This is a genomic window from Candidatus Neomarinimicrobiota bacterium (assembly GCA_036476315.1).
In the GTDB taxonomy this organism is placed as follows: domain Bacteria; phylum Fidelibacterota; class Marinisomatia; order Marinisomatales; family S15-B10; genus JAZGBI01.
Map to the genome: position 1 here is coordinate 1 of JAZGBI010000090.1, position 45,478 is coordinate 45,478.

The 45,478-nt window shown below is 50.2% G+C and carries 33 protein-coding genes, 2 pseudogenes and 1 riboswitch; of the genes and pseudogenes, 21 read left to right on the forward strand and 14 right to left on the reverse strand.

The window, feature by feature from the left end; translation table 11 throughout:
• Positions 1-189 precede the first annotated feature (189 nt).
• From V3U24_09025 to V3U24_09040, 4 genes are all read right to left on the reverse strand, one after another.
• Positions 190-3,318: an amidohydrolase family protein gene (locus V3U24_09025; protein ID MEE9167581.1), complete on the reverse strand. Its 3,129-nt coding sequence runs from the start codon at positions 3,316-3,318 to the stop codon at positions 190-192.
• A 195-nt stretch (positions 3,319-3,513) separates the two neighbouring features.
• Positions 3,514-4,359, reverse strand: coding sequence for an LOG family protein (locus V3U24_09030; GenBank protein ID MEE9167582.1), 846 nt, complete (start codon positions 4,357-4,359; stop codon positions 3,514-3,516).
• Positions 4,360-5,182: 823 nt separating this feature from the next.
• Positions 5,183-8,845, reverse strand: coding sequence for a hydantoinase B/oxoprolinase family protein (locus tag V3U24_09035; GenBank protein ID MEE9167583.1), 3,663 nt, complete (start codon positions 8,843-8,845; stop codon positions 5,183-5,185).
• Between the two features lie 290 nt (positions 8,846-9,135).
• Positions 9,136-11,256 carry an AAA family ATPase gene (locus tag V3U24_09040; protein MEE9167584.1) on the reverse strand — a complete coding sequence of 707 codons (2,121 nt, stop codon included), beginning with the start codon at positions 11,254-11,256 and terminating at the stop codon, positions 9,136-9,138.
• Between the two features lie 374 nt (positions 11,257-11,630).
• On the opposite strand from V3U24_09040, the gene V3U24_09045 reads away from it, so the two are divergent.
• The 10 genes from V3U24_09045 (at position 11,631) to merB (ending at position 23,302) form a co-directional block, all read left to right on the forward strand.
• Entirely contained in the window at positions 11,631-13,406 is a 1,776-nt protein-coding gene (locus V3U24_09045) for a Na/Pi cotransporter family protein (GenBank protein MEE9167585.1), read from the forward strand.
• A 72-nt stretch (positions 13,407-13,478) separates the two neighbouring features.
• A complete protein-coding gene (gene galK, locus V3U24_09050; protein ID MEE9167586.1) occupies positions 13,479-14,660 on the forward strand; it encodes a galactokinase in 1,182 nt (393 codons plus the stop codon).
• A 32-nt stretch (positions 14,661-14,692) separates the two neighbouring features.
• Positions 14,693-15,163 (forward strand): HPP family protein, encoded by a 471-nt coding sequence (locus V3U24_09055; GenBank protein MEE9167587.1) that lies wholly within the window; start codon positions 14,693-14,695, stop codon positions 15,161-15,163.
• A 45-nt stretch (positions 15,164-15,208) separates the two neighbouring features.
• A riboswitch (cobalamin riboswitch) is annotated at positions 15,209-15,427 on the forward strand.
• Positions 15,428-15,454: 27 nt separating this feature from the next.
• The gene (locus V3U24_09060; GenBank protein MEE9167588.1) at positions 15,455-17,542 is read left to right on the forward strand and encodes a TonB-dependent receptor; all 2,088 of its coding nucleotides are present in this window, start codon (positions 15,455-15,457) and stop codon (positions 17,540-17,542) included.
• Between the two features lie 118 nt (positions 17,543-17,660).
• Positions 17,661-17,963 (forward strand): GNAT family N-acetyltransferase, encoded by a 303-nt coding sequence (locus tag V3U24_09065; protein ID MEE9167589.1) that lies wholly within the window; start codon positions 17,661-17,663, stop codon positions 17,961-17,963.
• A 66-nt stretch (positions 17,964-18,029) separates the two neighbouring features.
• Positions 18,030-18,695 carry a class I SAM-dependent methyltransferase gene (locus V3U24_09070; protein ID MEE9167590.1) on the forward strand — a complete coding sequence of 222 codons (666 nt, stop codon included), beginning with the start codon at positions 18,030-18,032 and terminating at the stop codon, positions 18,693-18,695.
• Positions 18,696-19,124: 429 nt separating this feature from the next.
• Positions 19,125-19,628 (forward strand): TlpA disulfide reductase family protein, encoded by a 504-nt coding sequence (locus V3U24_09075; GenBank protein ID MEE9167591.1) that lies wholly within the window; start codon positions 19,125-19,127, stop codon positions 19,626-19,628.
• 19 nt (positions 19,629-19,647) lie between these two features.
• Positions 19,648-20,202 (forward strand): hypothetical protein, encoded by a 555-nt coding sequence (locus V3U24_09080; protein MEE9167592.1) that lies wholly within the window; start codon positions 19,648-19,650, stop codon positions 20,200-20,202.
• Positions 20,203-21,166: 964 nt separating this feature from the next.
• Positions 21,167-22,189 carry a metallophosphoesterase gene (locus V3U24_09085; GenBank protein MEE9167593.1) on the forward strand — a complete coding sequence of 341 codons (1,023 nt, stop codon included), beginning with the start codon at positions 21,167-21,169 and terminating at the stop codon, positions 22,187-22,189.
• Between the two features lie 417 nt (positions 22,190-22,606).
• Positions 22,607-23,302 (forward strand): organomercurial lyase, encoded by a 696-nt coding sequence (gene merB, locus V3U24_09090; protein ID MEE9167594.1) that lies wholly within the window; start codon positions 22,607-22,609, stop codon positions 23,300-23,302.
• Between the two features lie 284 nt (positions 23,303-23,586).
• Here merB and folE read toward each other — a convergent pair whose 3' ends face one another.
• The 4 genes from folE to V3U24_09110 all read right to left on the reverse strand — a co-directional run bounded on the left by folE (position 23,587) and on the right by V3U24_09110 (position 27,597).
• A complete protein-coding gene (gene folE, locus V3U24_09095; GenBank protein ID MEE9167595.1) occupies positions 23,587-24,174 on the reverse strand; it encodes a GTP cyclohydrolase I FolE in 588 nt (195 codons plus the stop codon).
• Positions 24,175-24,627: 453 nt separating this feature from the next.
• On the reverse strand, positions 24,628-25,545 hold the full coding sequence (locus V3U24_09100) for a hypothetical protein (protein MEE9167596.1): 918 nt from the start codon (positions 25,543-25,545) through the stop codon (positions 24,628-24,630).
• Between the two features lie 137 nt (positions 25,546-25,682).
• Positions 25,683-26,357: a YceI family protein gene (locus V3U24_09105; protein ID MEE9167597.1), complete on the reverse strand. Its 675-nt coding sequence runs from the start codon at positions 26,355-26,357 to the stop codon at positions 25,683-25,685.
• A 415-nt stretch (positions 26,358-26,772) separates the two neighbouring features.
• Positions 26,773-27,597: a UbiA family prenyltransferase gene (locus V3U24_09110; GenBank protein ID MEE9167598.1), complete on the reverse strand. Its 825-nt coding sequence runs from the start codon at positions 27,595-27,597 to the stop codon at positions 26,773-26,775.
• A 638-nt stretch (positions 27,598-28,235) separates the two neighbouring features.
• On the opposite strand from V3U24_09110, the gene V3U24_09115 reads away from it, so the two are divergent.
• The 9 genes and pseudogenes from V3U24_09115 (at position 28,236) to V3U24_09155 (ending at position 39,456) form a co-directional block, all read left to right on the forward strand.
• Positions 28,236-28,622 (forward strand): FixH family protein, encoded by a 387-nt coding sequence (locus tag V3U24_09115; protein MEE9167599.1) that lies wholly within the window; start codon positions 28,236-28,238, stop codon positions 28,620-28,622.
• Between the two features lie 21 nt (positions 28,623-28,643).
• Entirely contained in the window at positions 28,644-30,146 is a 1,503-nt protein-coding gene (locus V3U24_09120) for a hypothetical protein (protein ID MEE9167600.1), read from the forward strand.
• Between the two features lie 26 nt (positions 30,147-30,172).
• On the forward strand, positions 30,173-30,976 hold the full coding sequence (locus tag V3U24_09125; GenBank protein ID MEE9167601.1) for a c-type cytochrome: 804 nt from the start codon (positions 30,173-30,175) through the stop codon (positions 30,974-30,976).
• 359 nt (positions 30,977-31,335) lie between these two features.
• Positions 31,336-31,866: a hypothetical protein gene (locus V3U24_09130; protein ID MEE9167602.1), complete on the forward strand. Its 531-nt coding sequence runs from the start codon at positions 31,336-31,338 to the stop codon at positions 31,864-31,866.
• Positions 31,867-32,096: 230 nt separating this feature from the next.
• Positions 32,097-33,599 carry an FGGY family carbohydrate kinase gene (locus V3U24_09135; protein ID MEE9167603.1) on the forward strand — a complete coding sequence of 501 codons (1,503 nt, stop codon included), beginning with the start codon at positions 32,097-32,099 and terminating at the stop codon, positions 33,597-33,599.
• A gap of 137 nt (positions 33,600-33,736) precedes the next feature.
• On the forward strand, positions 33,737-35,491 hold the full coding sequence (locus V3U24_09140) for a sodium:solute symporter (protein MEE9167604.1): 1,755 nt from the start codon (positions 33,737-33,739) through the stop codon (positions 35,489-35,491).
• A 123-nt stretch (positions 35,492-35,614) separates the two neighbouring features.
• Positions 35,615-37,297 carry a ribulokinase gene (locus tag V3U24_09145; protein MEE9167605.1) on the forward strand — a complete coding sequence of 561 codons (1,683 nt, stop codon included), beginning with the start codon at positions 35,615-35,617 and terminating at the stop codon, positions 37,295-37,297.
• 15 nt (positions 37,298-37,312) lie between these two features.
• Positions 37,313-37,996, forward strand: a pseudogene (araD, locus tag V3U24_09150) (L-ribulose-5-phosphate 4-epimerase AraD).
• A complete protein-coding gene (locus V3U24_09155; protein MEE9167606.1) occupies positions 37,993-39,456 on the forward strand; it encodes an L-fucose/L-arabinose isomerase family protein in 1,464 nt (487 codons plus the stop codon). Before araD ends, V3U24_09155 begins: the two are co-directional and overlap by 4 nt.
• A 36-nt stretch (positions 39,457-39,492) precedes the next feature.
• On the opposite strand, the gene V3U24_09160 is transcribed toward V3U24_09155, so the two are convergent.
• The 5 genes and pseudogenes from V3U24_09160 to V3U24_09180 all read right to left on the reverse strand — a co-directional run bounded on the left by V3U24_09160 (position 39,493) and on the right by V3U24_09180 (position 43,714).
• Positions 39,493-40,362 (reverse strand): ARMT1-like domain-containing protein, encoded by an 870-nt coding sequence (locus V3U24_09160; GenBank protein MEE9167607.1) that lies wholly within the window; start codon positions 40,360-40,362, stop codon positions 39,493-39,495.
• Between the two features lie 747 nt (positions 40,363-41,109).
• A pseudogene (locus tag V3U24_09165) lies at positions 41,110-41,238 on the reverse strand (GTPase).
• Positions 41,239-41,341: 103 nt separating this feature from the next.
• Positions 41,342-42,580 (reverse strand): beta-ketoacyl-ACP synthase I, encoded by a 1,239-nt coding sequence (gene fabB, locus V3U24_09170; protein ID MEE9167608.1) that lies wholly within the window; start codon positions 42,578-42,580, stop codon positions 41,342-41,344.
• A gap of 4 nt (positions 42,581-42,584) precedes the next feature.
• On the reverse strand, positions 42,585-43,127 hold the full coding sequence (fabA, locus tag V3U24_09175) for a bifunctional 3-hydroxydecanoyl-ACP dehydratase/trans-2-decenoyl-ACP isomerase (protein ID MEE9167609.1): 543 nt from the start codon (positions 43,125-43,127) through the stop codon (positions 42,585-42,587).
• Positions 43,128-43,546: 419 nt separating this feature from the next.
• Positions 43,547-43,714 carry a hypothetical protein gene (locus tag V3U24_09180; GenBank protein MEE9167610.1) on the reverse strand — a complete coding sequence of 56 codons (168 nt, stop codon included), beginning with the start codon at positions 43,712-43,714 and terminating at the stop codon, positions 43,547-43,549.
• Between the two features lie 54 nt (positions 43,715-43,768).
• On the opposite strand from V3U24_09180, the gene V3U24_09185 reads away from it, so the two are divergent.
• Complete coding sequence (locus V3U24_09185) at positions 43,769-44,434, forward strand: phosphatidylserine decarboxylase family protein (protein MEE9167611.1); 666 nt, start codon at positions 43,769-43,771, stop codon at positions 44,432-44,434.
• Positions 44,434-45,141: a CDP-alcohol phosphatidyltransferase family protein gene (locus V3U24_09190; protein MEE9167612.1), complete on the forward strand. Its 708-nt coding sequence runs from the start codon at positions 44,434-44,436 to the stop codon at positions 45,139-45,141. The genes V3U24_09185 and V3U24_09190 overlap by 1 nt, the downstream gene beginning before the upstream one ends.
• Before the next feature lie 138 nt (positions 45,142-45,279).
• Here V3U24_09190 and V3U24_09195 read toward each other — a convergent pair.
• A partial coding sequence (locus V3U24_09195; GenBank protein ID MEE9167613.1) for a GIY-YIG nuclease family protein occupies positions 45,280-45,478 on the reverse strand: 199 nt, incomplete at its 5' end.

The following is a 45,478-nucleotide window of genomic DNA, read 5'->3' on the forward strand; positions in this document are numbered from 1 at the left end:
ATGACGCCTTCGTCAAAAAGAATCTCACCGTGGGGAATGGCCTTTGAGGAGACGGGATAGATGGCGACGTTCGTTAACAGAACGGGATGTTTTTGAGCTGGAGCAGGAATTTGATCCGATGCAAAAAGGGAGGAGAAAACATACAGGAAACTTGTGCAGAGCCACTTTTTCATTTGATAATCCTTGATCTCATTCTTGTGGGTATGCCACAACACCTTCCAGACAGCCGAAGGGGTGGATGGGAGGACTGTGCGATGATTCGGTGTTCATCTCTTCTCCCCCAGATTCCTCTTCATAGGAGAGGATTTTCTGAATCAGCCGGCTCCGTTCGGCGTTCACCTCCCTGCGTTCCTGCTGATCGCGTACCAGGTCGAAGTACTTCATTCCGTCAATCCACGTCTGTTCGCAGACAGTGTAAGTGGACAAGGGGTTGCCGCTCCAGACCACAAAATCGCCGTCCTTTCCCTCCTCGAGGGAACCAACCCGCTCATCAATTCCGAGTTGAATCGCGGGATTGAGGGTGACAAACTTCAGAGCCTCTTCTTCGGATAGTCCCCCGTATTTGACGGCCTTTGCCGCTTCCGTGTTCAGCCGGCGTGCAAGTTCACTGCTGTCGGAATTATAAGACGTTACCACTCCAACATCATGCATAAGGGAACCGTTGTATGGTATGGCATCAACAACTTCGTATTTGTACGCCCACCAGTCGGTGAACGTGGATGCGCCGGCTCCCATCTTTGAAATTGCCTCCGCAATTTTGTACCCCTCCAGAACATGCTGGAACGTGGCGATCCGAAAACCGAAATCTTCTGCAACCCTGATAAGCATCAGGATTTCGTCCTGGCGGTAAGAGTGGCAATGGATCAGTCGGTTGCCTTCCAGTATTTCCACGAGAGCTTCAAGTTCCAGGTCCCGCCTCGGAGGGATTTTCTTAAGAGCCTGGGCTTTTCTTCCTCCGTGTTCTTCCCATCTTCGCTGATAATCACGGGTGGCGGTGAACGCATCCCGTATGATCTGCTCCACGCCCATCCGTGTCTGGGGGTAGCGAGTTGTGAATTTATCTCCCCAATTGCTCTGTTTTACGTTTTCACCCAGAGCAAACTTGATCCCTCCAGGTGCCTCTTTGAACAGGAGGTCTTCCGGAGGCGAACCCCATCGCAGCTTTATTACGCCATTCTGTCCTCCGATGGGGTTGGCCGAGCCGTGCAGAATGTTCGCCACGGTGAGGCCGCCCGCCAGTTCGCGATAAATATTGATGTCATCGCTGTCAATAACGTCCTCAATCCGGACTTCAGCGGTTACCGCCTGGGTGCCTTCGTTTATGGAAGATGCCGCACTGTGACTGTGAGCATCGATGAGTCCGGGGGTGAGGTGCTTTCCCCTGGCATTAATGATGACTGCTGCAGGGATGGTCTCGGATATCTTCAGGTTTTTCCCGATTTTCCAAATCTTGCCCTTCTTCAGCAGAAGATCACTTTCCGTCATGACGCCTTGAGGGCCACATGTCCAAATGGTGGCGTTCTTTACCAGAACGAGTGGCGGTTGTTCCGGGAGAGCATCGAAGCCAAACGCACCTTCGGGAAATCGGGGACTTAAATCGCTGGGCTGTTCCGGTTCAGGCGGCTTCTTTTCTTCCTCGGATTCTTCGTGAGGAGAAACCCGCTGCGCAAACCACTGGATAACCTTTCCCGCCGGCGTTCGACCTTGCCCTTCTGCATATACTCCTTTCACGTTGCCGGAAAAACGGACAATGCCCGGCAGATGAAAGCTGTCTCCATCGATTTGAAACGACACCGCATTGCCGGTTTCTACGGTCATCAGTTTCAAAGGTATCTCCACTGTATCGGCCAGGAGCTTTCCGGTGGGTTTTAACTTTTTGCCATGAACATCGATGGTGTCTATTCGCACGGTTTTCTCAAACTCCCACCGGAAGATCCATTTTCCCCGGATATCTTCCTCAGGCATCCTGACCAAAGGATATCGTTTCCCCTGAATCCAGACTTCTACCAGATCGGTCGCACCGTCAAAATAGTCACCGTCTGTCACCACAAGATTTGCGATCTTTCCTTTCGCGATGGTTCCAAGAACATCTTCCAGGCCAAGTTGTCTGGCGGGAATTGTAGTGAGGGCCGCGAGTGCATCGTCTTTCGGAAATCCCCTTTCTACCGACCGCAGCACGTTTTTCCTGAATACTGACCGTTTTTCAAGGTCAGACGACGTCAGGGCGAAGCGGATGCCGGCGTCTGTCATCCGCTGTGGGTTGTCCGGTGCCTGATCCCAGTGACGAAGCTGGGCATTTGAGTACTGCAGTGCCGACTCCCATGTTTCCACATTGGGCTTACCGGGAAAGTTGAGGGGAAGAACCACAAACGTTCCAAGATCCGCAATCTCGCCTGGTCGACGGTATTCATAGCCGTTTCCCTTGAGCCAGAGGGAAAGCTGGAATTCTTTGGCAATCTTTCCTGCTCTCAACGCCCCCAGCTCGTCATCCACCTTGAAACAGAATATCCCGTCATTCTCCAGGTGCGATGCGAGCGCATCAAGAGCACGGTCCGTTTCCGGTATTTCATTATCGTTGGGAAATCGATGGTACGTTTTCCATGCATCTGAGTACCAAAGAGCGTCGATGAATGTCTGGCGCATGAGCGCGACGCATCCGAGAAGTGAGTTCGGGTAGTCCCTTTCACCCCATCCTCCAAATTCAAAGCCAAGATTCAGCACAGGTCCCTTTTCATCAATCACGGCTTTGGGTGACCAATCACCCAAGTGGACCACGGCAGATCTTCCCCGGAAAATGCCTGAGCCGGGTACAATTTGAGCTGCGGTAAATCCCAGTTCCCTCAGTTCCTTCAGTTCTTTCTCATCAGGCTCATACCCTTCGAGGACAGAGTATTCCGGTTTCACCTTTGGATTCCACGATTCAGTGACCGTCTCCTCTTCTTTTTCCTTTCTTGGTTTCCCTGCATTCGCCGGGATTTCGCTTCGCTCAACTTCGCTCTTTCTTACCAGGTAGCTTTCGATGAAGCCGGGGTAGACGGTCTTTCCGGTAAGATCAATTTCAAAAGCGTCCTCGGGCACGTTTGCCACGTTTCCCGTGGACTCAATGAGTCCATCACGAATGACAATCTCACCTCTCGGAATCATCTGCCCCGGTTCGGAAATGATCGTTGCCCCCTTTAGAAAGTAAACTCTCGGGGTCCTGTCGTGAAGACCCTCTGTGGGCGCAACCTGAGCAAGTCCCAAGTTGCCCACGATAATGCAGAAGCCGGTAAGAATTGACAATTGTCTATTGACTGTTTTCGATTGACTATTTTCCATAAACGACATTCGATTTGTGACTCTCAATTGATGCCTCTAGCAGTCTTTCTCGATGCAAAAAATATGGCTGTTAATTCTTCCGCTTCATTCAACAAAGAAAGTACCCTATCTCTACGCAACAGCTTTTCATCTATTATGAATTCAAGCCAAAACCATGATTCAAATTGTCAATAGTCAATGGTCAATAGTCAATCTCTAGAAGTTCTTGCCATCAAGATGGGTCTTGGTGAGTTTATGTGTGAGAAATCCGAAAGCATCATCTACGGACTCAGAGAAGTGGAAAAGATCCAGATCATCGGGTGAAACGGTACCCGAATTCACGAGCTGATCGAGATCTATGATTTTGTCCCAGTACTTCTTTCCGTAAATGACCACCGGTAGCTTCTTTCTGATCTTTCCCGTCTGAATCAGCGTTAACAGTTCCATCAGTTCATCCAGCGTACCGAAGCCGCCGGGGAATATGATCATCGCTTTTGCCAGATAAAGAAACCAGTATTTTCTCATGAAAAAATAGTGGAATTCGAGGTCGAGCTCTCTTGTGGTATAGGGGTTTCCCCGTGGTTCCCTTGGGAGAGATATGTTAAGTCCAATGGCATATCCATTGGCCTCATTTGCTCCCCGGCAGGCGGCTTCCATAATGCCTCCTCCGCCGCCGGAGGTCACAATGAAGCGATGTTTTGAATTCTTCAACCCTTTCGACCATTTCGTGAGGCGGAACGCCAGATCCCGTGCCGCCTGGTAGTACGGGACCAGGGAAAGGAGGCCGCCATCCTCTGCGGGGTTTTCTTTCTTCATGGAATCCGCCTTTTCCGGAGAGGGTATCCTGGCGGAACCGAAGAACACGATCGTATCCTTTATTCTCATTTTCCTGAAAAGGCGCATGGGACCAAAGTACTCCGCCAGCAGACGTGCGGGACGGGCTTCCGGGCTGTTGAGAAAATCGAGGTCTTCGTAGAATTTTTCTCGCTGTCTCTTGTTGTCACTCATGGTCGCAGCGACGTATTGGTTCCAGCCTGTGGCATCGATAAGGGGAGAGGACATTACCAACGGCAATTCGGAAAGACAAGGGAAAGTAACCTAACCTGAATGGTTCGTCACCTCCAAGGGAGTCCCTGTGACCCGTGGGGTCTCCTACGGAGGGAGAAGAGCGCCAAGTGTGACAAAAGGTATAAGGCATAGGTGATAAAAGGTTGACACGTCAACACACGAACAGATGCTCCGAAGGATTTCCTTTGGGAAACAGTCCAACACTCAGCCTAAAGTCATTAGAGTGTCTTCGCGAACTTGCCCGCCCGCCTGCCCTCCCTTCAGTCGGGAGCGGGCAGGCCTTCCCCCTGATCCCGCCCAGGTGCGATAAGGCCGTTTCCTTGTCTGTGGGTTTGCGACTGGTCCTGTCACCGTCACGTCTCCGCCTCCTGACGGGAATTCCGGCGGGACGCTTTTAAGGCCGATTTTTTCCTTTTTGGTGCCGAATTCATCGGCACCATCGGTGGCCCTAAAATAATTTGGGCAATAAGGGGAGGCCAAGTCCGTGGAGTAGAATCAATTGCTGTTTGAACCTGCAGAATGCGGGAGAGTTTAATTGATTCCCACGGGCGCAGGCAGCCCCGCCCAGATTATTTTCCGGCCAGAGGCCTTTTGGCACTTTTCTGCCTGAGAAAAGTGCGAAAGAAACCACTGTCTAGATAATCCCGCGATGAGACCGTGGTTGACAATCGCCACAAGATTATCCACGCTTCCAACCTAACCTGAATGGTTAAGCGCGAAGAACACCACGAATCATGAACATTCTAACACTCTTGGCATGGCATATCTTGCGTGCGTTTTTCGGAATCATGCAGGTGTCTTCGCGATGATGAATATGTTAACGTCTGCCAAATCCACCCCCACCGGGGGTCTTGATGATAATCCGGTCATTTTTCCCAACCACGAACTCTGCTTTCCCGCCCAACAGTCTCCTTGAACCGTCTGCCTTCAGAAGGATATTCTTTCCTTTGACACCAGGTTTTCCGCCCTTCATGCCGTAGGGTGGATATTTTCTCCTTTCCGAGAGAATGGAGACAGTTCTGGGTTCCAAAAATCGAAATTCCCGGATGGTCCCGTCTCCTCCTCGGTATGCCCCTTTTCCTCCCGAACCGCGGCGAAGAGAGAAACGTTCAAGCCGAATCTCGGGATACCGTTGTTCTAAAACCTCCGGATCGGTAATTCTCGTATTGGTCATATGGATTTGAACTGCGGAGGCCCCCGGGAAGCCGTCACCAGCGCCCGATCCGCCGGCAATCGTCTCATAGTACTGTTTCCCTGATCCATCCGGGCGCCCAAAAAGGAAGTTGTTCATGGTTCCCTGGGATGCCGCCACCACGCCCAAAGCCCCGAGAAGAACGTCCACAATCCTCTGCGACGTTTCAACATTCCCTCCCACGACCGCTGCTTCAGGAGAGGGGTCGAGCAGCGACCCTTTGCGTACGTGGATTTCCATGGGCAACAGGCATCCGGAGTTCAAAGGGATATCTTCATCGATGAGCGCGCGGAGAACGTAAAGGACGGCCGCCGTGGTGACCGAAACGGGGGCGTTCAGGTTGCTTGCCAGCTGGTCCTCTGTGCCCGAAAAATCGATCAAGGCCCTGTGGCTGTGAGGCGGATCGTCTCCCCGCTCGATGATGAGTTTGACAGCGATTCTTGCCCCCTCGTCCAGGAAATCTTCGAAACGCGATTCGAACCGGTGCGTGTCGGTCAGGAATTTTCCCAGGGCTTCCCGCATAGCCTCTGCGGCGTTCTCCCGCACATGGTTCATGTACGCATGGACTGTATCCAAACTGTATTTTTCCACGAGCCTCTTCAGTTCCCTGATTCCCGCATTCACGGCTGCGATCTGGGCTTTCAGGTCAGAAATACGTTCCTCGATATTCCGGGCGGGGTGGGAGCCGGAGAGGAGAAGCTCTCTGATCTCTTTTTCTCTGAATCTTCCTCCGTGCACAAGGAGAAAATTGTCGATGACCACACCTTCTTCTTTGATTTTCGTCGCGAAAGGAGGCATCGATCCGGGGGTGATGCCTCCGATGTCGGCGTGGTGCCCACGGGCTGCCGTAAAAAAGGTTGGACGCGAGGAAAGAAACACGGGGGCGACGACCGTAATATCAGGAAGATGGGTGCCCCCGCGATGGGGATTGTTCATCACGTAGACGTCGCCGGGCTTCATCTTTCCCATGTTTGTCCCGATTATGGACGTCACCGATTCTCCCATGGCTCCAAGATGAACGGGAATGTGCGGTGCGTTAGCAACCAGATTTCCCTCCCGGTCAAAAATCGCACAGGAGAAATCGAGCCGCTCCTTAATGTTTGTGGAATGAGCCGCATTCTTGAGAGTGTATCCCATCTGCTCGGCCACGCTCATAAAAAGATGATTGAACACTTCCAGCATCACAGGATCGCGCTTCGCACTTACGGTTTCCACCTGGATCTGCCTCGGTTTTACCACGATGTGACCGTAGTCGTTGATTGCCGCGAAGAATCCTGGCTCCACAACGACAGTAGAGTAATCCTCGGCGATAATGGCAGGTCCCTCTATCTGTTGTCCGGACGAACATTCTTCCCGCCTGTAAACAGGCGTAGCCGTGGCCTTTTTCTCAAAATGGACATCCACGAATTCAACCGGCATTGCTTGGTCACTTCTATCTTTTATCTTTTGTCTTTTATCTTTGAATATGTCTCCTTTCCCCGCCGCTTCCACCCAGATGTTCACAAGTTCCAGGGGTGCACCGGACGGCTTGAATCCGAAATGCTCGCGATAGGCTTTCAAGAATTTGCGCTCAATAGTGGCCTGGGAGGTGTCCCGGAGAGAACCGGCAAAGGGAATGGAGAGATACGTGTCCGTTCCCAGGGGTCGAATATCCAGAAAGCGGCGGGTCTCTACCATGTTTTCGGTTGTGCCTCGGCCGACAAGTTCTTCGATCAAAGGTTTTTCCAAATGTTCGAATTGATCTTCAATGGACTGCATAAGGGCACGGTCCAATGTCTTCACGATGGATTGTATGGCATATCGAAGATGATTCGCCCGGGCAATTCCGTAAGCAGAAAGTAGTCCCACGAGGGGATGAATGACGATTTCCTGAACGCCGAGTATTCGGGCTATGGCGCACATGTGTTGAGGAGCGGCGCCACCTAAACAGATGAGGCCGTGCCGGCGAACGTCGTATCCTCTGGAAATAGAGATCTCTCTGACGGCTTTTGCCATCGTTTCGTTGGCAACTTTGACAAACCCGAGGGCCACTTCGATGGGGGTGAGTTTGGTGTTGAGTCTTTCGCTGATGGATGCGGTGAGCTCGCCGAACTTCTTCTGCGTGGCAGTTCCATCAAGGGGCTTATCCTGCCCGGTTCCAAACGTAGCGGGAAAATAATCGGGCAGGATTCTTCCAAGCAGCAGGTTGGCGTCCGTCACGGTCAGGGGACCGCCACGCCCGTAGCAGGCGGGACCGGGATCGGCTCCGGCAGATTCCGGTCCCACTCTGAACCTCTGACCGTCGAACCACAAAATGGATCCTCCTCCGGCGGCCACCGTATTCACTTTGAGGCTGGGTGCTTGAAACCGGATTCCCCCGGTCTGAACCTCAAATGTCTTCTCGAACGTACCGTCCCACCTGGATACGTCTGTAGAGGTGCCTCCCATGTCGAATCCGATGCACTCCTTTATGCCGTTCAATTTTGCCACTATGGCAGATCCGATGACGCCTCCCGCCGGCCCTGAAATGATGGCATCCTTCCCCATAAAAGAGTCTGCATCGGTCATGCCACCTGAACTCTGCATGAATTCCAACGGGATCTTTCCGGTATGTTTTCTCACGGATTCAATGTAGTCCCAGAGAACGGGACTCAGATAAGCATCCACCACACTCGTCTGTCCCCTCCCCACAATTTTGATCAGTGGCATGATTTCATGTGACGCCGAGACCTGTTTAAATCCCAGTTTGCGGGCCAGGTCTGCAACCTTCCTTTCGTGACTGTTATTCTTCCAGGCATGCATGAGGACTATGGCTACGGACGATATTCCCATTCTCTGAATCCGAAGCAGATCCTCCTCGACAATCTCTAAATCAATCTTTTTCCTGATCTTCCCGGAATGGTCAATCCGTTCGTCTACTTCTTTGACACAGCGATAGAGTTGTGCTGGTTTTTTTATGGCAAGCTTGAAAATCTCAGGACGGCTCTGGTAGCCGATCTCAAGAAGGTCACGGAATCCTTTCGTGATGAGAAGAGCCACCAAGGTTCCCTCTCGTTCCAGCAAGGCGTTCGTTGCCACGGTTGTTCCCATGCGAATTCCGGTAATGAGGTTTTCAGGCAACGGATCGCCTTCGCTCACTCCTAGAGTCCGCCTTATCCCTTCTATGGCAGCATCAGGATAATTTGGTGATTGGGAGAGAAGTTTGGCGGTATGAACGTTCCTGTCAGGATCGACGCCGATAACATCGGTAAACGTACCACCCCTGTCAACGGAAAAAAGCCACTTTCCTCTAATGCCCGGGACCTTCATGGAAGATGGTTACGGGTCAAGACGGTTCTTGACAGTGAGTGGCAGCGGAGTTATGCCACTATCTTCTTTATGGATGTCGAAGAAAAGGATAATATGCGAGATGGAATACGACGTGCATGAAGAGTACAAAGATCAACAGATACCTGGGCCACGTGTTCAAATCCGAACAGGATAAAGGGAGCTACCATGGTTCGAGCTTTCCGTGGGAGATGAGCAGAGCTCCAGAAGGAAAGTTAACGGATTCCCGTCAACTTATCAACACATGGGAGGTAGCTCGGTCGACGCTCACTTCAGGCATAGGCCCTATCTTCGTACGCGGTGTTGAGAACAATCACATTGTCCCTCAGATCAACACGGATTTCTTTCTCATGGGGAAACTGGAGAGTGTATTTTGCCAATTCGGCAAGGATTTTCCCCTTGATTATTCTCTTAATAGGGCGGGCGCCGTATTGGGGATCGTAGCCGTTTTTTGCCAGGTAGTTTTTCACATCATCTGAGACGGTCATTCGGATGTTTTGCTCAGCCAGCGTCTCCACAACCTCATTGAGTCTTAGATCAACAATTCTCCTGATCGTCTTCACATCCAGATCGTGAAAAGTGATGATTTCGTCAATCCGATTAATGAATTCGGGCCGCATTGAGGAGACAATTCTTTCGTGAGGCAGATTGGAGGTCATGATAATGATGGCGTTTTTGAAATTGACTGTTCTTCCTTTGGCGTCTGTCAGCCGGCCGTCATCGAGGACCTGGAGAAGAATATTTAGAACATTGGGATGTGCTTTTTCAATCTCATCGAAGAGTATGACAGAATAGGGTCTCCGACGAATTTTCTCCGTCAGCTGTCCTCCTTCATCGTGACCCACATAACCGGGAGGACTGCCTATGAGCTTCGCAACGGAATGCTGCTCCATGAATTCGCTCATATCGATCCGGACAAGAGCTTGTTCATCGTCAAAAAGTACCTCTGCCAGTGTTTTCGCAAGTTCTGTTTTTCCCACGCCGGTACTTCCCGTGAAAAGAAAAGATCCTATGGGCCGGTCCTGATCAATGACACCCGTTTTTGACATACGGATCACGTCTGCAACCCTGCCCAGTGCTTCCTCCTGTCCCAGCACCCGCCCTCTCAGGCTCCCTTCCAGGTGAAGCACTATTTCTTTTTCACTGGAGAGCATTTTTGTCACCGGGATCCCCGTCCATTGGGAGACAATCCCCGCGATGTCCTCCGTGTCAACTTCAAGTCTCAAGAATCTGTTGTTTGCCAGTTCTCTGTCGACATCTTCAAGTTCCTTTTCCAATAGAGGGAGGTCGTTGTACTTGACTTTCGCCGCCGTTTGATACTCCCCGTCGCGCTGAGCCTGCTCGGCTTGAATGTTGAGCATGTCCATTTTTTCCTTGATCTGTTGGGCATGAGCCACCTTCTGTCTTTCGCCCTCCCATCGGTCATTGAGTTCCTTCAACTCTGAATTCAGGGCATCTATCTCTTTCTTAACCTCCTGCAAACGTTCCTTCGAGCGGCTGTCCTTTTCCTTCTTGAGAGCCTCCCGTTCCACTTCCAACTGCAGAAGTTTTCGATTCGCATCATCGACGGCAGCGGGAGCTGAATTCATCTCCATGCGGATTTTTGCAGCCGCCTCATCCACCAGGTCGACCGCCTTGTCCGGTAGAAAGCGGTCGGAAATGTAGCGCTGTGACAAAAGGGCGGCGGAAATAAGTGCAGCATTCTTGATACGGAGACCGTGATGGAGTTCATACCTGTCCTTGATCCCCCGCAGAATGGTAATGGTGTCTTGAACACTGGGTTCCGCAATGTAGACCTGCTGGAATCGACGTTCCAGGGCTGCGTCCTTCTCCACGTATTTCTGATATTCCTTCAGGGTAGTAGCGCCGACGACTTTCAAACGGCCCCTGGCAAGCTCCGGTTTGATCATGTTGGACACGTCCATCTGCCCTTCCATTGCTCCGGCCCCTACAATCGTATGAAGTTCGTCGATGAATACAATGATTTCGCCATCTGTTTCAATAATCTGCTTCATAAAGTTCTTGAACCGTTCTTCAAACTGTCCCCTGAACATGGCCCCAGCCACCATGGCGCTCAGATCGAGAGCGACGATTCGCTTTCCTTTGAGATTCTCAGGGACATCCCCCTCTACAATTCGTTTGGCCAGTCCCTCCACTACGGTGGTTTTTCCGGTTCCGGGTTCTCCAATCAGGACGGGATTGTTCTTCTTCCGCCTTGACAGTATCTGGACAATTCTCCGAATCTCATCCTCGCGACCGATAACGGGATCAATCTTCCCTTCATGAGAGAGTTGGGTGAGATCGACGCTGTATTTTTCGATGGCATTGACGCCCTCTTCGGGATTGAATTGCTTCGCCTGTTCGTTCATGTTAACACCTCTTGCATTCTTCATTCTACCCAGTGCATTTCTTGTGCCATGAGGAGTTCTGTGTCAAAAAGGTCGAGAACAGTTGACGTTCTGGCATTAGGACGTGACAATCTTGCCAGGAAGAACAATTCCCCTCAAACCGCTTTTGTGCGGTAAATTCCGTATCGCAGCGAATCTGCGGACATATCGCTATTTGAGGGCAGTAAGAGCCGGGTCACCACTTTGTTTGATTTGATCTCGTAGGACTCTGAATTCCCAGGTGCATACTCTCGGAGTTGACGGACGGTTGGGAACGAAGGAGAACCGTACGGTTCTGTACGAATGACATCCTATCAGAAAGAAGCCCAGTCAAGAAGTCAAGGGAAACCGTTCTTACCATGTTAAGCATAAGCCGAGGCATGACTCGTTTAAGAAACTATCTCATTTTCATTTTCGTTTTCACCGGATCCCTCCTTGGGGCCGATAAAGATTCGGAGACGGTTTCCTGGGGTGTATTGGTCATGACGTTACTGGGCGGCCTGGCCCTGTTCCTTTACGGCATACGGAAAATGAGTGTCGGCATGAAAAAGGCGGCGGGCAGCCGAATGAGCGGCATTCTTTTCCTTCTCACAAACAACCGGTTCGTGGGCCTTTTTGTCGGTGCATTCGTTACCATGGTCATCCAGAGCAGCAGTGCCACAACCGTTATGCTCGTGAGTTTCGTTCAGGCAGGACTCATGTCCTTTGTCCAGTCTCTGGGAGTGATTCTTGGAGCCGATATCGGAACAACCATAACGGCTCAGCTCATTGCATTCAGGCTGACCGACTATTCCCTGCTGATCATTGCGGTTGGCTTCGGTCTAACCTTCTTTTCCAGAAGAGAATTATATCAATACCTGGGGGAAGCCCTCCTCGGATTCGGCATTCTCTTTTTCGGAATGAAATTGATGTCGGAAGCGATGGACCCGTTGAGAACCTATCAACCATTTATCGATGTCCTGAAGGGACTGGAAAATCCCATTCTGGGAATGTCTGTGGGAACGGTTTTCACGGCCTTGATCCAGAGCAGCAGCGCATTTACCGGCATTCTCATCGTGCTGGGGCAACAGAACTTCTTGACTCTTGAGGCAGCCATTCCTCTTCTGTTCGGTGCCAACATCGGTACCTGTGTAACCGCAGGATTGGCAAGCGTAGGCGCTACTCGAGAGGCCAAAAGGGTGGCTCTGGCTCATGTCCTTTTCAAGATAGGGGGTGTGGCGTTGTTCGTTTTCTGGATCCCTCTCTTCGCTGATCTTGTGCGGACTATTTCTCCCACGGCTCAGAGTATGGACGTGGCGGCACTTTCTTTTGCCACCCCGAGACAGATTGCGAATGCCCACACCGTCTTTAACGTCAGCCTGGCTATGGCTTTTCTTCCCTTCACCGCCATTTTTGCGCGGTACGCCCGTAGGATTCTACCGGAAGAGGAGAGAATCGAGACAGGGACGGTGGAAAGGAAACTGGACGAGAGCAGCATTTCCACTCCGGCTCTCGCAATCGATGTGGCCAGATCGGAAATTTCCCGTATGGCCGGAATCCTCGGAAACATGCTGCAGGCAATCATCCATCCATTTCTCGAGGAGGAACCTTCACAGGATGTGGATCATCCTCATCTCTCCCTCGTGGAAGGGATAAAGATGAATGAGAAGGAGATTGATGTTCTCGATGAAAGGGTATCCCACTACCTGATTCGGATCAGCAGGGAAGAGCTGGACGGTGTTCAGGCCAAGAAAGTGTTCGCCATGATGTCCATCGTCAAGGACATGGAAAGTATAGGGGACGTCATCGACAAGAATATCCTCCCACTCATCGCCAAGAAGCAATCGCTTGGAGCAGCATTCTCACGGGAGGGGACGACAGAGATACTTGCCTATCACACAAAGGTCTGCAAGCAGATCAGTCGGTTGAAAGAGGCATTCGCAACATTGGACCCGGAGAAAGCGGCCAAGGTGCTCACCAAGGAAGAGAAGTATGTCGAATTGGAGTCAGAATACCGTCTCAAACACCTGGAGAGAGTTCAACAAGAGAAGGAGGAATCGGTAGCCACTCATGAAATCCACATGGAGCTGCTGGATCTGTTGAAGCAGATCAATGTCTACACGGCCAGTATTGGGAAGACGATACTCGAAATGACGATCCCATCGATGGACAAATGATTCTACACGACTTGTTGGCGAAAAACTCGCGTGACAATTTGACGAGGGTCGAACATCATTGGAAAGCACGCGATGAGGAGTCTTGAGAAGCTCATACGTGAAAATGAACGGGTTTTTGCAGAGCATTTCGGCGGCAATCCCGCTTGCACATCGACAGCGCCGGGGCGAATCAATATTATCGGAGAACACACAGACTACACAATGGGACTGGCCATGCCGGCGGCGATAGACCGGTGGATACTCGTTTCAATCGCTCCCAGACGGGATCGTATCTGCCGGATTGTGAGCAGGGATTTCCACTCTGAGATGACGTTTGAACTGGGAGGGGAGTTCATTCCATCAGAAAACTGGCAAGCCTACGTTTTTGGGGCCGCATCCGTTGCCCATGATCTTTCTGAGCTTCCGACAGGATTTCAGGGAGTGATTTCGGGAAACATCCCTGTCGGATCAGGTTTATCGTCCTCAGGCGCGTTGGAAGTGGCTTTGATGAATGGTATTCGTTCCGTTTTCAGCCTCGATTTCGACGATTTGACCCTCATTCGGCTGTGCCAGAGAGTTGAGCACGAATTCATCGATGTTCAAAGCGGTCTGCTCGATCAGTTTGCATCGCAATTTTCCCGAGACGACGAGCTTGTGGTCATAGATTTTGACACACTGACGTTCGAACATTTTGAAGCGGACATGGGGGAATACAGGTGGATTGTGCTGGACACGGGAGTCAAAAGGGAAATTGCTCAGACAGAATACATGGAACGGGTCAGAGAATGTGAACGGGGCTTGTCGGAACTTCAGGAATCCGGTTTTCCGTTGTCCGGATTTCGCGATATTACCGGAGATCATTTGAGCTATCTGACGGGGAAGACTCAAAAGCGGATTCGCCACTTCTTGAACGAAAACTCAAGGGTATTGAAAGTAAGGCAGCTCATTCTTGAAAAAGATTTCGGCGGAGTTGGTGCTCTACTCGCGGAATCCCACCGGAGTCTCAGGGAGGACTATGAAGTCTCCTGCGACGAACTCGATTTCCTTGTTGAAAAAGCGTTGGATCATTCAGACTGCGCCGGGGGAAGAATGATGGGAGGCGGTTTCGGAGGATGCACCTTGAACTTGGTTCGGAATTCCGCAATTGGGCAATTCATGGAGAATTTGAAGGAGCAGTTTTATGTCCGGTTTTCTCAAGAGCCGAAATCCTACGTGTTCAATCTCGTGAGCGGTGCCAGGGTGTGGTGGAACTCACAGGCAGACGAGAGACATTAATAATCAGAGCAAAATAATAAGGGACACTTATTATGAATCTTGACGAGAAGTTTTCCAACAACTGGAGACCCTATGTTTACCAGAGTCTTTACGCGGCAGTTTCGATATTCATCATAATCCTGGTACTTCAGATGCAGCACGCCGTGGTTATTGCTTCTATCGGGGCGACGGCCTTCATCGTCTTTTCAATGCCAAATGACATTGCTGCTACCCCCCGGAGAGTCATCGGTGGTCATTTCCTGGGTCTTGTTTCAGGGGCTGTCTTTTCCATGCTGACCTTTGGTCCACTGTTCTTCTCAGCGCTTGTATACTCTCTGGCTGTGGGGATAGCGCTATTTGCCATGGTTTTGACTGACACCGAACATCCCCCTGCAGCGGGTACGGCTTTGGGAGTTGCACTTACTGGCTTTTCTATTCGAATGGCAGTGGCAGTTATGGCGAGCGTCATTATTCTTTCGCTCATACATCGTTTCGCCAGGCCCCACATAAAGGATTTGGTATAGCGCTGTAGCAGGTCCGGGCAAAAGCCTTGGTTTGCTTGTGGTGCGTGCATAATATTAACTGTTCATTGACAGGTCGGTTTCGAGAGGGAAATCCGTGAAAATCGGGTACAGCCCCGCTACTGTGATCGCCTGGGAGCTTCCTCCGTTCAATACGGAGCCATTGCCCCGGAAGATTTAACCTGCCTCCTGGCAGACGGGATGAGAAGGTGAAAGACCTCCCGTGAGGCGTAAGTCAGGAAACCTGCGAAACCGCAATTCTCGCCAAGACTTTCGAGGGAGAAGGAGAGAATCATGAAAACCTACCCAAACATTTTCCTCTTAATTCTGTTCGTTCTATGGTTTCCTGCCAGGGCCGTTCACGCCTCTGATTTCTTCATTGTGGGTCAAGTGACGGATCCCGATGGCAGTCCCATACCGTACGTGGAAGTATATTCCCCCGATCACGAGTTTGGAACCACGACAGACAGGGACGGTCGATTCATGCTGGAATACGAAGATGATGAAAGCGTACTCGTCATTCAGCACTCCGCTTTTGAATCCGAGAGAATAGTGGTCAAAAGCTACCACGAGCGACCGCTGGAAATCATTCTTGAACCCAAAACCTACCACTTCGATCCGGTCATTGTGGAAGGGAATTTGTACGCCAGGGAGAATCTCAAGCTTCCGGTCAGTCACAGGTCGGTTCAGATCGACAAGTCCCCTAACTGGGGAAACAGCGTAGCCGAGAGGCTGGATCGCATGGGCGTCCAGATAAGGGACTACGGAGGATCGGCGGGACTGAAAACGGCGGGTTCCGCGACGGGTTATGCCGAACACATACTGGTGATGGTGGACAACGTTCCCCTGAATTCCCCGCAAAACGGCGTTGTCGATCTCAGTTTTCTTCCAGCTGACCTATTCTCGCAAGGGGAATTCTACTTGGGTCACGGTTCATCTCTCTATGGTTCAAACGCTATGGGGGGAGTCCTCAATCTGATGACTGAGCGTCACGAACCGTCATACGTTCGAGTCAGATCAGGGCGGTTTGGGGAAAGAGGAGTCACCGGAAAGGTCCTGACCAGGATTGGTGCCGGCCGGATGTCCCTCTATGGAAATAAATACGAAAATGCAGGGGATTTCCGAGAAAATAACGACTTTGCCCAGGAAGCCTTTGGAGGCAGAGTTTTCTATCCCGTGGCCCGCCTGTGGAATGCTTCTTTGTTCGCGCTGACGAGCGCCATCAATCGGGGAATAGCCGGTTCAATTACCTTTCCATCGCCGGACGCACGCAAAGACAACATCGACAATATCTACATCGCGTCGGTACGGGGACTTTCTCCACTGGGACAATCTGAAGTCACTCTCGGAGCTACAGAATCTCGCGAACACTTCACGGATCCCGGCATATTCGTTGATTCCAAACACCTGGTCAACACCCAGAGGTTACGGGTCATTCAACGGTTCCCTGAAACAGGATCCATCCAGAATACAGTCATCCTGGAAGCGGTAAAGGACAAGGTGGATAGCGATGACGCAGGTAAACATGAGAAATTCACAGGCGCACTGGGATTTCTCGGGCAACTTCGCTGGCGCCATTCCTTGCACCTTTATCCAAGCGTTCGTGCAGACTGGAATCAGGGTGAATCAAATCCTGTAACTACGGGCAGCCTGGCACTGCACTGGTCTCCAAACTCCCCATTTATCAACTCCGTATCAATAAACGGAGGAACCAGTTATCGAAAGCCCACTTTCAATGATCTGTATTGGGAGGATCCGTGGGGGTACTCCTCAGGGAATACGGAGCTGAAACCCGAGAGGGGGAGGTCAGCGGAAATTGCCGCTGACTTCAAACTGGGGCTCTCAAATCTTCTGAGGGTGAAAATAAGGGGATACCATTTCTTCAACGAAAACTTGATCCAGTGGATACCGGACGAGAATTGGGTATACACTCCCCAAAACCTCTCTAAGGCCGAGTCCTTTGGTGGTTCAGCAACCCTCAACATCCGTCCCAAAGGCGTCCCGGTCACAGTTGAACTGGGAATGGAATGGAATAGGAGTCGGGTTCTTTCGAAGGGGGGGGATCATAATAAACGTCTGTTATACGTTCCCCCTATATTCCGATGGGGAGAGATTTCTTGGGAGATCAAGCCATTCTCAGTGAATCTAAGCTATCGCTACCTTGGACGGCGCCGATTCAGCTACCGTGAGGGTGGTTTTCTGGATTCCTATCAGCGGATTGACGCCGCTTTCAGAATCCGGGGACCGCAGCTCCTTGGGGTTCAGACGGTCGTGGACTTGGGTATGCGAAATATAGAAAACCGGGAGAACCAACAGTCTGTTTACGATTACCCCGAGCCAGGGCGCGCGACGTATGTCCGGCTATCTCTTGAGTTCAAGTGAAAGGCGCAGTTCCTCCTGGTCCGACCCGGAAATTCATCCAAATGATATGACACCGGAACAATCTCGCGTCATGGGGTTATTAGTAAGGTATTGAAGAAACTGAATGTGAAAGGGTAAATTGGAAACCGGGGTTCAACACGATCCGGAAGGTCAACGCTTCTTCTTGAAGCTGGGATCAGAGGAAGCATACTTATCGTACACCAGGAAGGACACTGTTCTCGATTTCTTGTACGTTTATACACCAGTGGCTTACAGAGGCCAAGGCGCTGCGGGAAGGATACTCATCACCGCGTTCGAATATGCCAGGGAGAACGGCTGCCAGGTGATACCTACCTGTCCCTTCATAAAGCACGAATTCTTACCCAGGTTCAGTAAGTACCAGGATCTGGTTCAGTTGAATCAGATCGATTCTCAGACGTAACCGGGTGAGTCATTTAACCGATTGCTGCCAATAGTAGGGGAGCATAAAGCGTTAGGAATGAGTACAATGAAGGGAAAAGCCATCTCAGGTTTCCTGTATATTTTTCTATATCTGGCCATGATTTTTTTTGCTGGTCCTGTATCTTCTCAGAAAGTTGACGACAATCCACTTCTTGATGAAAGAGTCAGAGAATTCCTTGAAAGTCACAGAGATACCTGGAGAGATTTGAATGTTCCGGAATCTGACGGAAAAGTATTGTACGATCTTATCGTTAAGAATAATTATCAAAAGGCTCTTGAGATAGGCACTTCCACGGGACATTCAGCGATATGGATCGCCTGGGCCCTCAGTAAAACAGGCGGCAAGCTTATCACGATTGAGATAGATAAGAATCGTTACAGAAAGGCGTTGAGGAATTTCGAACAGGCTGGGCTTTCTGACTACATCGATGCAAGGCTTGCCGATGCTCACATACTCGTGCCCGAACTCGAAGGTCCTTTCGACTTCGTTTTCAGCGATGCAGATAAGGACTGGTATAAAAACTACTTAGTTGCACTATTGCCAAAACTTGAGGAGGGTGGCTGTTTCACCGCTCACAATGTATTGAATTCGAGGTGGAGCGGTATCAGGGAATTCCTCGATTATCTGAAGAGCTTGCCCAATTTGGAGACGACGATTATTGACTCGAGTCAAGCAGGAGTTTCAGTGAGTTATAAGAGAGCAGGAAAGTAATGATTACGATTCTTCAGCGATTAATTCGGGCAGTGAATCGACTGACTCTTCGTACAATGATAGTCTCTGCAGTCATTGTCCTTATTTTTCCATATTAACAGCGCAAACAGCTTATGGTAGTCGTCAACAAAAGGCACGTTTTCTTTGCCAGTGAATCTCCGCTTTCTGCTTGGTAACCGCCCCAACTTAACCATTGGTAAAACCTTTGGGGTGCAGGTCAGCTCTTCAGGAAACAGAACACAAACGGACTGCCGCCGGCGAGCGGAATCTACGTCTGTCGAATGCCGGCGTCTGATGTCAGCAGAGAAAGAGTGATATTCCGGAAGACCCGAAAGCCCGTCCTCATGAGATAGCGTGTGGACTTTCCCCGTCGTCATTTTGGTTGAATCTTATGGCCCCTGGGGGCTAAACTGACAGCCTGGAGAGAAGATGCTTAAGATTCCAGTCTGGATCACATCCACGACACTGCTCTTATCTACCGCCGGTGCCCTAACCATACCGCGGGGCCAGGAAGATCTGAGCGTTGACAACGTGGAAGCAACGGATCTAAAGGGAAAGGCCTTTCGGGGAACGGCTTTACGGGGCAAGGTTGTGCTGGCAGACTTTTGGGCGAGCTGGTGTACCCCCTGCGTCAAGGCGTTTCCCGTTCTCAAACAGGTCAATGCTGACTATAAGGACCAGGGGTTTCAAGTCCTGGGGATCGCCGTCTACTCGGGAACCATCGAAGATGTGGAAAAAGTGGTGGACAAACATGGCCTCGACTACACGGTCGTGATAGGGGATGAAGATCTTATTGAGACGTTCGGAGTCATTGGCGTTCCCACCTACTTCCTGTTTGGCCGGGACGGACACCTGGCAAGAAAATATGTGGGGCAGTCCAAAGACTTCCACGAGCGGGTCCAGGCCCACATTCGTGAACTACTTGAAAAGTAAGGAGCCGAAGATGAGTATCATGGGATTTTTCTTATTAGGCATGACGGTGTCACTGTCGCCGGGTCCTTCCCAGGATGTGGATTTCAAGGACTTACCGGAGGACGGGAAACGGATTGTCACATACCTGAAAAGTGATTGGAAAAAGAGATTTCGATCCACCACCATTGCCTTGGCCATGGAGAACCTCGGGATTCAGTCAGATGATGAACTGAGAATTAAAGTGGGTCAATACTTCAGGGATCATCCCGGCCTGATAAAGAATCTACGGTTCTGGGGGGCGAACAACTACATCCTGACGGATGAGGAAAAGTTGATCGCCAAGTTCTTGATCAATACCTATGAGTTCGAAGAACAAATTCCGGGCTTGAATGAAGCTGCCAGGGCTTTGGCAACGAGCGAAGAGAGGCTGAAAGGCCGTCTCGATTTCATGAGCAAGGCGGGACTCTTACAGGTATCCGGAGACGAAAAGCTGGGCTACCGCTTAGCCGAGGGCTTCCATCGGTGGGGAGGTCCTCTGCGGCATAATTTTCACACTGTTTATCTGGAGGGTGAAAAACCCTTCGGTGTATGGTGAGCAATCGATTTTCTCCTGCTGGTCAGCAGGGAGGGTTATGGTGGGAAAACGATAAGAATTGAAGATTCCTGTGCCCATTGTCATTTAAAGATTGCCCTTGAGGTTGAGGGGGGAAAGATCACTTCCCTTGACCCGGAAACCGTATGGATCCAGGAAGGGGGCGGGTGAACGGTGGATAATCTCTTCTGGTCAGAAGACCACGTAAACCAGTGGCTGAACGAGTATCCCGACTACAGGGACATTCAACAGGTTCCCATCCGGGATTTCTGGGAGGACCTGAAGGAATGATGAATCTTGTGTACAGAAACGTCATAATGTGAATACCAAGGCCGTATTGGGTACGATAGACTCCGAGAACCTGACCTGCACCCCAAAAAGTTGTACCAATGTTAGGATTAGGCAGCTCACTTCCTCCGCCTAATTCATACAGAAACCAAGAAATCCCCAATTTCTCACCATTTTCTTGTCACTCCCATCTTCTACCAATCTGGCAGAGAAACCATGAATCTCGACCATTCTGGTGGATGATTGGGACCACTCCGGATGGCAGTTTGTCAGTAACACATGAGAATTGGCGCCTGACACCAAATTTCTGTCCGACTGTCTGGAGGAGAGCCTGCAACTTCCGGCTCGACGGGCCGGCGTTATTCAGACGGAAAAAGGACCCTCCGCACGTTTATGGCCCGTTTTCATAACAACTGATCCATCGGTTTTCTATGGCGACGGACTATGCAAGGCATCCTTCGGAAAAATCCATTGCCGGATTGAGATGTACGATGAGAAATAACGTCTTCACGAAACTCATATCCATAAAGCGTATCCATATTTGTGCTACTCAGCGGATTTCTTTCCCCTCCAACAGCCTTCACATTCCGGAAGGTTCTTATTGCCTCGTTAAGTTTTACTATGACAGATTTTCTTCATAAATTATTTTTTGGCATTCCTGTTACTACCAGAATTCTTCATGAAAAATGATCTTCGGAGCAAGTTCTTGAACCGGCCTCGCAACAGGAGGCTTTACCTGGCAATAGTAATTGTCAGTGGGAGCTTCGCCGGACTTCCTGGGCAGGGTTCCAGCGAGACACCCGTGAATTTCAAGATCGCATTCATTGGCGATCAGGGGTTGGGCAAAAATGCCGTAGCTGTTTTGAATCTTATTAACTCTGAAGGGGCTGACGCTGTCATCCATTTAGGCGATTTCGACTATAAAGATGACCCGGCCGGCTGGGATGCCCAGATTAACGCTATCCTGGGAGAAGACTTCCCGTATTTTGCCGTCGTGGGAAACCACGACAAGAAGAAATTTTACGGAGAGGGAGGCTACCAAGATTACCTGGGAGCTCGAATGAATCGATTGGACATCAGCTGGGACGGGGAGCTGGGAGTGAAATCCGCGTTTCGTTACCAGGGAGTTTTCTTTGTTCTTACTGCACCTGCGGTCCTTGGCTCGGGACATGGAGAGTATATACGAAATAAACTTGAGGAAGATAATTCGATCTGGAGTGTCAGTAGCTGGCATAAGAACATGCGACTAATGCAAGTCGGCGGGAAAACTGATGAGACGGGATGGGGAGTGTACGAGGAATCAAGAAAAGGCGGAGCCATTATAGCAACAGGTCATGAACATTCCTATAGTAGAACCCATCTGTTGAGCAGTTGTGAGAATCAGACGATTGCCAGTACTTCAGATACTCTTTTCATCACAGGAGACCTGCCTGATACGGAAGAAGACGAGGGCAAAACTTTTGTTTTTGTTTCAGGTCTGGGCGGCAAAAGCATTCGTGATCAAGAGCTTTCTGGCGAATGGTGGGCCAGTATCTACACGTCGGATCAAAGGGCCAACTGTGGGGCTCTTTTCGGAACGTTTAATTTTGAGGGTGCCCCCAACATGGCGACTTTCTATTTCAAAGATATCGAAGGCGTAATTGTCGACACCTTCGTGGTAGTCAGTTTGAAAATGCCAGAGCATTTGAACAAGCGACACTAATTCCATCCTAAATAAGAACACTACCTATCCTCGACGGTAAAGTGGGGTCTCGATGAGCGGGACGTCTTTCCGACGGAAAAGGTATCCCGGGCACATTTTCAGCACGTTTCGCGGAGGCCAAATCGTGACAGCGTTGTCGACTGTCCCGCCTGGTTTGGCCTGTCTGCGAATAGGACTTTGATACAACTTTTGGGAGCTCGTCGCCTGGCCCTGACTGGAAAGGTGGTCCAAATAAAGGGACTGGCCAAGGTCATCTCGAATGTTGCCCGATAGTCGTGGGTCTTTATTCGGAGAAGACCTGTAACGAGTTATGCCTGAATTGCCTGGGAACAAAAATACTGTTTAGCGGTTTGTGTATTTGAATGTATACTCAAATAACAAACAAATAAGTGTTGAAGTGAAAGGTGTAAGATCAAGATGACAGATATAAGAACAGGGGTCACCGAGAAAATGATCACCGATTTTCTGGGTGCATTTCCGAATGAGTTTCTCAGCCTGAATGACAAAGAACGCATGATCTCTGCCCAGATATACCGGCTTCTGACCGAAAGCAAGCCTGTCTCTATTGGGAAGGTTGCTGCTACCCTGGACATGCCGGATTCTGAGGTGGAGCCCGTTATTAAGTCGTGGCCGGGCGTGTTTTACGACAAGACGGGTTCGATTATCGGATATTGGGGATTAGCATTGTCTCAATTCGGCGACCACCGATTCAACGTGAATGGTCACACGTTGTATGCGTGGTGCGCATGGGACAGTCTCTTCATACCGCAAATCATCCAGCGGACAGCCGTGGTTACGTCTAAGGATGCGGCAACCGGACGTCCTATCCGCCTCACAGTGACACCGGAGAACGGCATTGCGGAAGTTGACCCGGAAAGCACCGTGATTTCGTTTATGATGCCGCCCAACGTTGAGGAAATACGCGCAGATGTAGTGACCAGTTTCTGCCACTACCTGCACTTTTTCAGTTCCTCAGACTCGGCTAGAGAGTGGATATCGAAGAGCGAGAAGAAAGACGAGATGTTGATCCTATCCCCTGAGGAAGCGAACGATATCGGATTACGGAAAAACCGACTCCAGTACCGGGAACTGCTAAAACCTCTTGAGGTTTAGCTTGATTTCACCAATTCGGCGTTGCCAAGGTACGTGCTTGGTAGGACATGGAAGCCACCGGGAAGCATGAGGCTGCAGCCTGATGGCGTGCTGGGTGGGACATCTCCTTGCTTACTTGGCCACACTGCACAATAAGCGAGACCGGACTGCTACAACGGGCGCGTAAATGAGTAGAATCTGTGGAGATAAGTCAGCAGTTCGCGTTTCAGAGCGGCTCTTTTCTGTCACTCTGAAGTTTAAATGGAATTCTTACTCTCCCCATCCTCCGAAATAGACGTGTCAATCTAAGTACTCCCTATCAAGTTGTAGAATTTTAGCTCTAATTCTGATTCTGTCAGAAAAACGCCTCTTGCCGCGCTTGTTGTCGAGACAACATCTTTCTGTTTTACTCCTCTCATTTGCATGCAGTAGTGCTCGCCTCTAATCAGGCAAATAGCGCCCTTGGTATGCATATGCTTTTCCATTAACTCAACAATCTCCTCGGTAAATGTTTCTTGTAATTCCGGTCTCTTTGCCAGCGATTCAATAATCCTCACCAGCTTACTGAGACCAATCCCACAATCAGTGGGAACATAGCCAACAGCAACTTCATATCTCACAGGCAAGAAGTGATGTGGACACATAGAAAACACAACAATGTTTTTCTCGAAAACTATGCCCTTATATTCAGTTGGAAAACATTTTGTGAAAAGTTCCTCTATGTCTTCCTTCGTATGAGCTAGTCCACCGAATATCTCCTTGTAACTCTGAGCAATTCTGGAAGGGGTGTCTGTGAAGTTGGGATCACTCATATCCAACCCAAGCCCTTGTTCAAGAATTGCCTCAAAATGCTCAGCAATGACGGCCGTATCAATTGTCCTGTTCTTCTTCATCTTATTTCCCCATCAAAGATTTCGAAAATCTTACATATCTGCAGGTTGGCAATCAACTCTTAATAACATTGTGATCTTTCCCCGGAAGCCGCGTAGTAGCTCTCCTTGGATTATTGGGAAAGTTTGGCATCCTTAATGCCCCGTGTCCATCAATGATTCTGAATGTCTTTCCGGGAAATAGCCTTCCACTACATCTTTATGATAATTCCTCCCTGGCCTCCCGATTGAATCCATGAGAAACCATGTAATCGTAGGATTCTCACCCCTTCCCTTCCTCTTTCATCCTTCACCGTATTTCCGAAGAAATCATGAATCTCGACCAATTTGGTGCGTTCTGTAGACATTATCAGTCATTGTTCGGACGATTCATACATGGAAAACGGATTGGAGAGGTTTGACCTGCTCCCCGAACTTAACGTTGGTACAACTTTTGGACTACAGGTCAATACAGAATTAATCTTTAATGCTTGCAATGTAGATTTCCGAAGCCTCATACCAAGGTTGTCCTTGAAACCACTGATAACGCGAAAACAAAAGTAAAGAACCATCAGGATGCCACCAGGGTTGTCTGTCATCTAAGGGTGCATCATCGGAAATACGCGTTTTGTTTGTACCGTCGGCGTTCACCGCAAAGATTCTTGTATGGTCTCCATATTCCGATGCATAAGCAATGCTCTTACCATCCGGAGACCACACCGGCCAACCGTCTATCCCATCCTGATTCGAGATGTTTTCAGGATTTGATCCATCACTGTTCATAACCACAATTTCCCAGTCTCCATTCTTGAGGATTTTTCGACAAACTATCTTTTTCCCGTCGGGTGACCAAGAGGCATACGTCTCCACTTCCGGAGTCTTTGTTATCTGACGTACATGACTGCCGTCTGCATTCATTTCGAAGATGTCTATGTTATTATCTTCTTTGCCCTTTGTTCTTGTTCGGTCAGAACAAAACAAAATACGTTTACCGTCAGCGGACCAAAATGGATGCTCGTCATGACTCTCACTGTTTGAAATATTTACCTGATTGCGGCCATCGGCACCCATGATGTAAATCTGAGAATGACCTTCTCTAAAAGATTGAAAAGCGATTCTTGAACCGTCCGGGGACCAAACCGGTGTGCCATCCCTGTCTGCAGCATCTGTTAACTTGATTAATACTCGCTCACTCAGATGCAATACATATATATCAAAATCGCCATCTGCATTTGACATATAAGCCATTCTTAAGCCACTTGGTGAAAGGGCTGGATAAGCATTTGTCATACGTGTTATGAGCTCGGCCCGAGGTATTGCAGATTGCGCTTTAATAGTAGAAGCATGAAACAGAATGATTACGGACAAAAGGAACCCAAAAGCCAATCTTTTCATTTGATGTACTCCTAAGATAGAAAAACTTGGCAACCTCCCACTCCATCATCGGATAGTATGAATCGCCCATGAGACTGTCCAGGATTCATGTTTCAACTCAAATGGAGAACTGGAAAGGAGCCATACGGTTTTTCACCTTAATCTTTCGTTAATCTGCCCCTAACTGAAAAGCCAACTTGAATCTCATCGTCCACGCGGATTGGAAGGAAGGGTGCTCGGGGCCGCTCTATCGCATATTCGCTTAGCAATAGGGAAGTCTCCCCAGAGACGCGGATGTAATCTCCGCTCACCTCCCATTCCACTTCCATATTGATCTCGCGCTCCACGCCACGGATCTCCAACGTTCCGATCACCTTCGATATGTACACGGTCTCGAGCATAATGACAATCGGGCGTTTTCCGAGGTGCTCCAGCTTCCCTGGCACCATGGAAAAGCGGATTCTAGGATAGGTTTCTGCCTCCAATGCCCGGTGCATATCTCGATCCCGCGGTCTGAGGCCAGTCTCCATACTGGCCACCTCGATAACTACCTCGGCAAAAGTGTCCTTTTCCAGGTTGGACGGAACCCCGCTAATCGTCCCTTCGAATCGTTCAGCTTGACCCGAGAAGTCCGGCAGGATAGGGACTACCACCGCAAAGTGAATTTCGCTCTCCTCAGGAATCAGCCGAAACGTCGCCCTTTGGGAGAGATCCACTTGGGCACTGCTCACATTTTCAGTTTCATCCAGTTGAGCTACACTCATCTCGGGCATGGAAATCTCAAGGATTATCAAGGGTACCGCCAGCCCCATCTTTAGCCGTTGGATCCTCATCTTCCTAATACTTCTTCTTGGTGATGATCTATAATCGGGATCTTTCTTACACGCAGCATGCTGAAGCCGGCACTCTTTTTATGTTCCTGAGATTCCCAGATAATTTAGGCAGTCCATTGGCTTCTTACCTAGATGCAATTACCTGGATGAGGCTTCACCGTGAGGAGCTAAATCTTATCCACTTTGTCGAACCGTACAAATAAGGGGAGTGCGAACGGCCCGCCTTGAACAAAAACTGATTTCGGAAGGTGCGGGTCATTTCGATAATATCTTCTGACCCGGTTCGGCACGAGGACCAGGGGGATTCCAGCGTTTTGGGAGACAAGTTGCGCCAGCGATCACCTGGTCGCTGTGGTACAACCACGCTTCACACATCTTAGCTCCCTCATGACACCCCCTTTCATATTTCTCCCCCTCATTGAATAGCCGAAAGAAAGAAGACTCCTTGGACTGATGCTATTAGGATCGCGAGAGGCCATAACACAAGCCGATGATCAAACTCTGCGAGCACAGCAAACACTACTATGAACAAGGACGTTGCGACAGATCCGACTGTAGCAACTTTCACTTGAAGGTCGTTAATCCAAACGACAGTGGGCATAAATGCGCTGACAAGGACGAATAAGCCGACTGCAACGCGACGCCCGCTTACCACGCCGAGAAAATGCATGAGGGAGCGCTCTCCACTGTGCGCAGCTTCCTCTGCGCCTGCCAGTTGATTTGCCAGATTCAACGCGGGCCCGAGCAACAAACCTAGAGGATACGACCAATACAATGCATTGGGTGTGTTTTCATTAATGGCTCCTACCCACACTAGTATTGTGGGAACCGCCAGAGAGAGTGGCAACCACGAAAAAAGTGTCCTCTTTAGACCGAGGTTATATGCCATGCCGCAGCAGAGTCCGAAAAGCATAATTCCCAGTGGTACCCAACCAAGAATTGAACATGAAGCAAATGAGCAGATGACGAGACTGGCGAAAATTATGAGGGCGGTCCTTTTGCCGACTTTTTTGGAGGGTATCGGTTTCCACGGTTTTGCCTTTGAGTCGTAGCGTTGATCAAGCACATCGTTACTGACCCCAATGGAAAACTGAACCGTAAGCATGACAGACCCAATAAGGAATAGACGATGGAGATCGAACGGAGGATTGGATGATATTGCGATGATGACAGTCACAATCGCCACAGCCAGCGAAGTAAAGGGATGCATCAACCTGAGATACGGTAGAAGAATCTTCATTCTTTCTGGCAGAGATGATGAGTTAAGATCGCAGTCGGTGTTCTTGCGAAACAAAATAAGTTGATAGGAGATTCATTCAAAGAGTATTCAGGTGACGAGACCAATTCCATCCCTCATTTTTAGATAACAGGACATCAAGACGTTGTAATCCCAAGGTTGTCTCGTTATATTTAAATAATCATAAAACTATTTAGCCAATCGCCAATTATGGACGAATTTGAAAAACAAGCAGTGAAGATCTTTAAGGCCCTTGGAGATCCCATACGCTACAGGATTATTCAACTCCTCTGCCAAAAGGGCGAATTGAGCTGCGTCACATCACTACCGGGTTTTGGAAAACGCAGATCTCATTTCAACTAGAAAAAAGGGACAGCATGTAATCATTTCTCTAAATCGGGACGTTGTGACGAGTCTATTCCCAATTTGAGAAAACCTACGTAGATGCGAGGCAAGAAGAGGGAGAAGAGCAACGCGTAACAGTGCCACTTGAAGGCGTCGTTCTCCTTAGTTTTCGCACCTTGGATCTCTCCAAACATGTAACAATCACTCCTAATGCAACTCGTCAGAAACGAGAGATCAAACTTCGAAACCACAACCGCAAACAAAAGAGGAATCAGATGAAATCTAGGAGAATAAGCTTGGCAAGGCTTGGAGCTATCGGTCTTGTTTTCGTGGGTCTCTTAGTGTCATGCGGCAAGAAAGGTACTGAGGCGCACGAACACGAGATTGAAGTCTTTTTCTCACATGCACCGGATCCCGCAGTAGTGAACACATCCGTTTCACTGCTCTTCGAGGCTGAAGAAGACGGTGAACATGTGAGCGTGGACTCCCCGGAATGCGAGATCGAGAAAGCAGGCACAGGCGAACACGAAGAGATTCCACTAACGGAGGAAGATGACGAACCGGGTCACTATTCAGGTACCTATGTGTTTACTGAAGCGGGTGATTATGAAGTGCACTTCAACTTCATTCATGATACTGAATCGGAAGAGCAGCATTTTGATATGACCGTACAGTCCCCGTAACCAGGGAGGGAGTAAAATAAGATGAATACGGTAGATCGCTCAATTAAAACCGCGGTTGTTTTTTTGTCCGTGGTTATCGTCGCAGCCATCTCAAACACAGTGTCTGCAATCCCGCAGTTCGCCAAGAAATACAGCGTGGCTTGTAATGCCTGCCATGTTGGTGTTCCTAAACTCAATCCTTTCGGTGAGAAGTTCCGGATGAACAGTTTTCAACTTCCCGGCACAATTGAGACGACTCCAGTTTGGCAGCAGGAACTGCTCCCTCTATCGGGGATGCCACACCCCATGTACATGCTGCGAAACGTCAAGAACAATATGGAGATGACGACTCCCAATGGAATCCCCGCTGGGGAAGAGCTATCCATCAATACGTTCCGAGCGGCGTTTGAGTTCTTTTCCGGGGGAACGGTTGGTCCTCATCTATCTTACCTCGCTTTTCTTGAAATAGAGCTGGAACCGTCAGTAGGAACGGAAGGTGAAGAACCCGAAGAACATGCTCACCCGCTCGGAGTCAGCGATAATTATTCCAAATTGGGCAAGAAGGCGTCCGCGGCAACGGACGGAGACGATGTTGCAGCCATTGGAACAGAGGTCAGCGTAATATTCCACCAGCTCTTTTTCACCTACAACAATCTGGCGAACATCTGGGGAGAGAACGTTGGCAATCTAAATGTGAGAATGGGTTTCTTTCACTTGGAGACGCCATTCAATTCATTGAGAAAGTTAACCGGTCACTCCTCCCCGTACCTTGCGTACAGTCTAAGTCCGGTAAAAGGTGGCTTCAGCCTCGCCAGTCGTCAGCTCGGTGTGTCAGTTAACGGCTGGCTCGGATCCATGCGACTTGGCGTCGAATACGAAATTGCAGCCGTAAATGGGACAAACAGCTTGATTGATACCAATCCAGCAAAAGATTTCTACGGAAGATTAGCTGTTAACTGGCGGGAGAGGTTGAGGGTAGGCATCCTGGCTTATCGTGGATGGCAGAATATTCTCGGCGGCTCGAATCTGAAGGAGCACGATGATTTCTTCTATCGTGTTGGGCTGGACTTCAGCTGGCAATCCAAGTCGGGACCAAACCTCTTCGGACAATGGATTCGAGGCTACGACGATGACACCGATGCAGATCTTGCGGGAATGCAGCCATTTCAATTTGATGGCGGTTTCATTGAGGCAGACGTTCCCCTGCGGACACTTGTTTCATACAGATCCTTCTTGAGCAAATTGATGATCGTGGGGAGAGTGGATCTGATCAGTGTGAGTAAGCAGATCGAACTTGCGGATCCTGTGAACAACGATATGCTAATCGGAAAGACGGGGGATGAGCATCAAATCAAGATGTATACGTTGGCACTGCGATACTATTTTCTCCCGAATGTTTTCCTGGTTTTGGAAGGTGGTGCACAGGACAACAAGCTTGGATATCCCAAGATTGACGAAATGTTTGAAGTAGGATTAGGGAGAGCCGGTCGTGTTGTTGATGTCGATGCCATCTGGGCGATGGCAATGGTTGTCGTCGCATTTTAGGGGCTCAAAACTTCCGGGGGAATAGAATGACATACATGAAATCCATTCCAATTAGGTTACGCATACCTGGGTCTTTCGTTCTAATTACCGCTGTGATACTTCTAGCCCCGGGGGGCATCCTGGTGGGTCAGGGTGGCCAGGCAAGGACGATCGTATCTCCAACGCCGGGGGAGATAGCAGCCGGGAAAGTCGTTTATGAACAAAGTTGCGCCTACTGTCATGGCTTGAACGGTGATGGAAATGGACCTGTATCTGCGTTTCTTGACGTTAGACCCAGAGACCTTGCCTCGGGCATCTATAAGTTCCGCAGTACCGCCAGTGGAAAAATCCCGACAGATTGGGACCTGATGCAATCTGTTACCAGGGGGATTCACGGCACCTCAATGGTTGGTTGGTCATCCCTTGCAGAGACGAAAAGATGGCAACTGGTTCACTACATAAAGACCTTCTCGGACGTGTTCGATGGCGAGGGTGATATTGAAACCATCCCTATTGGCACGCCTCCTCCCGCCACCCAAGAAAGTATCCAACGCGGCAAAGAGGTTTTCATGGATTTTGGATGCTGGGCATGCCACGGATACGGAGGCAAAGGGGATGGTCCATCCGCCAAATTCCTACAAGACAGTTTTGGCGATCCCAGTGTTCCTCGGGATTTAACGGAGGGCGATAATTACGGCCGGGGGCATTCCCCAAGTGAAATCTATCAGACTCTCGTGACCGGTGTTGACGGCACTCCAATGCCATCATACCTGGAGGCTTTTGAGGGCAGCCAAGAGGACCTGTGGCATCTGGCACGATATGTTAGTTTTCTTTCCGGCGAAGACCGGTAAGCGCTTGATTCCGGGTCAATCGTTCACAACCGATCATCTCAAAGCTCTTGAACCAGCCCGCCCGATTCTTTGGACCAGTTCCGGGGAAGCAGATCACCAGCTAATCCATCCGTAAACCGGGAAATCCCCAGGTTCTCATTATTTTCCTCTTACTCCGCTACATTCTACCAATTTGACAGAGAAACCATGAGAATCAGCCAATTTGATCTGTTCTGTAGAGATTATCCGTCATTGTGCAGAAGAATCTTGTACGGAATACAAATCGCCAGGCCCTAACTTAAAAGCTGGTCCAACAATGACCGCCGGTCACGGGGGAAATACTGGATAGCAAGTAGTCATACAGCTTTAGAAGAGTTGAAATGAAAAGAATAATGCTATTCCTAATACTTTTGGGATCCGTGGCATTATCACAGAACAGTGTACATACTGAAAAATGGGGCCCGTTCAAATTCTTGATAGGAAAATGGGAAGGCAAAGGAGTTGGCAAATTTGGCGATTCGAATGTGACACGTGAATATGAATATCTGATGGGGGGAACATTCATAGTTGGCAAGAATGAGTCAATCTATGAAAAACAAGAAAGAAATCCCCGGGGTGAAATTCATGACAATTGGGATATATTCAGTTATGATAAGATTAGAAGGAAGTACGTATTGCGGCAATTTCATGCCGAAGATATAACGAACACTTACGCTTTAGATTCTCTTAAGGCATCAAATGCGGTTTATGAATTCGAAAGCGAGGCAATCGAGAATTTTGGAGTAGGGTGGAGAGCAAAAGAAGTTTATCAAATCATAGGCAATGATCAATTTGTTGAAATATTTTATTTAGCAGCACCAGGAAAAGAATATTCGGAATATGTTAGAAACACTTTCACAAGAATTAAATAGAGCTGCATAACAAATCGCTGAACGTGACGTGAGGGTCCGCAGTCTTTGTATGTACATCCTCAAAGCAATTGGGACAGTTTGGACTTGAAATTAAGAGAGCCTTTCTTCCTTCCCTAAGGGTGTGCTCTATGTTCATTTGACACCCCCATTCCATTCCAGGGTTTTCTGAATTGACCTCAGGTCAGTTGCCGGGAAATATCGTCAACGCTTACTTGTCATAGGTACATAAGATGTATCTATTAGGTTACGATATCGGCAGCTCATCCATTAAGGCGGCCGTTATTGATGCTGAGAGCGGCCAGCTGGCGACCCGTGCCAGTTCACCGGACACGGAGCTGGATATCTCTGCTCCGAAGCGAGGTTGGGCAGAACAGGAACCTGAAACATGGTGGGAACATGTAAAACTGGCCACAGCCGAGATGTCCGGCAAACTTGGCGAGACAATGCAGGATATCGCTGCCATTGGCATCAGCTATCAGATGCATGGCCTTGTAGTGGTTGATAAGGATCATCAAGCACTTCGGCCCTCAATCATCTGGTGTGATAGCCGCGCCGTTGATATTGGGGAAGAGGCTTTTCGTGTATTGGGACCTGAGTACTGTCTGAGCCATTTCCTGAACTCCCCGGGCAACTTCACCGCATCTAAGCTGAAATGGGTGAAAGACAATGAACCGGAGCTCTTTTCGGAAATTGACCGGTTCATGCTGCCTGGTGATTATATAGCGATGAAGTTGACCGGATTCTCCTCGACTACGGAATCGGGATTATCCGAAGGTATTTTATGGGACTATGTTGAGAAAGGATTGGCGCAACCTATCCTTGATCAATACGGAATTCCCAGCGACCTGGTGCCAGAAGTATACCCCAGCTTTTCCATACAGGGTAAATTAACCAGAGGTCCTGCTGCCGAACTGGGTCTCAAGCCCGGCATTCCCCTATCTTATCGTGCCGGTGATCAGCCCAATAATGCGCTCTCGGTAAATGTCCTGAAGCCAGGTGAATTGGCAGCCTCAGCCGGAACGTCCGGGGTTGTCTACGGAGTGAGCCAGAGTGCGAGCTATGATCAGCAGTCCCGGGTCAACACATTCATCCATGTCAATCACGATCAGGATAATCCCAGTTATGGTGTCTTGCTCTGCGTCAATGGGACCGGGAGCCTGAATAGTTGGCTGAAGGGCATGCTTGAAGGGGGAGGAGGATCAGAGCTGTCCTATAAGACAATGAATCGCCTGGCAGCGGATATTCCTATCGGTTCGGAAGACCTGATCATCCTGCCCTATGGTAATGGGGCAGAAAGGACCCTGAATAACCGGGATATCGGAGCATCGATCCATAACCTGCAGCTCAACACACATACCCAAGGGCATATCCTCCGGGCGGCACAAGAAGGTATCGCTTTTGCGCTGAACTATGGTGTTGGAATTATGCGTGAAATGGGTCTGGAGATTTCCACGGTAAGGGCCACCCGATCAGGGATGTTCCTTAGTCCATTATATGCGGAGATATTCGCAAATGTGACCGGAGCGGTTCTGGAGCTTTATGATACCGATGGTGCGGAGGGTGCTGCCAGAGGTGCGGGGATTGGCGCAGGGATCTTTAAAGACCCAACTGATGCCTTCTCGGGATTCAATCCCATCGAGGTTCATGAGCCGATCCGAGAATTGCAGGAGACCTATCAAGAAGCGTACTCGAAATGGTATCAGGTGCTCAAACATTTTCTCCCTTCGATCTAGGGGTATCATGTACGTCGACATTACTATGATAACAGATCATAGAGACGATATGAATATGCGACTGCTGAAAGGAGTTACATCTCTCTTGACTGCTTCGCAGAAATAATTCGTTAATTCTTGTCAGGAAGGATCATCAGATGAATACAATTACCACAGTCGATTGGTTAGTCATAGGGGCATATTTTCTCGTTCTGATCGGCATTGCCTCGTGGACCATCAAACAACGGCAGGATACGTCTACGGATTATTTTCTGGCCGGTCGCCATCTGAGTTGGTTTATCGTGGGAGCGTCCATTTTCGCCTCCAACATTGGTTCCGAACATCTGGTCGGGCTGGCTGGTACGGGTGCCACTGACGGGGTGGCCATGGCACACTATGAACTGCATGCCTGGTGTCTCCTCGTGCTCGGATGGGTCATGGTCCCATTCTACTCGCGGTCGAAGGTGTTTACTATGCCCGAGTTTCTGGAAAAACGTTTCTCATCGGCCGCCCGTACGGTTCTCTCGGTGATCTCCCTGGTAGCGTACATCCTAACCAAAATCGCAGTCGGCATCTTTGCTGGCGGCATCGTCTTCAGCGTCTTGCTCCCGGAAATGAGCTTCATGGGTCTGGATAGCTTCTGGATCGGCTCCATCCTGGTGATCGTTTCAACGGGCATCTATGCTGTTCTGGGCGGTTTGCGGGCGGTGGCCTATACCGAAGCGTTACAAACGATTGTCCTGATCATTGGATCAATATTAGTGACGTTCTTTGGATTACAGGCCCTGGGCGGTTGGAGTGAGCTACGTGCCATTGCCGGATCGGAGATGTTCAATCTCTGGAAGCCACTGGTACCGGCAGGGGTAGAAAGCACTTGGGAACCGGTAAGGGAAGCAGGCCGCATGGCCTGGTACTTCAATGATAATTACCCCTGGCCCGGGATGCTGTTTTGCGCCCCCATCATCGGGCTATGGTACTGGACCACAGATCAGTATATCGTGCAGCGGGTCTTGGGGGCACCCAATGAAACTGAAGCCCGTCGAGGTACCATAGCTGCCGCCTTCCTGAAGCTCCTCCCGGTATTCATTTTCATTATTCCAGGCATGATCGCATTTGCTTTGGCGAAAAGCGGGCAGGTGCAGGCTCTGCAGGATCAATTATTCGGATCTGATGGCCAGCTTCTTAGGGACAATGCCCAGAAAGCCTTCCCCTTGCTGGTGGCACATGTTCTACCTGTTGGCCTTCGGGGTATTGTAGTAGCTGGACTACTGGCTGCCTTGATGAGCTCGCTCGCCGGTGTTTTCAACGCTTCCTCCACGTTGTTCACCATGGATTTCTACTCACGACTGCGACCCGATGTAGGTCAACACCAGCTGGTTTGGGTGGGTAGAGTTGCCACCACCGTTATGGTTCTTATTGGTTTGGCTTGGATTCCGGTTATCCGGGGAGGAAGAGGGCTATACGATTATTTGCAGGGCGTTCAGGCGTATCTGGCACCACCCATCTTTGTGGTATTCTTCCTCGGTATATTCAGTAAGCGGCTGAACGCCAAGGGTTGCCTGGCCGCGCTCGTTACAGGTTTCGCGATGGGCCTATTCCGACTGGCTGTGGATACCCCGGTCAAACTGATCCGCGGATTTGCTTACTCGGAGGGCTCATTCCTCTGGGTGATCAATAATATCTTCTTCCAGTATTACAGTCTGGTTATTTTTGTAGTCTGTGTGGGAGTAATGATCGTTGTCAGTAAGCTGACTGAAGTGCCTTCATACGAGAAGATCAACGGGCTCACATACGGTACAACAACAGATGAAGATCGACAGTCTTCTCGGGCCAGCTGGTCCACACGAGATGTGGTTGCGTCAGCTCTGGTACTGATTCTCATTGTTGCTGCCTACCTGTATTTTACAGGCTAGGTTTGATAATTTGAACCAGCGATTATTGGTAAGGAATGGGTGGAGCTGGAACGTGGTTGCGGAACGAATGGATTACACTGGACTATCCATCTTACTGATGATGTTGGTCAAAAGGAGAGCAACATAACGGCGTCTACTATCGGCTTTGATTTTGGGACCAATTCGGTGCGTTGTTTGATTGTAGATGTGGATACCGGAGAGGAATTGGGTACCGCGACGCATGTCTTTGAGACCGGGGATTCTGGTGTTATCACGGATTCCACAGATCATAATATGGCCCGGCAGAATCCGGCTGACTATCTGATTGGAATGGAGGTCACCACCAGAAAGGCTCTCGTTCAGGCTAAGCAGCAGCATTCCTCCTTTACACCCCATGATATAATCGGTATTGGCACGGATACCACCGGTTCCACACCGTTGCCTGTCGATAAAAGCGGCGTACCCCTGGCTTTGCTTGAGGAGTTCAAGGATAATCCCAATGCTCATGCCTGGTTGTGGAAGGACCACACCGGCTACGCCGAAGCCGCAGAAACCACCGAACTGGCAGCCAGGGAACACCCGGAGTACCTGACCAAATGCGGTGGTATCTACTCCTCCGAGTGGTTTTTCAGCAAGATTCTCCATTGCCTCCGAGTGGATCCTGATGTGTTCGATGCAGCGTATTCCTGGGTAGAAATCTGCGATTACATTCCAGCCGAATTGACGGGTAATCTCGACCCGGATAAGATCAAGCGCAGCCGCTGTGCCGCCGGGCATAAGGCCATGTTCAATGTCGATTGGGGCGGTCTGCCGGCAAAAGAGTTTCTCACCAAGCTGGATCCCAGACTCGGTCCGCTTCGGGATCGGTTGTACGCTGACAGCTATACGGTGGATGTGCCAGCTGGATATCTCACCGGTGAGTGGGCCGGGAAACTTGGACTTAAAGTGGGAATTCCTGTTGCTGTCGGTGCGTTCGATGCTCACCTGGGGGCTATAGGTGCTGGCGTGAAGGAGGGAACTCTGGTCAAGATCATTGGCACAAGCACCTGTGACGTCCTGGTATCGTCGGAGCTCGATCAGGATATCCCAGGAATTTGCGGCATCGTGGACGGATCCGTTTTGCCTGGATATTGGGGACTTGAAGCTGGGCAGTCGGCTGTTGGTGATATTTTCAACTGGTTTGTGAATTATGTCCAACCGGGTGGCAAGGAGCAAGGTTCCCATGAAGCGTTGACCCGCGAAGCTGCTCAGCTCAAGCCCGGCCAATCGGGACTTCTGGCGTTGGATTGGAATAATGGCAACCGAACCATCCTGGTGGATCAGCGACTAACCGGATTGCTTCTGGGGCAGACACTTCATACTAAACCGGAAGAGATATATAGAGCCCTGGTGGAAGCCACAGCCTTCGGTGCCCTTGCGATCATCGAGCGTTTCGAGAAATATGGTCTGACCGTCAAAGAGGTCATCAATTGCGGTGGTGTTTCCGAGAAAAATGAGATGCTCCTGCAGATCTACGCTGATGTTACCGGAAGGGAAATGAAAATCTCCCTATCGGCACAGACCTGTGCCATGGGATCGGCCCTTGCAGCCGCCGTTGCTGCCGGCAAGGAGATGGGCGGCTTTGATGATTTTGAAGAAGCTCAGTCTGCCATGTGCAACGTCAAAGATACTACCTACAAACCTATCCCGGAAAATCACAAGATATATCAAGAGATCTTCAGGTTATATATGCAGCTCCATGATGCATTCGGTTTGAGAGATACTCCCTGTGACCTCTCGAATGTGATGAAGGACCTGTTGACTATCAAGGAAAGGGTGACTGCGTAGCATGTATGACGATTTAAAACAGAAGTCTGTGTGGCCAATCTAGAGCTGGATAGGCAAGGACTGGTGATCCATACTTGGGGAAACGTGAGTGGCATTGATCGGAAGAATGGGGTGGTAGCTATTAAACCAAGTGGCGTGGCCTATGAACATCTCACTGCAGATAGGATTGTACTTGTTGATCTTGAGGGCAAGGTCGTGGAGGGGGACTTACGGCCCTCATCCGATACCCCAACTCATCTTGAGCTTTATCGGGAGTTCGAGGGTATCGGTGGTGTGTGCCATACCCACTCCACCTATGCCACGATCTGGGCTCAGGCTTGCCGTGAGATACCCTGTTTAGGCACTACTCATGCAGATCATTTTCCTGGTCCCATACCGATGACGGAGGACCTGAATGAGATCGAGATTGCTTCGAATTACGAACTTAATACGGGCAAAGCGATCATACGCAGATTTCGGGACCTTGACGCTCTACGTCAGCCAGCTGTGCTCGTGGCCAACCATGGTCCCTTTACATGGGGACGTAGTGCAGCCAATGCGGTAGAGCATGCGGTCATCCTTGAGCAGGTTGCCAAGATGGCTTACGGAACACTTATGCTTAATCCCGGACAGGGACACATCCCTCCGTCGCTCCAAGATAAGCACTTTTTGCGAAAACATGGTAAGGATGCCTATTACGGACAGGAGAATGAAGAATGAAATCAAAAGAAGTGACACTCGGAGTCATTGTTGGTAATCGTGGATTCTTCCCGGATCATTTATGCGAGACTGGTCGCGAGACGGTCTTGACTGTATTGAAGAAGGAGGGTATTCGTACTGTTGTGCTAAGCCTCAAGGACACCAATAATGGGAGTGTTGAGTCGCTCGAAGATGCCCACAAGTGCGCTGACTTGTTCAAGCAACACCGGGATGAGATCGATGGGATCCTGGTTACTCTACCCAACTTCGGAGACGAACGGGCTATCGCCAATACTCTACGCTGGGCGGAATTGGGTGTGCCGGTACTTCTACATGCTTTTCCCGATACAGCTGAGAAGATGACCATCGCTGATCGCCGCGATTCGTTTTGCGGTAAGATGTCGGCAGCCAACAATCTCAATCAGTATGGAATCAGGTTCAGCTTGACTACCCTTCACACCATCAGTCCCGAAAGTGAAGGTTTTCAAACTGATCTTGACAATTTCGTAGGCACTTGCCGAGTTGTGAGAGGACTCAAGAATGCGCGTATTGGCGTTGTAGGAGCCCGTCCTGCCGCCTTTAATACTGTTCGGTACAGTGAGAAGCTCTTTGAGAGGGCTGGCATTAGTATCGAGACGCTTGATCTCTCGGAGGTTTTCGGAGCCGCAGAGCGTCTGAGGAACAATGACGCGATAGTAAAAGCGAAGGTAGAACAGATCCAGGCCTACGTCTCCACCAAGGGGATTCCAACTGTGGCCATCGACAAAATGGCCAAGTTCGGTGCGGTCGTAGAGGAATGGATGAAGGAGAAGGAATTGGTCGCCAGTGCTGTTCAGTGCTGGACGTCCATGGAAGAGTATTACGGAGTGGTTCCCTGTACGTTAATGAGCATGATGAGTAATGGCCTGATGCCGAGCGCATGTGAGACAGACATCGGCGGAACAATCGGTATGTACGCCATGGTACTGGCGTCCGGGAAGCCCAGCGCAATTGTGGACTGGAATAACAATTACGGCGATGATCCGGATAAATGCGTCATCTTCCACTGCTCGAATTTGCCTAAGGATACATTTCTTGATAAGGCTACCCTCGCCACCTGCCGTCACTGTACCTTGAAGGACTTGCCCGTCATGGATTACCAGGAGATTATCGCACGCGACGTGGGGAAGGAGAATACGTTTGGCACCATCGTTGGAAGAGTTAGGCCGGGGCCATTCACTTTCTGCCGGGTATCCACTGACGACTTCTCCGGGAAGATATCAACTTACATCGGACAGGGAGAACTCACCGACGATCCGCTAAATACGTTCGGCGGGTTCGGAGTTGCCCATATTCCCAATCTTCAGGGATTGCTTAAGTATATCTGCCAGCATGGCTTTGAGCATCATGTGGCGATTAATCATTCCCGGTGCAGCGCTGCCCTTCAGGAAGCTTTTACGACGTATTTAGGTTGGGACGTCTATAATCACGGCGAGGATTGAATGGGGGATTACCTCCTCAATATCCTCTGAGCTTTTCTAGGCGCTCGTAACAGGATATCGGTTATTCTTAATTACGATCGCGCCCTTTTCAACTCCCAGTTCTCTGGCAACCACATTGCACTTGGGTTTGAGTAGAAAGTAGATATTCTCAGGCCGGGTATCGCAGGTTTCGAAATGGCCGTGCCCCTTGGCGAGAATAAGATCTGCGGACTTGAAGGCCTTCATGAATTCATCACTTGCATTGTCGAAATTGATCCCGATGTCTCCCGAACCTGTCTCGATCACCCTGACTAGGTCGGTTATTCCGGATGTTTCGGCATCTTCCAAAGTGGCATCATTGATGATCGGGTGGGACTTCACACTGTATGTGACTTGTATCCCTGTTCTCAGGAGTTCTTCAATCAATATCCGGTCGAAGATGATTTCTCCAGCATTATCTCCTAACATCAGTAGTCTTCTGCCTGATACTAACTCTCTCTTGAATATATCCGTATGGTCGATACTGAACGGAGTCTGCAGGATGACATCAACATCTCGACGGAGATCATATGTATGGCCTATACCAAGGTCGATGATATTCCCCGCCACAGAAACATGCAGGGCAACTGCTATCCGGTCCTCAGCCTGTTCAACCGTTCTTTGGAAATCCGGCAGCAGTCTGAGCGCCTCCTCATTGGACTGTCGCTTTAGTGCTTGATAGGGATCTTTTATGCCACTCACCCGCGCGGCAATTTCAAAGATTGGTTTGGAATTCTCTGCGGGCGTTAATTCCAGATCAGTATGTTGGATCAGTTGAGCTGCACTATTGAGTATCTCGCGATGCTGATTGCGGTCCTCGACCACGATTCTTGCAGTGTTCCATGCCTGATTCATCATACACGCAAGACACTCTGGTTCCGATCTCATTCCCGTTCCCTTGTTGATCCTTGGACTCTATTGATTGTTCTCACTAAATGAACATACAAACGAAATTGATTGTACGCCTTCAAAACAATTGAGACAGCTTGAACTTGAAATTGAGAGAGACTTTTTTTCTTCCTAATGGATGTGATGCACGTTCATCTCACACCCTGATTCCAAGATTTCCTGCCCACCTGGTGACACCGGAATACACCAAGTCCTTCAGGATGGCACTGCTGAAGTAGGGTGGAGGCTGGGCCTTTCTGGCAATCGCTGGCAAATGAAAAGGAGCTGGGATTCTTCCTAAGGTCTTGTTTTTATTAAACGGGACCGACCCCGATAGTCATCGGGGGATGCAATCGGGAGTGAAAACCGTATTAAGACCATATCTGTTAAATAGTTGAGAGTTCGCATAACATCGTGGACAGTTTCTTGACAGGTAGTCATAGCCAAACAATAGAAGTATAACAATGTTGCATCTTGCAATATCTATTTGATTATTAAGCACATTTTTCTCCCTTGACACTGTACAATGGGGGAGAAAAAAGTGCGATTACGCCAATATGTCGTGTCCACGATGTTATGCTATTTGTCAAATAGTCATTAGGAAAGAGATCTCTTTCCCTCTAACAGCAGACTTAAGCCACTTTCTACTCATTTAACTGCGGGTCTTGTTGTTCACGAAGTCTCTCCAATTCTTCTTTCTTTCTATTCTGGCTCTGGCATCCAAATACTCGGAATCACCAGATTATCTAAACCAACATTTGATTCGATGGTTGTAGACGGATAGACGGCCGTCTCAACCTGAGAATGGGTCAGGGCAGAAAAGAGGGTTGACTTTCCGACGTTGGGAAGTCCAATGAGTCCGCATTGGAGGGACATGGTAACGTGTTAAGGTGTTTGGGTGTTAGAGTGTTTGAAGAGGAACCGTACTGAGCGAGCAGTTTAACAGTTGAGCACGCCAGCACACGAATACTTCAGTGAGTTAATCTTCGATTTTTCCAAAGACGAGGGTGCAGTTGGTACCCCCAAATCCAAAGCTGTTGGACATGACGTTTCTCAGTCCGGCCTGGGTGACCATGGTGTGGACGATGGGATACCCTTCCGCCTTTGGGTCGAGATGATCGATATTCACAGAGGGACAGATGAAGTCGTGTTCCAGCATAAGGATACAGTAGATGGCCTCGTGGACCGCAGCCGCCCCCAGGGCATGGCCCGTGAGGGATTTTGTGGAGCTGATTGCGGGGATATCCGGCTGGCGGCTGGACGGACCGGAATCGAAAGCTTCCCTGATGGCTTCCAGTTCAACAATGTCACCCGCTGGCGTGCTGGTACCGTGGGTGTTGACGTAATCGATGGGGCCGTCAACTGTTTTTAGGGCCATTTCCATGCACCGGTGAGCCCCATCACCCGAAGGCCGGACCATGTCGTCACCGTCGGAGGTGGCTCCGTATCCTTTTACCTCGCAATAGATCTTGGCTCCCCTGGCTTTAGCGCGATCGTATTCTTCCAGCACGATGACTCCGCCCCCGCCCGAGATCACAAACCCGTCCCGGTCCCGGTCGTAGGTGCGACTGGCTTTGTCCGGGGTATCATTGTACCGGGAAGAGAGAGCTCCCATGGCGTCGAATGGGATGGCCACGGTCCAGGAGATTTCATCACCGCCCCCCACGAACATGAGGTCCTGCTGCCCCATCTGGATGAGTTGGTAGGCATTTCCGAGACAGTGACCGCTTGTGGCACAGGCGGAACTTATGGTGTAGTTATACCCCTTGATCTTGAAGGCCGTGGAGAGGTTCGCCGAGTTGCCGCTGGACATCAATTTGGGAACGTTAAAGGGTCCCACCCGCCTGGCTCCCCGCTGCCGGAGGGTATCCGCCATCTCAACGAGAGGGAGGCCGCTGGCGACCCCGGAGCCCATGATGAGGCCCGTGGATGGATTCGAAATGTCGTCCTGGGACAACCGGGCGTCTTCGAGGGCTTCCACCATGGCTACATAATTGTAGGCGGTTCCGTCCCCCATAAATCGAAGAAGCTTTCTTGGGACCGACTCCGACGGATCGGTGTCCACAGTGCCGCAGACGTGTGAGCGAAAGCCCAGGTCGGCGAACTCCTGGTGGAACACAATACCGGTCCGCTGGTCCATGAGGGACTTCAGGACCTCCTGCCGGTTCCTTCCGATACTGGAAAGAATTCCCAGGCCTGTTATGACCACTCTTTTCACAGGATCAGAAGGGTTCCGCCTCACCATCTGGCGGGGGATACCTGAGATTCTCGAAAAGACCCACCCTCAGGTTCTTGGCGAAATAAATGGCCCTTCCTGCCACTTCCACAGTGGCATCTGTCACAGCCATGAAAATAGGTTTCTTGATGACCCTCCGGATGTCGAGCTGGTAGATGATTCTCTCGTGGTGCGGCCGGATCTGACCTTTGAATTTGACCTCCCCGCACCCCAGGGCTCTCCCTTTTCCTATGCCACCTATCCACGAGAGGAAAAATCCCGTCAGTTGCCACAGGGCGTCAAGGCCAAGGCAGCCCGGCATGACAGGGTCGTCCTTGAAATGACACTTGAAAAACCAGTGGGAAGGTTTGATGTCCATTTCAGCCACAATGACACCGCGGTTGAACTTGCCGCCCCTGTCAGAGATTCGCCGGATGCGATCTACCATGAGCATGGGGGGGAGAGGGAGTTTTCCCTGGGTCATTCCAATGAGTTTTCCCTGGGCTACTTTCAGCAGTTCGGTCTTGGTGTAACTTGATTTCCTCTTCATAGGGTCCCACCTTTTTTGCGTGAACCACAGGATAAGGGATAATTGTTGCCTGAACCGGTCATATTCTCGAGTCAATCAATCCGACATTCCTCATATCAACTTGATCCGCCAGCTGGACACTCGGTTTCCAATTGACTTATGCGCAGTCTTTAGGAACCTGTGGACACCTTACGGATATTCAAATGATATCATTTTTCTTTACATGAAGCAATTGTTTTTTAGCCTGATTAATTCATGAGCTTTCATCCCGACTTATCGGCATCATCAGTGGCCTTATCCCGCCCTTGCGGGATTCAGCTTGTCCGTCGTAGCGACCTGTTCATCGTAAGGAACTGAAGATGAAAGTGTAGACGGACCAGAGGCCTTTTGGCACTCTTCTGCCTGAGAAAAGTGCGAAAGAAGATCCGGTTTGGATGGTTTCACGACGAGAACGTGTCGACAAGATCCACATGATTTTGTGTAAATCCCCGGTCTTTCAGTATTCCAAATTGCTGAGCCGATCGGCAGAGCCTGTCAATCCAATTAATTATCTCATCGCGCGCAAATTGATCGATCGCTTCTTCCATTGTGATTCGCTTGTCAGACATATTCACCTCCTAAAAGTTCTGGTCGCAGCCCTGGGAATAGGCTAAACTTCCCGCATGGTTAGCCCACGCCTACCCATCGCCAAGCAGGCCTGGGTGGAGCTGTCTCTTTCGACGGCCGCCTTCTTGACCGCCGGGTTTGGACTGGCCATCCGCCCAAGCGTGGTCACCGCTGTTCTCGCGGCATTCCTGGGCACGCTATGGGCTGCACTGATACTCTTCTTCCGCGACCCGGAAAGACATCCCCCGTCAGAGCTCGGAATCTTCACGGCGCCGGCCGACGGACGCGTGATGGAGGTGACCACCACCGAGGAACCGACCTTTATCAAAGGCCAAGCGGCCAAGATTGCCATCTTCATGTCGCTGCTGAATGTGCACGTCAACCGGGCGCCTGCTCACGGGTCCGTGGAATGGATCCAGCATGTTCCGGGGAAGTTCTTGGCTGCCTTCCGGCCCGAAGCCGCCACTCGCAACGAACACAACCTGATCGGCATGCTGCACGACGGTCAGCGCATCCTGGTTCGACAAATCGCCGGGATCCTCGCTAGGCGCATCGTCTGCAGTGTGAAACCGGGTGACACGCTTTATCCCGGCCAACGGCTTGGCATGGTCAAGTTCGGTTCCCGCGTCGAGGTCTTCCTGCCTCAGGATGTGCAGCCAACTGTCGCGGTCGGTGACCAGGTGCGCGGCGGCTCAACCATTATCGCACGCAGGTCGAGTTGATGGCCGATCTCTCTCAAGCCACAGCCTGGAAGCCTCGATTGGCCAATCTGATCACCTTCACGACGCTTGCGATGGCGATCGCCTCGATAGCGCTCTCAATCGAAGGGGCCTACCGGTTGGCGTGTGCGTTGATCCTGACTGGCTACTTGCTTGATGGAGTGGATGGCGAAGTAGCGCGACGCATGGGCGGCATTTCCGACTTCGGTACGCAACTCGATTCACTGGTCGATCTGGTTCATTTCGGAGTGGCCATTACCGTGCTGATCAGCCAGCACCTGCGTAATGGTCCGGTGGGGGGTTGGCCGATCTGGGTATTCCTGGTGGGCTACGTGATCGCTGCTTGTTTTCGACTGGCCCGCTTTAACCTCGCTGACGGAAACAACAAGCAGGTCACCACCGGCCTCACGATTTCGACTGGTGGCGCCTATCTGACTCTGACGGTGCTGGCGAACCTTGGATTCGGCCAGCCATTCGTTTCCGATTGGATCTTCCTCCCCTTGCTGCTGATCGTCTCGCTGCTGATGGTGAGTCGCATCCCCTTCCCGGACTTGAAAGGCCTGCTGCACTATCGAGTCCCGGTGCTGGCCACTTTCGGCGCGGGCGCGCTCGTTTCCCTTTGGCTTTCCTGGGAATTCGGACTTTTTGCTATGTGGACCGTCTACGTCTTGTTTGGAACGATCCGAGCGGGAATCCGGGCCTTCGATTGAACCCCAACCTCCAACGCGCCCAAGGCCGGTTTCTGGCCGAATACGCGAATTTGTTGGCTCGCACCGTCCGGCTCTCAATCTACGGCGAGCACGCGAGACTCGAACTCGCGACCTTCCCGACAGGGAAGTCGGGACGTTCTAACTGTTCCTGGATTCGCGAGATTCTTCGATGAGTTTCACCAGCTGATTCCGGCTCCATTTCTTGATCTGCTTTTCCCGTCTCATTGCTTCTGATCGAGAATCAAAGCCTTCTGTATAGACGAGTTTCCAGGGGCCCTTGTTCTTTGTGAAGGGAACGCGTCCTTCATTATGCCTGGTAAGCCTGGTCTTTATGTTA

Bases quoted from the DNA above. Each gene is read 5' to 3' on its own strand.
- V3U24_09025 (MEE9167581.1), bottom strand. From the start codon at position 3,318: ATGGAAAATAGTCAATCGAAAACAGTCAATAGACAATTGTCAATTCTT.
- V3U24_09030 (MEE9167582.1), bottom strand. From the start codon at position 4,359: ATGTCCTCTCCCCTTATCGATGCCACAGGCTGGAACCAATACGTCGCT.
- V3U24_09035 (MEE9167583.1), bottom strand. From the start codon at position 8,845: ATGAAGGTCCCGGGCATTAGAGGAAAGTGGCTTTTTTCCGTTGACAGG.
- V3U24_09040 (MEE9167584.1), bottom strand. From the start codon at position 11,256: ATGAAGAATGCAAGAGGTGTTAACATGAACGAACAGGCGAAGCAATTC.
- V3U24_09045 (MEE9167585.1), top strand. From the start codon at position 11,631: ATGACTCGTTTAAGAAACTATCTCATTTTCATTTTCGTTTTCACCGGA.
- galK (MEE9167586.1), top strand. From the start codon at position 13,479: ATGAGGAGTCTTGAGAAGCTCATACGTGAAAATGAACGGGTTTTTGCA.
- V3U24_09055 (MEE9167587.1), top strand. From the start codon at position 14,693: ATGAATCTTGACGAGAAGTTTTCCAACAACTGGAGACCCTATGTTTAC.
- V3U24_09060 (MEE9167588.1), top strand. From the start codon at position 15,455: ATGAAAACCTACCCAAACATTTTCCTCTTAATTCTGTTCGTTCTATGG.
- V3U24_09070 (MEE9167590.1), top strand. From the start codon at position 18,030: ATGAAGGGAAAAGCCATCTCAGGTTTCCTGTATATTTTTCTATATCTG.
- V3U24_09075 (MEE9167591.1), top strand. From the start codon at position 19,125: ATGCTTAAGATTCCAGTCTGGATCACATCCACGACACTGCTCTTATCT.
- V3U24_09080 (MEE9167592.1), top strand. From the start codon at position 19,648: ATGGGATTTTTCTTATTAGGCATGACGGTGTCACTGTCGCCGGGTCCT.
- V3U24_09085 (MEE9167593.1), top strand. From the start codon at position 21,167: ATGAAAAATGATCTTCGGAGCAAGTTCTTGAACCGGCCTCGCAACAGG.
- merB (MEE9167594.1), top strand. From the start codon at position 22,607: ATGACAGATATAAGAACAGGGGTCACCGAGAAAATGATCACCGATTTT.
- folE (MEE9167595.1), bottom strand. From the start codon at position 24,174: ATGAAGAAGAACAGGACAATTGATACGGCCGTCATTGCTGAGCATTTT.
- V3U24_09100 (MEE9167596.1), bottom strand. From the start codon at position 25,545: ATGAAAAGATTGGCTTTTGGGTTCCTTTTGTCCGTAATCATTCTGTTT.
- V3U24_09105 (MEE9167597.1), bottom strand. From the start codon at position 26,357: ATGAGGATCCAACGGCTAAAGATGGGGCTGGCGGTACCCTTGATAATC.
- V3U24_09110 (MEE9167598.1), bottom strand. From the start codon at position 27,597: ATGAAGATTCTTCTACCGTATCTCAGGTTGATGCATCCCTTTACTTCG.
- V3U24_09120 (MEE9167600.1), top strand. From the start codon at position 28,644: ATGAATACGGTAGATCGCTCAATTAAAACCGCGGTTGTTTTTTTGTCC.
- V3U24_09125 (MEE9167601.1), top strand. From the start codon at position 30,173: ATGACATACATGAAATCCATTCCAATTAGGTTACGCATACCTGGGTCT.
- V3U24_09130 (MEE9167602.1), top strand. From the start codon at position 31,336: ATGAAAAGAATAATGCTATTCCTAATACTTTTGGGATCCGTGGCATTA.
- V3U24_09135 (MEE9167603.1), top strand. From the start codon at position 32,097: ATGTATCTATTAGGTTACGATATCGGCAGCTCATCCATTAAGGCGGCC.
- V3U24_09140 (MEE9167604.1), top strand. From the start codon at position 33,737: ATGAATACAATTACCACAGTCGATTGGTTAGTCATAGGGGCATATTTT.
- V3U24_09155 (MEE9167606.1), top strand. From the start codon at position 37,993: ATGAAATCAAAAGAAGTGACACTCGGAGTCATTGTTGGTAATCGTGGA.
- V3U24_09160 (MEE9167607.1), bottom strand. From the start codon at position 40,362: ATGAGATCGGAACCAGAGTGTCTTGCGTGTATGATGAATCAGGCATGG.
- fabA (MEE9167609.1), bottom strand. From the start codon at position 43,127: ATGAAGAGGAAATCAAGTTACACCAAGACCGAACTGCTGAAAGTAGCC.
- V3U24_09180 (MEE9167610.1), bottom strand. From the start codon at position 43,714: ATGTCTGACAAGCGAATCACAATGGAAGAAGCGATCGATCAATTTGCG.
- V3U24_09185 (MEE9167611.1), top strand. From the start codon at position 43,769: ATGGTTAGCCCACGCCTACCCATCGCCAAGCAGGCCTGGGTGGAGCTG.
- V3U24_09190 (MEE9167612.1), top strand. From the start codon at position 44,434: ATGGCCGATCTCTCTCAAGCCACAGCCTGGAAGCCTCGATTGGCCAAT.